At 35.9% G+C, this 57,671-nt stretch carries 52 protein-coding genes, 2 tRNA genes, 1 riboswitch and 1 other annotated feature (1 of these 56 running past the window's edge); of the genes, 6 read left to right on the top strand and 48 right to left on the bottom strand.

Features of this window, described 5'->3' with window-relative positions:
* From phoU to ACWZFG_RS00555, 6 genes are all read right to left on the bottom strand, one after another.
* Positions 1–114 carry the 5' end (the start) of a phosphate signaling complex protein PhoU gene (phoU, locus tag ACWZFG_RS00580; protein ID WP_177505230.1) on the bottom strand. Its footprint begins 549 nt before the window's first position, so the window shows 114 of its 663 coding nt (coding positions 1–114); it begins with the start codon at positions 112–114; its stop codon lies off the left edge, out of view.
* 24 nt (positions 115–138) lie between these two features.
* Positions 139–894, bottom strand: a complete 756-nt coding sequence (gene pstB / locus ACWZFG_RS00575; protein WP_177505231.1) for a phosphate ABC transporter ATP-binding protein PstB — start codon at positions 892–894, stop codon at positions 139–141.
* A 459-nt stretch (positions 895–1,353) separates the two neighbouring features.
* The gene (locus tag ACWZFG_RS00570) at positions 1,354–1,785 is read right to left on the bottom strand and encodes a universal stress protein (protein WP_177505232.1); all 432 of its coding nucleotides are present in this window, start codon (positions 1,783–1,785) and stop codon (positions 1,354–1,356) included.
* A gap of 68 nt (positions 1,786–1,853) precedes the next feature.
* Positions 1,854–2,993, bottom strand: coding sequence for an ABC transporter permease (locus ACWZFG_RS00565; RefSeq protein ID WP_177505233.1), 1,140 nt, complete (start codon positions 2,991–2,993; stop codon positions 1,854–1,856).
* On the bottom strand, positions 2,974–4,104 hold the full coding sequence (locus ACWZFG_RS00560; protein ID WP_455576896.1) for an HlyD family secretion protein: 1,131 nt from the start codon (positions 4,102–4,104) through the stop codon (positions 2,974–2,976). The genes ACWZFG_RS00565 and ACWZFG_RS00560 overlap by 20 nt, the downstream gene beginning before the upstream one ends.
* Positions 4,105–4,269: 165 nt before the next feature.
* Positions 4,270–4,755 (bottom strand): MarR family winged helix-turn-helix transcriptional regulator, encoded by a 486-nt coding sequence (locus ACWZFG_RS00555; RefSeq protein WP_418627187.1) that lies wholly within the window; start codon positions 4,753–4,755, stop codon positions 4,270–4,272.
* Positions 4,756–4,967: 212 nt separating this feature from the next.
* Here ACWZFG_RS00555 and ACWZFG_RS00550 point away from each other — a divergent pair, with 212 nt between their 5' ends.
* Positions 4,968–5,552 carry a hypothetical protein gene (locus tag ACWZFG_RS00550; protein WP_177505235.1) on the top strand — a complete coding sequence of 195 codons (585 nt, stop codon included), beginning with the start codon at positions 4,968–4,970 and terminating at the stop codon, positions 5,550–5,552.
* 33 nt (positions 5,553–5,585) lie between these two features.
* Here the strand turns inward: ACWZFG_RS00550 and pflA are convergent, their stop codons facing one another.
* From pflA to ACWZFG_RS00410, 28 genes are all read right to left on the bottom strand, one after another.
* Positions 5,586–6,332: a pyruvate formate-lyase-activating protein gene (gene pflA / locus ACWZFG_RS00545; RefSeq protein ID WP_177505236.1), complete on the bottom strand. Its 747-nt coding sequence runs from the start codon at positions 6,330–6,332 to the stop codon at positions 5,586–5,588.
* On the bottom strand, positions 6,319–8,553 hold the full coding sequence (pflB, locus tag ACWZFG_RS00540; protein WP_177505237.1) for a formate C-acetyltransferase: 2,235 nt from the start codon (positions 8,551–8,553) through the stop codon (positions 6,319–6,321). Before pflB ends, pflA begins: the two co-directional genes overlap by 14 nt.
* A gap of 226 nt (positions 8,554–8,779) precedes the next feature.
* Positions 8,780–8,861: riboswitch (ZMP/ZTP riboswitch) on the bottom strand.
* Between the two features lie 66 nt (positions 8,862–8,927).
* The gene (locus tag ACWZFG_RS00535; RefSeq protein WP_177505238.1) at positions 8,928–9,563 is read right to left on the bottom strand and encodes a L,D-transpeptidase family protein; all 636 of its coding nucleotides are present in this window, start codon (positions 9,561–9,563) and stop codon (positions 8,928–8,930) included.
* 20 nt (positions 9,564–9,583) lie between these two features.
* The gene (locus tag ACWZFG_RS00530; protein WP_147667650.1) at positions 9,584–10,327 is read right to left on the bottom strand and encodes an SDR family NAD(P)-dependent oxidoreductase; all 744 of its coding nucleotides are present in this window, start codon (positions 10,325–10,327) and stop codon (positions 9,584–9,586) included.
* Positions 10,327–11,028, bottom strand: a complete 702-nt coding sequence (locus ACWZFG_RS00525) for a response regulator (protein ID WP_177505239.1) — start codon at positions 11,026–11,028, stop codon at positions 10,327–10,329. The genes ACWZFG_RS00530 and ACWZFG_RS00525 overlap by 1 nt, the downstream gene beginning before the upstream one ends.
* Positions 11,029–11,105: 77 nt before the next feature.
* Positions 11,106–11,381, bottom strand: a complete 276-nt coding sequence (locus ACWZFG_RS00520; protein ID WP_177505240.1) for an HU family DNA-binding protein — start codon at positions 11,379–11,381, stop codon at positions 11,106–11,108.
* Between the two features lie 100 nt (positions 11,382–11,481).
* Positions 11,482–12,942, bottom strand: coding sequence for a bifunctional methyltransferase/pyrophosphohydrolase YabN (gene yabN / locus ACWZFG_RS00515; protein WP_455576895.1), 1,461 nt, complete (start codon positions 12,940–12,942; stop codon positions 11,482–11,484).
* Between the two features lie 119 nt (positions 12,943–13,061).
* Positions 13,062–13,703, bottom strand: coding sequence for a Gfo/Idh/MocA family protein (locus tag ACWZFG_RS00510; protein WP_177505242.1), 642 nt, complete (start codon positions 13,701–13,703; stop codon positions 13,062–13,064).
* A 138-nt stretch (positions 13,704–13,841) separates the two neighbouring features.
* Entirely contained in the window at positions 13,842–15,437 is a 1,596-nt protein-coding gene (locus ACWZFG_RS00505; RefSeq protein ID WP_177505243.1) for a putative polysaccharide biosynthesis protein, read from the bottom strand.
* Between the two features lie 90 nt (positions 15,438–15,527).
* Positions 15,528–16,097, bottom strand: a complete 570-nt coding sequence (gene spoVT / locus ACWZFG_RS00500; protein WP_147667644.1) for a stage V sporulation protein T — start codon at positions 16,095–16,097, stop codon at positions 15,528–15,530.
* Between the two features lie 98 nt (positions 16,098–16,195).
* Positions 16,196–19,489, bottom strand: coding sequence for a transcription-repair coupling factor (gene mfd, locus ACWZFG_RS00495; RefSeq protein ID WP_177505244.1), 3,294 nt, complete (start codon positions 19,487–19,489; stop codon positions 16,196–16,198).
* Positions 19,490–19,577: 88 nt separating this feature from the next.
* Positions 19,578–19,832 carry an anti-sigma-F factor Fin gene (locus ACWZFG_RS00490; protein WP_177505245.1) on the bottom strand — a complete coding sequence of 85 codons (255 nt, stop codon included), beginning with the start codon at positions 19,830–19,832 and terminating at the stop codon, positions 19,578–19,580.
* Between the two features lie 10 nt (positions 19,833–19,842).
* Positions 19,843–20,460 carry a M23 family metallopeptidase gene (locus ACWZFG_RS00485; RefSeq protein ID WP_177505246.1) on the bottom strand — a complete coding sequence of 206 codons (618 nt, stop codon included), beginning with the start codon at positions 20,458–20,460 and terminating at the stop codon, positions 19,843–19,845.
* 189 nt (positions 20,461–20,649) lie between these two features.
* The gene (locus ACWZFG_RS00480; RefSeq protein WP_418627189.1) at positions 20,650–21,993 is read right to left on the bottom strand and encodes a threonine/serine exporter family protein; all 1,344 of its coding nucleotides are present in this window, start codon (positions 21,991–21,993) and stop codon (positions 20,650–20,652) included.
* 63 nt (positions 21,994–22,056) lie between these two features.
* Positions 22,057–22,206, bottom strand: coding sequence for a hypothetical protein (locus ACWZFG_RS00475; protein WP_177505247.1), 150 nt, complete (start codon positions 22,204–22,206; stop codon positions 22,057–22,059).
* A 511-nt stretch (positions 22,207–22,717) separates the two neighbouring features.
* Positions 22,718–23,353, bottom strand: coding sequence for a hypothetical protein (locus ACWZFG_RS00470; RefSeq protein ID WP_455576894.1), 636 nt, complete (start codon positions 23,351–23,353; stop codon positions 22,718–22,720).
* Between the two features lie 129 nt (positions 23,354–23,482).
* Positions 23,483–23,878 (bottom strand): response regulator, encoded by a 396-nt coding sequence (locus tag ACWZFG_RS00465; protein ID WP_147667639.1) that lies wholly within the window; start codon positions 23,876–23,878, stop codon positions 23,483–23,485.
* 133 nt (positions 23,879–24,011) lie between these two features.
* Complete coding sequence (locus tag ACWZFG_RS00460; RefSeq protein ID WP_455576893.1) at positions 24,012–26,309, bottom strand: hypothetical protein; 2,298 nt, start codon at positions 26,307–26,309, stop codon at positions 24,012–24,014.
* 14 nt (positions 26,310–26,323) lie between these two features.
* Positions 26,324–26,926 carry a Yip1 family protein gene (locus ACWZFG_RS00455; protein WP_455576892.1) on the bottom strand — a complete coding sequence of 201 codons (603 nt, stop codon included), beginning with the start codon at positions 26,924–26,926 and terminating at the stop codon, positions 26,324–26,326.
* Entirely contained in the window at positions 26,927–27,874 is a 948-nt protein-coding gene (gene sppA, locus ACWZFG_RS00450; RefSeq protein ID WP_177505251.1) for a signal peptide peptidase SppA, read from the bottom strand.
* A gap of 115 nt (positions 27,875–27,989) precedes the next feature.
* Complete coding sequence (locus ACWZFG_RS00445; protein WP_177505252.1) at positions 27,990–29,594, bottom strand: CTP synthase; 1,605 nt, start codon at positions 29,592–29,594, stop codon at positions 27,990–27,992.
* A 128-nt stretch (positions 29,595–29,722) separates the two neighbouring features.
* Complete coding sequence (gene rpoE / locus ACWZFG_RS00440) at positions 29,723–30,064, bottom strand: DNA-directed RNA polymerase subunit delta (protein ID WP_147668184.1); 342 nt, start codon at positions 30,062–30,064, stop codon at positions 29,723–29,725.
* Positions 30,065–30,119: 55 nt separating this feature from the next.
* The gene (gene argS, locus ACWZFG_RS00435; protein ID WP_418626735.1) at positions 30,120–31,778 is read right to left on the bottom strand and encodes an arginine--tRNA ligase; all 1,659 of its coding nucleotides are present in this window, start codon (positions 31,776–31,778) and stop codon (positions 30,120–30,122) included.
* Between the two features lie 23 nt (positions 31,779–31,801).
* Complete coding sequence (locus ACWZFG_RS00430; protein ID WP_418626734.1) at positions 31,802–32,245, bottom strand: DUF1934 domain-containing protein; 444 nt, start codon at positions 32,243–32,245, stop codon at positions 31,802–31,804.
* Positions 32,246–32,586: 341 nt separating this feature from the next.
* On the bottom strand, positions 32,587–33,522 hold the full coding sequence (locus ACWZFG_RS00425) for a DUF2156 domain-containing protein (protein WP_177505255.1): 936 nt from the start codon (positions 33,520–33,522) through the stop codon (positions 32,587–32,589).
* Positions 33,523–33,662: 140 nt separating this feature from the next.
* Positions 33,663–37,436, bottom strand: a complete 3,774-nt coding sequence (locus tag ACWZFG_RS00420; RefSeq protein WP_418626733.1) for a phosphoribosylformylglycinamidine synthase — start codon at positions 37,434–37,436, stop codon at positions 33,663–33,665.
* A 161-nt stretch (positions 37,437–37,597) separates the two neighbouring features.
* The gene (gene speD, locus ACWZFG_RS00415; RefSeq protein ID WP_177505257.1) at positions 37,598–38,398 is read right to left on the bottom strand and encodes an adenosylmethionine decarboxylase; all 801 of its coding nucleotides are present in this window, start codon (positions 38,396–38,398) and stop codon (positions 37,598–37,600) included.
* Positions 38,399–38,560: 162 nt separating this feature from the next.
* Complete coding sequence (locus ACWZFG_RS00410; protein WP_418626732.1) at positions 38,561–39,037, bottom strand: YhcH/YjgK/YiaL family protein; 477 nt, start codon at positions 39,035–39,037, stop codon at positions 38,561–38,563.
* Between the two features lie 83 nt (positions 39,038–39,120).
* Positions 39,121–39,337: a binding site (T-box leader), on the top strand.
* 42 nt (positions 39,338–39,379) lie between these two features.
* On the opposite strand from ACWZFG_RS00410, the gene ACWZFG_RS00405 reads away from it, so the two are divergent.
* Together ACWZFG_RS00405 and ACWZFG_RS00400 are read left to right on the top strand one after the other, a co-directional pair.
* Positions 39,380–39,859 carry an Lrp/AsnC family transcriptional regulator gene (locus ACWZFG_RS00405; protein ID WP_147668182.1) on the top strand — a complete coding sequence of 160 codons (480 nt, stop codon included), beginning with the start codon at positions 39,380–39,382 and terminating at the stop codon, positions 39,857–39,859.
* The gene (locus ACWZFG_RS00400; protein WP_177505259.1) at positions 39,856–41,028 is read left to right on the top strand and encodes an aminotransferase class I/II-fold pyridoxal phosphate-dependent enzyme; all 1,173 of its coding nucleotides are present in this window, start codon (positions 39,856–39,858) and stop codon (positions 41,026–41,028) included. Before ACWZFG_RS00405 ends, ACWZFG_RS00400 begins: the two co-directional genes overlap by 4 nt.
* A gap of 46 nt (positions 41,029–41,074) precedes the next feature.
* Here ACWZFG_RS00400 and ACWZFG_RS00395 read toward each other — a convergent pair whose 3' ends face one another.
* The 5 genes from ACWZFG_RS00395 to ACWZFG_RS00375 form a co-directional block, all read right to left on the bottom strand.
* Positions 41,075–41,533 carry a chemotaxis protein CheX gene (locus ACWZFG_RS00395; RefSeq protein WP_177504817.1) on the bottom strand — a complete coding sequence of 153 codons (459 nt, stop codon included), beginning with the start codon at positions 41,531–41,533 and terminating at the stop codon, positions 41,075–41,077.
* A gap of 2 nt (positions 41,534–41,535) precedes the next feature.
* A complete protein-coding gene (locus tag ACWZFG_RS00390; RefSeq protein ID WP_455576891.1) occupies positions 41,536–42,402 on the bottom strand; it encodes a response regulator in 867 nt (288 codons plus the stop codon).
* Between the two features lie 394 nt (positions 42,403–42,796).
* Complete coding sequence (locus ACWZFG_RS00385) at positions 42,797–43,156, bottom strand: P-II family nitrogen regulator (RefSeq protein ID WP_147667626.1); 360 nt, start codon at positions 43,154–43,156, stop codon at positions 42,797–42,799.
* A 44-nt stretch (positions 43,157–43,200) separates the two neighbouring features.
* Positions 43,201–44,541 carry an ammonium transporter gene (locus ACWZFG_RS00380; protein ID WP_177504815.1) on the bottom strand — a complete coding sequence of 447 codons (1,341 nt, stop codon included), beginning with the start codon at positions 44,539–44,541 and terminating at the stop codon, positions 43,201–43,203.
* Between the two features lie 305 nt (positions 44,542–44,846).
* Positions 44,847–45,989: an iron-containing alcohol dehydrogenase gene (locus tag ACWZFG_RS00375; protein ID WP_455576890.1), complete on the bottom strand. Its 1,143-nt coding sequence runs from the start codon at positions 45,987–45,989 to the stop codon at positions 44,847–44,849.
* A gap of 390 nt (positions 45,990–46,379) precedes the next feature.
* On the opposite strand from ACWZFG_RS00375, the gene putP reads away from it, so the two are divergent.
* Positions 46,380–47,849 (top strand): sodium/proline symporter PutP, encoded by a 1,470-nt coding sequence (gene putP, locus ACWZFG_RS00370; RefSeq protein ID WP_455576889.1) that lies wholly within the window; start codon positions 46,380–46,382, stop codon positions 47,847–47,849.
* A 98-nt stretch (positions 47,850–47,947) separates the two neighbouring features.
* Here the strand turns inward: putP and ACWZFG_RS00365 are convergent, their stop codons facing one another.
* The 4 genes from ACWZFG_RS00365 to ACWZFG_RS00350 form a co-directional block, all read right to left on the bottom strand.
* Positions 47,948–49,234, bottom strand: a complete 1,287-nt coding sequence (locus ACWZFG_RS00365) for an ArsB/NhaD family transporter (RefSeq protein ID WP_147667622.1) — start codon at positions 49,232–49,234, stop codon at positions 47,948–47,950.
* A gap of 282 nt (positions 49,235–49,516) precedes the next feature.
* Positions 49,517–49,831 (bottom strand): hypothetical protein, encoded by a 315-nt coding sequence (locus tag ACWZFG_RS00360; protein WP_177504812.1) that lies wholly within the window; start codon positions 49,829–49,831, stop codon positions 49,517–49,519.
* Between the two features lie 34 nt (positions 49,832–49,865).
* Positions 49,866–51,548, bottom strand: a complete 1,683-nt coding sequence (locus ACWZFG_RS00355; RefSeq protein WP_455576888.1) for a glutamine--tRNA ligase/YqeY domain fusion protein — start codon at positions 51,546–51,548, stop codon at positions 49,866–49,868.
* A 334-nt stretch (positions 51,549–51,882) separates the two neighbouring features.
* Positions 51,883–52,629, bottom strand: a complete 747-nt coding sequence (locus ACWZFG_RS00350; protein WP_177504810.1) for an HD domain-containing protein — start codon at positions 52,627–52,629, stop codon at positions 51,883–51,885.
* A 415-nt stretch (positions 52,630–53,044) separates the two neighbouring features.
* Between ACWZFG_RS00350 and ACWZFG_RS00345 the strand changes: the two genes are divergently transcribed.
* Both ACWZFG_RS00345 and ACWZFG_RS00340 read left to right on the top strand, forming a co-directional pair.
* On the top strand, positions 53,045–53,803 hold the full coding sequence (locus ACWZFG_RS00345; protein ID WP_147667618.1) for a sulfite exporter TauE/SafE family protein: 759 nt from the start codon (positions 53,045–53,047) through the stop codon (positions 53,801–53,803).
* 293 nt (positions 53,804–54,096) lie between these two features.
* Entirely contained in the window at positions 54,097–54,321 is a 225-nt protein-coding gene (locus ACWZFG_RS00340; protein WP_147667617.1) for a hypothetical protein, read from the top strand.
* An 85-nt stretch (positions 54,322–54,406) separates the two neighbouring features.
* Here ACWZFG_RS00340 and ACWZFG_RS00335 read toward each other — a convergent pair whose 3' ends face one another.
* The 5 genes from ACWZFG_RS00335 to ACWZFG_RS00315 form a co-directional block, all read right to left on the bottom strand.
* Positions 54,407–55,591, bottom strand: coding sequence for a metallophosphoesterase (locus ACWZFG_RS00335; RefSeq protein ID WP_177504809.1), 1,185 nt, complete (start codon positions 55,589–55,591; stop codon positions 54,407–54,409).
* Between the two features lie 285 nt (positions 55,592–55,876).
* On the bottom strand, positions 55,877–56,116 hold the full coding sequence (locus ACWZFG_RS00330) for a hypothetical protein (RefSeq protein WP_147667614.1): 240 nt from the start codon (positions 56,114–56,116) through the stop codon (positions 55,877–55,879).
* Between the two features lie 222 nt (positions 56,117–56,338).
* Entirely contained in the window at positions 56,339–57,190 is an 852-nt protein-coding gene (locus ACWZFG_RS00325) for a methyl-accepting chemotaxis protein (RefSeq protein ID WP_147667612.1), read from the bottom strand.
* 210 nt (positions 57,191–57,400) lie between these two features.
* Positions 57,401–57,486 (bottom strand) — tRNA-Leu (locus ACWZFG_RS00320).
* 48 nt (positions 57,487–57,534) lie between these two features.
* Positions 57,535–57,623: transfer RNA gene (locus ACWZFG_RS00315), tRNA-Leu, on the bottom strand.
* Positions 57,624–57,671 lie beyond the last annotated feature (48 nt).

Here is a 57,671-nt window from a genome sequence, read left to right as displayed (position 1 = left end):
GGCTTTCATTGAATTATTCACAGCTTCTGCAACCATCGCACCCATTTTGGATATTTCCTGCCTTAAACTTTCCAGCTCTTCAATATAAGCTAATCTTGTCACACTCTCTGGCATTAAATTCATCTCCTCTGTAGTCAATTAACCAAATCTACCCGTTATATAATCTTCAGTTTTCTGATTGGATGGTCTAGTAAAAATAACATCAGTTTTATCATGCTCAATTAATTCGCCCGATAAAAAGAACGCCGTATAATCAGATACTCGAGCTGCCTGTTGCATGTTATGCGTAACCATGACAATCGTATATTTTTCTTTTAATTCTGTAACTAGTTCCTCAATTTTCATCGTTGAAATCGGATCGAGCGCAGAACACGGTTCATCCATTAACAAAACCTCTGGTTCTACAGCAAGCAATCTAGCAATACAAAGCCTTTGTTGCTGCCCCCCTGACATGCCCATTGCAGAAGCATTTAACCGATCTTTCACCTCATCCCAAAGTGCCGCACCACGCAAACTTTTTTCTACTAATTCATCTAATACCTTTTTGTTATTCATTCCATGAATTCGCGGCCCATAAGCGATATTATCGTAAATAGACATTGGAAACGGGTTTGGGCGCTGAAATACCATGCCAACTCGTTTTCTTAATTCTACAACATCTGTATTTGGCTGATAAATATTCACCCCATCAAGTTTAACTTCGCCTTCAATTCGAACGCTTTCAACTAAATCATTCATTCTATTTAAAGTTTTAAGAAAAGTAGATTTTCCACAACCAGATGGCCCAATGAGCGCAACAACTGTATTCTTCTCAACGTTTAAAGAAACGCTCTTTAACGCAAGACTCTCGCCATAATATAATTTTAAATTTTTTGTTGCTATCGTATATTCCATTTAGGAAACCTCCTAAGTAAATTCTACTTGCACTATATCACAAAATAACAATTGTATTTGTTATTAGGATGTTAATTTTTTGTTAAAATTCATCTTATCCTTAAGTCTTTACTATATCCAAAGCAGAAAAATTCTATGACTCATTTTAGAAGAATGGATTCACCTTGATTCGATGCCAAGCTACTCACATGTCGACAGAAAAAATTGTAAAAATTATAGGGGTTCGACAGATTGAATATCCCTTTAGTACTTCTGCCAAATTTAAATTTTATCGTTTTCGTCTTAAAATATTTTTTTAATAGATAAAGCATCGACAATTTTTATTTCAAACCCCTTTTATATACGATATAATAATAAATAAGGATTTTGAATTGACTCATATTGAATTGCTTTAACCTGCAAAAAAGAGGCAATGGCAGCGAAAACTTTCGCTGCCATTGCCTCTTTTTTTGTTTAACTTTATCGAGCAATCATCACTGGACAAGGTGCATGAGAAAGAACATACTGACTTACACTTCCCATAAAAATTTGCTGAATTGCTCCTAATCCACGACTTCCCATAATAATAAGATTATATTTTTCTCGTTCACACACGTCTACAATCGTCTCTGCTGGCGAACCAATTTCAACAATTGGCAAAGTTTCTATTTCTTTAGGAATTTCATGCATGGCTTTCATAACTAATTTATATCCATCTTCTTTGACCTCCTGAGGAATGTAGCCCCCCGTACTCACCTGTTCAAATGAAGATATCTTTAAATTCAGGTCTACAACATACAAAATTCCTAATTGGGATCGACAAGTTTCCGCTAGATAAATTCCATACGCTAACGCTTGTTTAGCATGCTTTGAGCCATCCAAAGGAATCAAAATTTTTTTAAACTCTCCCATAATCTCTCCCTCTCTTATCTAATTATTTGTTCAAATCTGATATTGCTATTTAATAGATATATTAATATCTATTCTTCAGCAGGCAAAACATTTAGATTTTGTTCCCGATAAAATCGAATGCAAAAAAACACGGCAATAATTGCTGTATAAATCATAAATCCACCAAAATCTTGTGCACAATCCATAAACGATGCGCCCCGCAACAAAACATCTCGTGCAAAACGATATACCCAAACTAAGGGAAAAAAGTTAGATAAAAGCTGCGCCCACTCTGGAAGAATCGGAATCGGACCTGTCATCCCACCGAGAATAAAACCTCCAGGAATAAAAAGAATCATCCGACTTGCTGCAACTCCAGGATTTGCAGCATTCCAACCAAAAAGCAGACTCATCATCCCTGTAGAAATAACTAATAAAACAAGTGATAAAAGAAAAAGAAAAAAGTTTCCCGCAATCGTTAAATCCCCCACAACTCTCAAAATTGCCAGACCGACGATAATTGCTGTAATAAAGCAGCATCCATAAGGAACAATTCTCAATATTAAAGAAAAGGGAGTTTCTTCATAAAGTTGATGCTCCCATTTTCTCTCTAAGCGAAGCCTTGGCACAAGCCCAATCGTTGCAAAAACAAAAAACATTAGTGAAAAGAACATTAAAAAGCCAAGATTTTCACCATTCGCCGCTGAATCAGCCGGATTAAAAAGTTCTCTATCATGCAAAAGAATACTGCTATCTTGCATCATAGTCCCATTTACAGTCGCAAATTCTTCTATATTTTTTTGATTTTCCATTGCAACAAATTCATTTAATGCAGCTTTTAAATTTCCAGTCTGTGCAGCATTACTCTGGTCATAAAATACTCCAATACTTCCTGACGAATAGGTATAACGATTTTTTTCTAAATCATTTGGTAAATAAATAACCGCTACACTTTTATCGCGATAAAATAAACTTTTAGGTTCCACAGGCACATTGACAACATGTTGAATACCAATATAGGGAGATGCATCTAACTGCTTGATCAACTCTCGACTATATTTTGAATTATCTAAGTCAATTACTGAAACGCTTGCATCTTTGATGTAATTATTTGAAAAAACCATAGAAAAAACAATTGCTACGACAATAGCAACCATCAACGATACTTTTTCATAAGGCATTCCTCGTCCGGAAAAGAAAAATTCCAACTCATCTTTTAGTGAATTCATCTTTTGTCACCTCAACTGTCATGCCCGGCAAAATTCCATTTTCTCGCTCTGTATAAATTCTAACTTGGAATGCAGATAAATCCGATTGTCCTTTTTCGCGCGTCATTTTAAGATCAGCAAAACCAGGAGCTGCCGTAATAAATCGTACAGTACCTTCAATATCTTTTTTATCGGCTACAGTTTTTCCAATAACAGTATCCCCTTCGGCAAGCTTTACTGCCTGTTCTTCACTTAAATAAATATCATAATAGCAACGTTTGCTTTCTAATAAAATTACGGGAACATTCGCTGCAACCATTTCACCTTCTTTCGCCAATACTTTTAATATCTTTCCATCTTCTGATGCCCTAAGAATTAACCGTTCTTTATTTACTTCTAATTCTCTTAATTCAGCCTCTAAAAATTGTTTTTGTCCAATAAGACTTTGAACATCATACTGTTTATTATCCAATTCACTTCTCGCTTGGGTAATAAGTGGTAAATTTAATTCGTCGGTATTTCCTGTATCATTCACACCAGCAAGTAAAGTTGCCAGTGATTGCTCTTCGCGTGCAACATTAGCCTGTGCAACATTTAAATTCATCTGTGCATTATCTAATTCTGATTGGGCAATCGCACCAACTGAAGCCAGCTCAACTTTTCGATTATAGTCCAATAGTTTATTTTCATAAGTTGCTCTAGCAGAATTTAAGGCTTCCCTTTGTTGATCAATTTGACGAAAACTTTGCTTCTCATTCGTATCCGTTTTTGCATAGCCAATTTTAATTGAACCATTTAAAGCATTTATTTGCGCATCAATTTGTGCAATTTGTGCTTTTATTTTTGCAATAGAAAGATCGATATCCGTACTATCCAGCACCATTAGAATATCTCCTTTCTTTACATTTTGCGCTTCCTTTACTGCTTCACAAGTTAAACGCCCGCCTACCGAATCAAAAGCGACTTTTACTTGTTCTGCTGTTAAAATTCCAGCTTTTTTTTCTACAGCTAAAGCAATCGCATCATTTCCTTTATAAAGTAAAATGATTCCTCCAATAAAAAATAAAGACAAAAGTACAATACCCATACGAAATGATTTTTTCTTTAAATCCATATCTATCCCCTTTTTCATATAATTAGTCGACTAACCAATTAAATAAAATTGCTCTAATATAAAAATCTCTATATATAATTAGCTAACTAACTATATATAGATAATAAAGTAAACTTGATTCAAATGGTGTTTCTACTCCATTTGAATGCTAGTCATCAAATAATAATTATAAGACCTATCATATCAATTTTTCACAATTTTTTTTAATAGCTCAATTAAATTTTCTCGTTCAGCTTCCGAGAGTTTTCCCATTAATTTTGTTATTCTTAAATAATGTCCAGGTAAAATCTCATTCATGAAATTCCACCCCTTCTCAGTTAAACAAACTTTCTTTCCTCTTCCGTCCTCTATATCAGAAAAAGAATAGGTTAGTCCATCTCGTTTCATTCGACGCAGCATTGCACTAATCGTAGCACGAGTTACACCAACTTTTTCTGCTAAACTCGATGGTGTTATTCCTTCTTCTTGCGACTGATGTAGAATGATCATCACATGTAATTTTCCTTTAGACAATTGATAGTTTTTCTCTAAAACATCAATAACTGCATGCTGAATTTCATCCGCAGCCTGCAGCACTTCTAGCATTGCAATTACCGCTGAAGGATTAATTTCAGGCATAATCTGAGCATGTTTTTCTAAAACTTCTTTGGATGGAATTGATCTTGTCATGATGAAAACCTCCAGTAAAATAGTTAGTCAACTAACTATAAGTATAGTAAAGTTTTTCTTTTTTGTCAAAGCAAGCAACCTGAATATTTTTTCCCTTTACTAAAGTAAATTTCGCAATTTTTACGATAGTTGTATTTTCCCATACAATATATTACAATGAATTTAATAAACTACATAGACTATGAATTAAATATAAAAGGAGTGAAAATCCCATGGATGGAATTGTTCAATCTGCTTCTTTATATTCCTCTTATTTCAATCAAAAGGATGGATTGAATAAGAATCAAATCAATGCGCAAAACGCATCAAAAAACCCTCCTAGCTTTAATGCTAGGCAAGAACTTTTAGCAATAGCTTCCGCCCATAATCAGGCGCAAGTCAAACGCATTATTGGACGTCTGGGAATCAAACTTAACCAAGCGAAAAAAATTTCCAGCAATTCTAATACCGCACGTCAAATTAAAGTTGTTATGGAAAAAGGCTCAGAAAAAATTAAAAATCTTAAAATTGAAGAAAAGAAAGCAAAACAAATAGCTCTTGCAAAAAGGCAACAAGAAATTGAAAAAGCAAAACAGCAAGAAGAGGAATTAAGACTGCGCAAAACCAATCGCAAAGCCAAAGAACTATCCGATGTAAAAAACGCTGATACCAGCGGTGATAGTAATGGTATAGCCCCAGTATCTCTTCCAACTCTATCAGCTCTTGATACTCAGTCAGCGAGCGGAGGCAATGTCAATATATTAACAACATCAGAATCAATTTCAACCGATAGTACAACGAGTGGTATCTCCGTTTAAATAAAAAATCCGCGTGAAAACACGCGGTTTTTTTTATTCATAGGCAATTAACATTGAAATATTTTCATTTTCAAGAATTTCACGAACTTTTGCTAAATCCTTTTTGCCCGCTGGATTTACCTCTGACAATTTATACTCCAACTGCAAGTTATCCCATTTATATTTTCCCATAATATGATAGCCTAGCAATTCCACTTTAGCATTGGGAGCAAACCTTTTCAATATCTGTGCCAACGTTTTTATTTCTGACAATGAATCATTCACCGTTGGTACAACGACATATCTTACGATAACTGGAGCATGTAAAGCTGCGTATTGCAAGTTTTCTAATATAGTCACATTATCTGTTACCGTTAAATATTTATGCGTATCTACGTTCGCAGCCTTTAAAGAAAAGAGAATCTGATCACAATAAGGCAAAACCTTTTCAAGTGCTTCCCGCGGATAAAATCCAGCCGTATCAAGCGTTGTATGAATTCCTGCTTGTTTACATTTTCTTAAAAGTTCAGCTACAAACTCTACCTGTAAAAGCGGCTCACCACCACTAATGGTAATGCCGCCATTAGAGGACTGATAAAAAGCTTCATACTGCTTGTAATCACTAATGACTTCATCCACGGTTATCGTCTTTTCACCCGCTTGCCAAGTATCTGGATTATGACAAAACGCACAGCATAGTCCGCATTTTGCTAAAAATAATACATAACGAATACCTCTGCCATCTACTGTACCAAAGGTTTCTTTTGAGTGATAATACCCAACAAGATTAGACTGCGTCATAGAAAGTCCTGCGAATCACTTCTAATTGATGCGCTTTACTCAATTTCACGAAATTAACCGCATAACCAGAAACGCGAATCGTAAGTTGTGGATATTTTTCCGGCTCTTGCATTGCCGCTTCTAACAATGAACGATCAAATACGTTGATATTGATATGGTGTCCTTTTAATAAGGAATAACCGTCTAGCAAAGCAACGAGATTTTTACTGCGTTCTTCAGTAGTCTTTCCCAAGGCTCCTGGTACGATGGAGAAAGTATAGGAAATACCATCACGGCAATCGCTATAAGAAATATTTGTTACCGATTTCATCGCCGCCAATGCTCCATGTTGATCACGTCCATGCATAGGATTTGCCCCAGGTGCAAAAGCCTCACCAGCTTTACGCCCGTCTGGAGTAGCTCCCGTTTTCTTGCCATACATAACATTCGAAGTAATCGTAAGCACAGATAAAGTATGCTCTGCATTACGATATGCAGGATGCTTTCTAAGTTTTGTAATAAATTCATGCGTTAATTCTTTTACCATACTATCAACGCGTTTATCATTGTTCCCATACTTAGGGAAATCACCCTCAATTGCAAAATCTTTTGCAATTCCGTTTTCATCGCGAATTGCTTTTACTTTCGCGTAGCGAATCGCACTTAAAGAATCTACTGCAACGGATAATCCTGCTACACCAAAAGCCATCAAACGTTTTACTTCGCTATGATGAAGCGCCATTTGTCCCGCTTCATATGCATGACGATCATGCATGAAATGAATTAAATTCATCGTGTTTACATATAACTCTGCCAACCATTCTAATACCTCAGAATAATTTTTACGCACTTTATCGTAATCCAAATATTCATCTGTCAAGATTGGCATAGATGGCGATAATTGTTCAGCTGTATTTTCATCTTTACCACCATTGATTGCTAATAATAAAGATTTTGCTAAATTTGCCCGTGCACCAAAAAATTGCATTTGTCTGCCAATTTGCATTGCAGATACACAGCAGGCAATTCCATAATCATCGCCGTAAATTGGACGCATAATTTCATCATTCTCATATTGAATTGCACTTGTATCAATCGAAACCTGTGCACAAAACCTCTTAAAATTTTCCGGTAATTTATCCGACCATAATACAGTTAAATTCGGTTCTGGTGCTGGTCCAAGGTTATATAACGTATGCAAAATACGGTAAGAACTTTTTGTTACCATACTACGTCCATCTTGACCAATTCCGCCGATAGATTCGGTTACCCATAACGGATCACCAGCAAATAATTCGTTGTATTCTGGGGTTCTAAGCATTCTTGCCAAACGAAGTTTAATGACAAATTGATCCATCAATTCTTGTGCTGTTTCTTCTGTTAAAATACCCTTTTGCAAGTCGCGTTCAATATAGATATCTAAAAACGTAGAAACACGACCAATCGACATTGCCGCTCCATTTTGTTCTTTAATTGCGGCTAAATAACCAAAGTATACAGCTTGGACTGCTTCTTTTGCATTTCTTGCTGGCCTTGCAATATCACAGCCATATTCTTTTGCCATAGCAATCATATCTTTAAGCGCTTTTATTTGCTGAGCAATTTCACTACGGCTACGCAACGTTTCTTCATCCATAGGTTTATCAAATAAAACATCCAAATCACGTTGTTTTTTTTCAATAAGAACATCAATTCCATAGAGAGCAATACGACGATAATCGCCAATAATTCTCCCTCTACCATACGCATCAGGAAGACCTGTAATAATTCCTAATTTACGAGCCTTGCGCATCTCTGGAGTATAAACACTAAATACTGCACTATTATGCGTAGTTGCATGATTCGTGTAAATCTCTTTAATTTCAGGGCTTAGTGTATAGCCATATTCACTACAAGCCTGCTCAGCCATACGTTCTCCACCGTTTACAACAACACCACGGCATAATGGTTTTTCCGTCTGAAGTCCCAAAATCACTTCATTATCTTTGTCAATGTATCCAGCTTTATGCGATACAATCTTAGAAACTTTCGTTGTATCTACATCAAGAACACCACCTTTTTCGTGTTCAAGTGCTAATAAATCTAGACATTTATCCCATACTCTTTTTGTTTTATCAGTAATCCCTGCTAAGAAATCTGCGTTGCCATCATAAGGCTTATAATTTGCTTGAATAAAATTTCTTACATCAATAATTTGTTGCCATCTACCCTCATTAAAACCTTGCCAATATTCAAAATCCATGAAAACCACCCTTTCCAATCTTAGCTATATTTAGAATACCTTGTTTATCATATAGAAAGACCCCCTGAGCAAAATATAAAACTCCATGCCCAGGCGGTCGAATTCTCTCACCATATAGTTCACGTGATCATCTACCACGCTATATCCGCCAATCCATATTCCATTTCACTTAAAAACTCTTTATTAAAATTGACTCATGGTACAAAAAAACCATCTAAGCATAAACGAAAAATGCCCAGACGGTCGGCTTCTATTTTACAATATAGTCCATGTGGTGCTCCACTTATCCGTCAATCCTATATTGCCTGTCATATTAATTATTTATTATAACAATTTTGATTATACATATAGCTAATAATATTGTCAAGCAAAATTTAGTACCTGGTAATAATAATTTTAGCACCTGGTTTTAATAGTTGCAAAAACTTTTTCATATATTTTTTTGGAATACTCACACATCCCGCTGTAGGTTCCTTAGTTTCAACATGTAAAAAAACTGCTGAACCAGCTCCTCTCACAATCGGCTGAGTATTATATTCAATTACAATTGCATAAGTATAACTTTCTTTATAATTGCATAAATGTTCCTCTGAAATCCAATCTTTATCAGCAATATCACTTCTCACATATCGATTATAATACTTAGAATTTATATCATCGACCCACACATCTTTTTCATCAAGTTCTTTATAGGGAATTTTTGTTCCAGGATTTTTTTCTACGCCAAAAGCTAAACCAAGATCATATACACCAATTGGCGTTTTCCCATCGCCTTCATGTTTATCCGTCGTTAGACCATTTCTTCCAATGTAACCGCTCGTCTGCCATTTTTCAATCCAATGACTTTTATTATTTTTTTCATAAAAACCTACTTTAGCCCGCGTCTCTTTTGCCCGCACTAATACAATTTGATCACTTTTATCTAACAATGTACCTGCCTCAACTTCTGTTGCAAAAAATGAAGCGCATATCGCAAATAGTGCTATCTCTTCTGATAAAACTTTCTTCATCAGTCCTCACACCTTTTCTTTTATGCTGTTATTCCACCATCAATACTCCAGGCTGCACCTGTTACAAAAGCAGCTTTTTCCGATACTAAAAAAGCGATAGTTTCTGCCACCTCTTCTGGAGTTCCAATCCGCCCCAGTGGATACACATCACACATCGCTTTTAACTGCATAGATTCATCTACATTTTGAATAAATTGTGCTCGCGTCATTGGCGTATCAATATCAGCCGGACATACACAGTTTACCCGAATACCTTCTGCCGCAACTTCTAACGCTAAAGCCTTTGTAAATAGTGTTACAGCTCCCTTTGAAGCACAATAAGCACTACAAAGATAATTCCCTTTTAAGCCTGCATCTGAAGACACATTAACAATAGAGGCAGTGCCATCTTTCGCAAGTAATGGCAAACATTCCTTACACATAAAATATGTTCCTTTTACATTCGTATCCATGACAGCTAAAAAATCTTCTTCCGTCATATCGCCAATAGATTTTTCAAGATAAATGCCCGCACTGTTCACCAATGTATGTATCTGTCCATAACTTGCATCTATTTTTTTAGCTAACCGCTTGCATTCGCTGACTTTACTAACATCACCAGAAAAGAATGCAGCGTTTTCCCCAAGCAATTTTACTGCCAGCTTTCCCCTCGTCTCTGACCGACCAATGAGAACGATTTGATATCCGTCGCGCAATAAGCATTTTGCAGCAGCAAGCCCAATTCCTGAAGTTCCCCCTGTGATTACCGCAACTTTTTTTTCCATCATTGACTGCCTTTCAAATCTGTAAATCTATAGCCAACACCACGTACTGTTTCAATTGCTTCTGCTAACTGAGGTTCAATACTAAGCTTTGCACGTAAATGACGCACATGTACATCTACAGTTCTCGTATCTCCATAATATTCATATCCCCATATTTTATCCAGCAGTTCTTCACGAGAATATGCCCGATCAATATTTGTAATAAACAACTTCAGTAATTCATATTCTTTTGGGGTCAATTCTATCTGTGTTCTTCCAATAAATGTTTTATATGTGCTAAAATTCATTTTTAAATTACCAACTTTAAATTCACCAACAACTGTCGTATCTTTATTACTCCTTCTGAGTACTGCTTTAATTCGCGCAATTAACTCTCTTGGGCTAAAAGGTTTCGTTAAGTAATCATCAGCTCCTAATTCTAAACCAAGAATTTTATCAATTTCTTCATTTTTTGCTGTCAGCATAATAATCGGAATACTGGATGTCTTTACATCTCCCTTTAATCTACGGCATACTTCCAGTCCATCCAATTCAGGCAACATTAAATCTAAAAGGATTAAATCCGTCTTTAAGCCAACTTCTTCTAATGCACTTTTTCCATTATCCGCAAGTCTTATAATATAACCGGCTTTCTCTAAATTAAATTTTAATAATTCACGAATCGATTGTTCATCATCGACAATAAGGATTTCTTGCTTCATCTTACACGACCCCTCATGATATTATTATCCCAATACACAATAAAAGCCAGATCTCGCGACCTGACTTTTATCATAAATTATGCATTTACAGCGTCTTTAAGACCTTTACCTGCTTTGAAAACAGGGTTTTTCGATGCAGGAATTGTAATTTCAGCACCAGTTTGTGGATTGCGGCCTTTTCTTTCTTCACGTTCTTTAACTTCGAAAGTACCGAAACCAATTACTTGAACTTTGTCATTTGCTACTAAAGCTTCTTCTACGCTAGCAAATAGCGCATTCACCGCTTTTTCAGCATCTTTTTTCGTTAAGCCAGCTTTTTCAGCAACGCTAGCCACTAATTCAGTTTTATTCACAAACATATCCTCCTCATGAAATGATTACGATTAGCTTTATTCGCTGTTTATTTGCCTATTCCTCTTTCTTTTAAAAAATTTTACAAAAAAAACCGTGATATTACATCAAAAATGTGACTTTCGCCTCATTCCAGTACTTACCAAGCTCTTCTAATGCTGTTCCCTTCCATGATTTACCTTTATCTTTCAACTTATTTTCAATATAAGAAAATCTTTTAACAAATTTATTATTTGTCGAATTTAATGCAATTTCAGCATCTACTTTTAGAAATCTTGATAAATTTACAATTGAGAATATCACATCACCCAATTCTTCTTCTACTTTTTTTGGATCAGACAACGCGATAGCTTCTTTTAATTCTTTAATTTCTTCCTCTATTTTATCCCAAACTGGGGTGATATTATCCCAATCAAAGCCAACTTTTGCAGCTTTATGTTGTAATTTATATGCACGCATTAATGATGGTAAATCTTTTGGCACACCATCAAGAATATGCGTACGTTCTTTTGCTTTTTCTTTGCGTTTAATTTCTTCCCAGTTCAATACAACTTCACCAGCATCACGTACTGTAACATCACCAAAAACATGGGGATGACGACGAATTAATTTTTCTGTAATTCCATCAATCACATCTTGCATCGAAAAAACCCCTGTTTCTTCTGCCATACGTGCATGAAACACAATTTGTAAAAGCAAATCCCCCAACTCTTCACATAAGAGCTCCGCATTTTCAAAATCAATTGCCTCTACTACTTCATATACCTCTTCAATTAGATTTCGCCTTAACGAACGATGTGTTTGCTCAATATCCCATACACATCCGCCGGGTGAGCGAAGTCTTGCCATTACATCCGTAAGCGGAGCTAAATCAAAACATTCTTGCGATTGTTTATACGGAGGAATATAAAGGCTTGTCAAGTGATCAATTCCTGTTTGCCGATCTAATTCATACAATGCTATCTCTATTATTTTTTCATTTGGCAACCCTAAATTTTGAATTAATGTGACTTTAAAATCATCTGGATAAATTTCCATTAAGCTTAATTTTGTATCCGATGCAACTTGACTGTTATACACCTGCGTAATCACAATCCCATTTTCTGTACTACAAACCAATCGTTCAATGTCCTTACTATCAATTACGGTAAGACCTTCAATCGGATCAATTCCTAATCTAACATACAAAACTTCAATAAAACTCATTCCAGCTAAAATATTAACTTTTACCTTTAGTTTTTTACCTAATTCGCGAATCAAAACTACTGTTTTTTCAGCAACCAGCGGACTGCCTGGAACAGCGTATACAATATTTTCTCCGCATTGCGCACGACTTATGCAATCATTTGCAATCGTTTGATAGACCTCTTCAAAGGTATCTTTTGTATTATACACATAATCATATGAGTTAAACTGAACGCCTCTAGCTTGCATTTCCTCCACGGTTGGATGTTTCGCAGTTCTAAGCAAAAGCGTTTCAGCCGATGTTATTTTATCCCACGTTTCCATCGTAATATACCCAAATGATCCCGGTCCAAGTCCAACAATCGTTATTTCTCCCATTTCTAAATCTTGAATTACAAAAGTAATTCATCCTCCTAACCAAAATAAATGCATATTTCATTATATTCTATATAGTTAAAAAATCAAATTATACAATGATCAAGATTAAAAATATTAAACTAAAAGATTTTTTCCGAGTCATAATACATTCCCCATCTGTGCCTAATCTCCGTCATAATATCCATTACATCAATCGTATTGGTAAGCAGCATATCTTTTTTTCTTGAAATGATTGCTTCTTCTATGTCTTCCATTTCATACTGCAATGCATCTGAGCGCTTTCCAGCAACTATTGTTTCTATGGTTCCCGACGATGTATATACAATTTTCTCTTCATCAGCTCTTGGATATTCCATGATTTCAATATATCCCTTTTCAAAAGCAATCACCGCTCTTTTAGGCAATGTTAATGCAATCGTTGCCATCTCGGCTCGTTCATTCATCAATAAAATGCCTGCTTGTTCATCCACTCCACTTTCAGCAAATCTTACTTGAGAAAGAATTTGCTTAGGTTTAATAGACATAAAATATCTCGCTAATGAAATTGCATACACGCCAATATCAAGTAATGCCCCACCTGCTAAATTTTTATTAAAAAAACGACTTGTCATATCATACTCTCGATAACTGCCAAAATTTAATTGTATCATTCTTACTGCTCCAAGCATCCCTGAAGCTATAAATTCCTTTAGCTTTTTATAAAGCGGCATATGATAAATTGTCATAGCTTCAGCTAAAATTACCCCTTTCCCCTTTGCCAAATTTACTGTTTTTTTTAATTCTGCATTGTTTAACGTAATAGATTTTTCGCATTATGGTATAACCAATTTTGTCAATTACAATTAAATAAGGCTGTTAAACGGGATAATCCCTTATAACAGCCTTATTTATATCTTCTATCAAATTAAGCGCATTTTTTCTAATACTCTACTAACACTTTTCCCAACTTTAGGGATGCTTTCAATCTCATTTTTTGTAACTCCACCAATTAACAAAATAAAAATTGTATAAATAACTCCGCCACTTATTATTGCTCCCATAGTCGATATTGTATTTCCCCAAAACTCTCTCATCAATGCATCATAGGAAACAAATACTGCTATACTCATCATCACCGTTGCCACCATCACTTTAAAAATAGATTTTAATTCAAGAGCTTTACCAACATAACGATAAATAAAAAATAAATTTAACAGTGCCGCCGTACCAAAATCTGCATTTGTCGCCCAAGCAGCACCTTCAATTCCCCATGATGAATTTGCCGTTAGCGTCCAGCTTAAAATCACTTTTACAAATGCTGCAATAATCATATTAATTAAAGGAATCGTCGTATGACCTAAACCTTGTAATATTCCTGTTGTTACTTGCCCAATTCCTAATAAAACAACGCCGAATGAAAGTACAGCTATACAACTGCTAGCATTTGGCGTAGCATATAACATTTCAGAAATTGGCATCGCTAATAAATATAAACCAGCAAAGCTTGGAATCATCAATAAAATTGCCATCCGAAGCGCTGTTACCGCTCGCAGCGTAATCCCATACCGATCTTTAAGCGCCACAGCTTCTGAAATTGCCGGCACAAGACTGGCGGCAAGAGATGCAGTTAAAATTGTCGGCAGATTGACTAATGAAACTGCCATACCTGTTAAATACCCAAAGAGCTCTGTTGCAACTTCAACACTATAACCAGCATTCTCCAATCTTGCTGGAACGATAAATAAATCAATACTCGCCGTAAGCGGCAACATAATATTTGCTAATGATACAGGGAGTGCAAGAATGGCCAGCCTCTTAATAATAGAATAACTAGACTCTTGCACAATCTCGCGATTTTGCATTTTCAACTGTTCTTTATGTATAATTCTGTGTCGCCAATAATAGTAAAGAAGTATGATTACGCCTGCTGCTGCGCCTGGTGCTGCTCCAAAACTTGCCCCAGCTGAAGCATACGCTAATCCATAGGGCAAAAGTACAATTGCCAAAGCTATCATCACAACGACGCGAATCGCTTGTTCAACAATTTGCGATATGGCCGTTGGTGTCATCATCTGCATTCCCTGAAAATAGCCACGATAACTTGATAAAATCGTAACGAAAAAAATTGCTGGTGCAAGTGCAGCAATTGCATAATAGGCGCGTTCATCACGTACAATCTGTGCATCAACCAGCCATCCCGCTCCATAATACAATAACCAGCTAAAGAACAATCCTGTTACCATCATCAATTTTAATGATAAGCGAAATATTCTATTTGCTCCTATGTAATCTTTTAATGCTAATTTTTCCGCCGTTAAGATCGAAATAGCTACAGGAATTCCTGCAGAAGATACACTTAGTGCCAATTGGTAAATTGGATAAGCCATCTGATATAAACCTATACCTTCACCACCGAGCATTCTCGATAAAATGATTCGATTTACCGAACCAATAATCTTAACAACGATCCCTGCAATCGTTAATATTAATGCCCCTTGAATAAATCTATGTTTCACACAATATCACCCTCTTTTCGCCAACAACTAAAAAGGGATACTGTAAAATAGATTTTCATTTCTAATTTCACAATATCCCTGCTACAACTTTTACATTGCCATTTGTTTTCCCAAAAATCCCGCGGCTGTTTCCGCTAACTTTAATTCAACATCTCCCATTTTGACATTTGGCTGCTTTGTACAAATGATTACCGCGCCAATTGCATCTCCTTCTACAATGATCGGTGCAATTACTTCGGATGACAATTTAAAATTTTCTATTTCATCATCATCAATGTCAATTGGGCAAATTCTGCCTTTATATTCAATTGGATTATTGATAAGTACGGCTTTACGGTCTTCCATGATTTTTTCGACCAACGTACTTAATCCTTTATTTAAAAATTCCTTTTTTGCCGTCCCCGCCACTGCTACAATTTCATCGCGGTCAGCAATTAAAACGATGTGTCCAATTGATTCGTATAAAGAATCACAATATTCTTTTGCAAAGTCACCTAGTTCATTTACTGGAGAGTATTTCTTTAAAATTACTTCACCATCTCGATCCACATAAATCTCTAATGGATCACCTTCACGAATCCTTAGGGTACGGCGAATTTCCTTCGGAATAACCACCCTTCCCAAATCATCAATTCTTCTTACAATGCCTGTTGCTTTCAAATATTATCCCCCCTTTTCAACACCTTCTGACATTCGATTCCAATAATAGTATATATCTGCATATTGAAATTTATTCATCGTATTGAAAAGAGATCCTGTTACTTTTTCTTCTCTGTTACTGCTAAAGTAATCAATATTTTCGTCACATATTTTAAAATATTTTTTGCATAATTTTGCGTTAGCCGCATACGAATAATTTCTGGCGGCCCAGGAACAACTTTTATAAATGCTGCAAATAAAGCTTTTAATTTTATTATATTTTCCATCTCTACGTTCGGCACATCGCTAAAAATAAACTCAATCTGCATCGGTTGCTGAATAATAGATTTTAAACCTAAATGCCGCGCAATATTTTTTATGCGTGCAACAGTCAATAAATTCATTACCTCTTCTGGCGGTTCTCCAAATCGGTCAATCAATTCATCTAACAACTGTTCTAAATGCTGTTTATTTCGAATTGCTGCAATACGCTGATATATTTCTATCTTATGCATCGCATCAGCAATATAATCCCCCGGTAAATATGCTTCTATCTTTAAATCAATCATAGGCTCTTCATAGCCTTTCACCGGTTCACCTGTTTTCTCCTCTTGAATTGCCTCTTCTAATAATCGACAATACATTTCAAAACCAACACTGGCAATATGCCCATGTTGTTGTGCCCCAAGCAGATTCCCAGCACCACGAATTTCCAAATCACGCATCGCAATTTTAAACCCTGCCCCAAGTTCAGCAAACTCTTTAATCGCCTGTAATCTTTTTTCTGCAACTTCGGTTAATACTTTATCCGCTTGATAAACAAAGTATGCAAATGCCATATGATTCGATCTGCCAACACGCCCGCGCATCTGATAAAGCTGTGAAAGACCAAAACGATCCGCATCGTAAATAATAATCGTATTCGCATTCGGTACATCAAGTCCATTTTCGATAATACTCGTTGCAACTAAGATATCATCTTGCCCTTCATAAAAATCTAACATAACTTGCTCCAATAGTTCTTCTGCCATTTGTCCGTGTCCAACTTGAATTTTTGCATCAGGAAGCATATTCGCAAGATAATTACTCATCTTATCAATGGTTTCCACACGGTTATAAACAAAATATACCTGTCCACCACGCTTTAGTTCTCGCTTGATTGCATCGCGAATAATCGTATCATTATTCTCAACCACATACGTTTGAACTGGGTAACGTTCTTCCGGCGGCGTTTCAATGATACTCATATCCCTTGCCCCGACAAGTGACATATGGAGTGTCCTAGGAATTGGAGTCGCACTCAACGTTAACACATCTATTCCATGACTCCACTTTTTCAGTTTTTCTTTTTGAGCAACACCAAATCTCTGTTCTTCATCGACAATGAGTAACCCCAAATCTTTAAACCTTACTTCTTGATTTAAAATTCGATGGGTACCGATTAAAACATCGACTTGACCAGTCTCCAGTTTCGCCAGCGTTTCTTTTTGCTCTTTCGCCGTTCTAAATCTACATACAACATCAACTACAGGACCAAAACCAGCAAAGCGATTTTGAAAAGTCTTAAAATGTTGCTGCGCTAGAACTGTAGTTGGCACTAAAACTGCAACTTGCTTTCCACTCATGACCGCTTTAAACGCCGCCCGAATTGCCACTTCCGTTTTTCCAAAGCCAACGTCACCACAAAGCAATCGATCCATTGGTCGAGGTTTTTCCATATCAGCTTTAATCTCTTCAATCGCCGCCAATTGATCCGGCGTTTCTTGATATGGAAAAGCCTCTTCAAACTCTCTTTGCCATGGCGTATCAGCTTCAAAGGCAAAACCAGTCTCCGTTTTTCGTTTTGCATAGAGCTGAATTAATTCCTTTGCCATATCTACAACGCAAGCTTTTGCTTTAGCTTTGGCTTTTGTCCACTCCGTACCACCCATTTTATGCAGACGTGGCACTTCTCCTTCTGAACCAATATATTTTTGCAACAAATGTACTTGATCCGTTGGCACAAATAATTTATCATCGCCGCCATAACGTATATGCAAATAATCGCGATTCATTCCGCCAACTTCAATTGTTTCTACACCGATATATTTGCCGATTCCATGATTTACATGAACAACATAATCACCAATATTAATGTCACGGAAATAGGTGATTTTCTCTCCTTTTGCTGCGCGTGGCAACGCACGTTTTTTCTGCCTGCCGAAAATATCTTTTTCCGTAAGAACAACTAAATTTGCTTGTGGCAATTCAAAACCATTATTTAACGTTCCTAAGCAGATATACACAGCCGAATCAACAAAATCAGATTTCCCATCAAATACGATAGATGGTATCTTCTGCTCATTTAAAGAAGCACGCATAGATTCTACTTTCTGTGCACTTGTCATAAATAAAATCGGTTTCATCTTGCGTTCAAGCCAGCCATTAAGCTCACTTACCAATAAATCCATCTGCTTATGATACGGTGTTGCTGCTTTTGCAAGGACACTGATAATTTCGCTTGGCTCTGCATTTGGCGTTTTCTGTAATAATAAAGATAAATACATGACATTATGTTGCTTCGCTAAAGCAATAATTTCATGCCAGTTAAACATATGCTTCTTTAATTCAGGATTTTCTTTCACTAAAGAAGTAATTTGTTCCCGAATACGTGATGGTTCATCAAATATAACCGTCGCTTGCTCCTCTAGATATGCCAGAAACATTTCTGGCTTGCCTGTACTATCTGTCTGCATCAATGGCAAAACATCAGCATTCGTAATGTTTTGCAAGGAACGTTGCGTTGTTAAATCAAATTCTCGCAAAGAATCTATCTCATCACCAAAAAACTCCATACGAATCGGCAGTTGACGATTAATCGGAAAAATATCAACAATGCCGCCTCGCGCACTAAATTGACCAATACTATCTACTTGCTCCACACGTTCGTATCCTAGTTCAACAAGCTTTTTTAATACCCTCTCTCGCTCTATTAATAAACCAATAAAAAGCGATAAACTTGATTTTTCAAATTCTTGTTTTGACAAACCTTTTTGTACAGCAGCGGCTGCACTTGCCAAGACAATAATCTTTTCCTTACGAATTAATCGCCCTAAAACATCCATTCGTTTTGCTGCCAGTGCCATGCTCTTTGCTGCAGCAGAAAAAGTAACCATATCAAGTGCTGGCAATTCTAAAACTGCAGTATCAGGAAGCAACATAGATAAATCAGCCTGCAAAGCTTCTATAGATTCTTTCGTATTTGTTAAAATAATCGTCGTGCGTTGGTTTTCTTTAAAGCAACTTGCTAAAACCATACTTTTCTGCGAGCCTGACAATCCATAAATTAAACTTTCTGCATGATCCTTTGCAAAGCAATTTACCACTTTAGCAATTGATTTGTCTCGCTTAACTAGCTCAAACAGCTTTTCCATTTTTACACCTCACCCATGCCAAAAGGGGCTTTAGCTATCGCTAAAGCCCTATCATATATATGCAAATTTCTCTTTTTTTAGAACTATCTCAATGTAATAAGTTTAGTCCGTTTATCGGGAATGAAGTAGCCTGATCCTGCGCATCATCCAACCCCAATTCTTTAATACATGCATCACATAACGACTGTACATCCATCGTATCGGATAATGTATCAACACTAATTATAGCTTTCCGTTCATCACCAGTCAAGCAATCAAAGCCAAGCTTTTTTTCATCCACTACCGCTAGTTCAATTTCATCAATATCCGCGCCACAAATTTCACAATGATAACATATTTTCATTGTACTCTCCTCAATTATTTAAGATTATTGCAGGATTCATCAATACACCATCACGCTCTACTTCAAAATGTAGATGCGGACCTGTAGAATTTCCCGTACTTCCCATCGTAGCAATCGGTTCCCCCGCTTTTACAATACTATCTGTTTCGACCAAAATAGATTGTAAATGCCCATATAACGTAGTATACCCTTGTTTATGTTCAATTATAATTGTGTTACCATAACCAGATATCCACCCAGTAAAACTTACTTTTCCATCTTTTGCCGCTAAAATTGGTGTCCCTAAGTCATTTGCTATATCAACGCCATCATGATTTCTTCCTCCACGTGCTCCAAACTCTGACGTTACTACCCCATGTGTAGGTGCAATAAACTGTGATATATTTGCCCGTGATACTGGAACTTTCTCTTCATCATGCTTATTCTTATACTGCTCCATTTCTGCATTCGCAGGCAATGCAGGCTCCTCAGGAGCAAGTTCTTCTACTGCTTCAACTTCCATAAGCGGTTCATGCAACTGTTTTGATTCTGGCGCTTGTTGCAATAAACACCAAGTAATACCTGCAAGAAAACTAAACGCAAGTAAAACACATAAAAATTTTTTATAGTTAACTTTTTTTAATGTCATAGAATCGCCCACCTATTTTTTTACAAATTTTAGATACTATAATTATCCTTAACGGGAAAAAGAAATTTTATGCAAAAAAAATCTACTGCACTAAACACTCACCATGTTTAGCTACAGTAGATTTTCATCTTATAATAAGATACAACCACTGACTCAGGGAGAGTTTTTACTCCCACCTTAAATTACTATCTAAAATAAATCCCTTTCGATATTTTGACGACGCTCTTCAATCAATTCTTCTATATATTCATCCTTAGTTTTGTCAAGATAACGCTGAGCAATAAGATTTGGAATTGTAATGCCAACAGCAACACTAATAATAATAAGTACAGCAGTAACACCATTTTGAATCGCAACCAGTAGTGCCACCGTATCCAATTCTTTTATATTAAAAAAAGCAAAAAGTAAGCGATAAAGTAACACGCCTGGGATAAGCGGAATAACGGATGGTATCGAAAGTACATAGGCTGACGTATTTAGCCAATGCGTAGATTTCATCGTAATAAGTCCTACTACAACTGCACCAATAAATGATCCTGCTACTTGACTCATTCCAAGTTCAAAAGCAAAAAAATTACGTAGACATACGGAAATAATCCCACCAATCACTGTCATGATTAATAAGCGAGGTGGCACATTGAAAATAATGGAGAAACCAGCTGCTGCAATCGCAGCAAAAATTGCATGAGAAAGATAAATGCTGTCCGGTACAACGTTGAGTGTTGTAAAATCAGCAACATTTGCAATGCGAATTGCAAGAATAATTCCAAAAGTCATACTTGCGACAATAAGCAATGTATTGATACTACGCGTTGTTCCTGCCGCTATATAATTATTGAGCATATCATCGACAGCATTGATAAGTGGAATCCCTGGGATAATAAATAACGTACAAGCAATCATTGGATACCAAGGCGTAACTGATCCTGAAATAAATTGCGTAAGATAAGCAAGAAAAGTGGCTACAAATGCAGCAATAGAAATTCCTGCATAGGGATTCACACCCCATTTATTACAAAGGCTTCTCACCCAAAATCCGCTAGAAGCACAAATCATTGTCCAAAAAAATGCCGCCCAATCACAACCAAATAACTTACCGAAACTTCCACAAGCAAGACCTGCCCCTAAGACAGATAAAAGTGGCGAATAATTTCGTTTAAGTTTTCTAATTCTCATAAGTTCAGCTTCGTATTCATCTAACGTATAGTTTCTCTCCAACGCATGCCAAGAGAGTTTTATAAGTGCAGAGATAACTGTCATATTCACACTATGGTGCTGACATTTACGAAACTGTGTGTAAGAATGATCTCCGTCACTTATATTAAGCATAATCGTCGTACACGTAATATGTAAGTGAATTTTCCGCTTTGGAATTCCCATATAGGCAGCTACGCGTTTCATATCCCGCACAATGCGATTTGTGTCCGCCCCACTTTCCATAAGCATCTGCCCCGTTTGTAACAAAAGATGCATTTTTCGCTCAACTTCAGCGTAGGGTTCTTGTAATACCTGTTCGTCAATTATCATAATCATTAATGACTCCTTTTAATCGTATCTAATTCATATAGATTGTAACAACCTCATATTTACAATAAATTATTTTGTTTTAAATATATTTATATTTTCCTCTAATGCATCTGATATCGTTTTCAGCTTCGTTGCATCTTCTGAAATCTCACCAATGGTATCATTGATTTCTGTTGTCGAAGCAGAAGTTTCTTCTGTAATCCATAAGCAACGTTGCAATAATCTCTTCGATTAAACGCGCTGAATTATTCGATTTCTCCACTAATTTTTGAATTTGTAATGCTACTACGGCAAATGATCTGCCTTGTTCCCCTGCAGGTACTGCCTAAATTGAAGCATACAAAGATAATAAATTCGTTTCCTCCACAATGGATGTAATCAAGGCAGTTGCATTTTTTGTTTTTGTCGCCGCTTTGTTTGTTTGATGCGTTTGTTCATAAATATCCTCAATAGTGATTTAGCTTTTTCATTAATTATATAAAACTTTTCATTTTTTCTTAAACCTTCTTACTTTATCTTATCAATTTCTTTGTATTTCCAAATAAAAATAAGCAGCAGAACAAATTCATTATTTCTAAAAAATTTGCTTTGCTGCTTATTGCGAATCAAAAAACATGATATCGCGCCTCCTCTATAAAGCAACTAAAAAATTATATCTTAATGAAAATCTTTTAGTAACTTTATTGTACAAAAAACAGTACTACTTTCAAATAAATATATCGACTCATTTTTAATCTAAATCAATATTTCTTACATAATTTGAGGCATGTTTTAAAGTTATAGTTTCCGTTTTATTTAAAAAAGTTAAATCTGATTCACTACGCATAGAGATAATATGATAACTGTCACAATGCATACATTCTAAAATCAGATTATCCCCCATAATATCGGCTCTGAATTCTTCTTTTCCACATGGGCATATCACATTTCCCTGTTCGACCATATCATGTACTTTATTTAGCACGTCTAAAACCAACTGTTGTTTTTCAATTTTTTCTGGAACTTCATTACAAGAAGTTTTTTCAAAGGCCAATTTATTAAAAGTTAATATCTCTTCAATATATTTTCGCTTACCAATATACCCAAGTTCAAAATAATCCTTTTCACAATAAATTTTTCGAATTGTAAATTTCTTTATATCTTTCAACTTTATTAAATGTTCATGTACATTTTCACAAACACCACAAGGAATTCTTAATCTAAATCTATTAGAATCATCACGCACTAATGTCGCTTGAATATGGCTACAGCTACATTTCAACATACTGACCTTATTCCGTGATAAAAAATAAGAAATATCATGAATCTCAATTTTTCCACAACGTTGACAATATAATGCAATCGACAAAGCAGCATGAATCAGCACGCAACTCACTCCTTTCTTGATTGATAGATTCGCCATATAGCAAAGAATTCCTTCTTGAAAATAATTCATAAAAATAGGAGAATGCTTCTCATCATTCTCCTATTTTTAGTGTGAAATTAGTAAACAACATTACCCTATCATCAATTCTTCTTTATGACCATCAAGATAGCTGGCAACCATTTCACATAATGTAATAATATCAAATGGTTTTGTAATATACGCATATGCACCAAGTTCTTTGGCTTTTGTAACTAAATCAAGCTCACCATAAGCAGTCATCATGATAACTCTACTTGCCATACCTATCTCTTTCAACTCTTGTAGAGTTGCAATCCCATCCATACCAGGCATTTTCATATCCATTAAAATCAAACTAGGTTTTAACTTTTTTACAGTCTCTAAGCCTTCATAACCATTTGCAGCAACATTTACTTCATAACCTTCATCCGTCAACACTTCTACTAATAGTCTCCGAATTCCCGGTTGGTCGTCTACCACTAATACTGTACTCTTAGATAATGTCATTTTTTCACCTTGCTCTCTTTCAGTATAGTATTAAATTTTCTATCTTTTTACATTTCGCTTTTTTCCCTTAATCTCCTGCTAAAATTAAGTAAATAGTGGTAAAACTTTCTGTTTAAAATAAGTTACGATTCTATTAAAAAAGATGAAATAATCTGTATATCCATTCATTATGATAGATTCGCATGCTGTATGTTGCATTTTTATCATCGACCAAAAATTCAATTTCATTACTTTCAGTCGGCAAAAAGTCTTGAATCTTAATTGGCTTACCCTCTTTAAGTACAATAATTTTATACGCTTTTTCACGCAGCCATAAAGGATACTTCACTTTTACCATCAATGGATTACCTTGGTTGACCGGAATATCTTTACCTAACAATTTAATTTCATAATGTGTAGTTAATAGATTTTCATCAAGTATCCGTCCATAAACAGCCAAAAGTTGCGGTGTATAATAATCAAGATACGCTTCTACCAATTCATCAGCAGTAGCAAAACGCAGTAAACCCGGCTTTACATAACGCTTTTCCACATAAGACAAATGGTTATTAAGCAAATCAAAATGTCCACCTTCTAAACTTCGCCAATCACCATTTCCCATCATAAAGAAGGCATGCGTGAAGCCAACAATTGCATGAACGCCTGGCATAACTTTACCACTCCCAACAAAATAGTTCATGCCCTGATCAACTTTCTGATTCCAATCCAATTCATTTCCTTTTTCATAGGCAATAAACTCTTTTGGTGTTAATCGAAATTCCACTAAACCGACATCCTGTAAATCTTTCGTAGGTGCATTGATATCTGACTTCGAAGCAAAATAAATCTCATTTCCATAGTCAGCCGAAGTATACCCCTGAATATTGCCATCCGCATCACTTGAAGCTAAATACCCGGCTTTTTGATATGCACGTGTACTTATCATTTCTTCTTGTGCACCATCCCCGAAATCAAATGAACCTGCTCTAGCCGTTAAACTTTGCCCCATAGTGGCATTACCAATCATTTCTTCCAGCATAGATTGATATGCATATAAAGAACCTACTCTACTTTGATAAATGTCATACTCCCCTTCTTCTGGTAATAAATTTGCCCATCCATGCAACAAATGATTTCCCCAGAAGCCATTACGCTCTTTATTAAAAGATAATAGATTCACACTTATATATGGATCATAATCCATATGCATATGCAAAGCGTATGCATGTCCTAATTTAGTTTGCTCGTGTACCGAATTTTTAACTTTCTCTATAGTCTCTTTCCAGCCTTGCTTCGGTGCCTTTTCTTCTGCCCATGCAGCTGCTTTCAAAATCGGTAGGGCAATATAATGCGTCCATTTTGCACCATATCGATCTGCAATTTGATTCATTTTTTCTGCTTTGCTTATCATTTGAACTGTTAATTCTTCTGGATTTAACCATCCATCTTGATTTCCCCATGCAATAGAATATCCAGCGCTGTCAGCAGGTTCTAAATCTTCCGTTAATACATAATATACTCGTCCATCTTCCCTATCGTTAATAGATACCTCTACAGGACTTTCCTCTTCAACGACTCCATTGATTTTGAAAAAAATCTGCCACGGTTTATTTAAGTTTACAATATCGGCGCGATTCGCTTTTACCTTCCAAGTTAATACCCGCTTTTCTCCCGGTTGAAGGTACTCATTTATCCTTTGTGTATCCTCTATGGTTACAAGTCCATAACCGTATGGCATAACAAGCTCTACACCAGCACTATCTATGACTTGTTGACTTCGATTTTGTAAAATTGCTTGAATAGTAATCCATTCATCTTTGTCTACCTGATAAAAATTTTGTAATGGTATCATATGCAAAGATTTAGAATGATCATCAAATAAATCTCTTCTTGCAATTAATGCGTGTTGTCCGTCACTAGCCTCTACATAAAATCGAAAATTTGCAATTTTCGAATAATCTACATGCCCAAGCTCTTTATCAAACATAACTTTTACATTGTAATAGGTATCAATCCAAGAGCCAATAAAATTAATACTATATCTAGAATCTACCCATTTCATCGTTTTCGTGTTTTTAGGCAAATCTCCTGTAACTACCCATCCTATACCAGCTATAACATTACCGTCAGCGTCCACCCCATCAACTACAAAGCGACCTGTTCCCTGTGTAGATAAAAATTGCAGCTTAAAATTAACCGTACTCGATATATCTGCAAACATTTGATCTCTATAGATAATCCTACCATCCTGACCAGCAGCAATCTCTAATAAAGGCACTTCCTCATTGCCTTTCTGAAGGAGACGGTATGAATTTCCTTCTCCTTCAGTAATTATATGTTCTTTAAGTGTATCTTCTTCCATTACAGACTCAATTAACGCACCTTGCTTTTGACTCTGATTTTCCTGATTTACCATACATCCCGTAATGCATAATGCAATACTAACTAACAAAAGAAGATATCTCATCATAACGTCGGTGGTACAGGGATAGTGCCATTAAAAATTGACATAAACATCGTCCCAAGTAAAATGAATGATAAAAATAGAATCACAGCCACAGCAAGTATTGGCAAAATCATCACCAGAAAAGCTTTAGCACCAGTCACTTGATATACGATTTTTATCCCTGTAAAGTTCAAATAGAAAGTCCATACAACAACAACAACAGTAGCCACTAAAATTAATGTAGCTGCAATATCAGCAGATAAAAAACTTGCAATTAAATAAATTGGCGTGATTAATAATTGAGGAAAGTAGGAAAAACCTACAACACTTAGTAATGACTTTACCTGACCTGTACCTGCCATTAATTCAGCAATTAAATGCCAAATTGCAACCATAATAAATAGAGTAGTAAAATTCCCGATAAGCTGTAAAACAATCAGTCCACCTCGATACGATACCCCTCCACTGCCAGCAGAGATTGCAATAAGCGATAAAGTCGTCGTAATAAATACGACTAAACAAGCTTGTAAAATTTGCGGTGTTTGTGCAAATTTTTGAAAAGCCTCTTTAGGTTTAAATATCACATCATAAATTGTTTCTAAAAATTCTCCCACGTTATTCACCTATCCTCTTGCCGGTATAGCCATCGGCACAATTGATTTTACTTCATTTTCTGCTTTTGTCTGAGAAAGAAAAAGTTCCAATAAATTTGCCTTGCTATTGCTTTCTAGAAGTGCAGAGAAAGGATTATTGTTTCCATATTCTTTGATTTTAACTTTTCCTTGAATGCCGACTTCTTTTGCCGTTTTATCTATTACATCATAAAGATTACCTAACTCATCCACTAACCCAAGTTCTTTTGCCTGTTTTCCACTATAAATTCTGCCATCGGCCAAGGATTTCACTTTATCTATATCCAGCTTACGCCCTTCAGCAACAACCCTCACAAATTCATTATAATTTTCGTCTACAATATTTTGAATTAACTGTCGTTCCTCAGGTGTCATTGGACGATCATTTGCTAAGATATCCTTATGCTCACCACTTTTAATTTTATCTGATTTAATACCAATTTTTTGATAAAGCTCTTCCCAATTAGAATAGGAAATATAAACGCCTATACTGCCCGTAAGCGTTGTCGAATTTGCATAAATTTTATCTGTACAAGCGGCTAACCAATAACCACCTGAGGCGGCAATATCGCCCATAGAAGTTACAACCAATTTCCCTTTTTCCCTAATTTTCTTAATTTCATCTCCTACTTCTTGGGTAGCCGTAACCGCACCACCAGGGCTATTAATTCTAAGAATAATTGCTTTAATCGAAGGATCATCACTAGCTTTATGGAGCTGTTTAATTAACCCTTCACTACCGCCGTCCTCTGAAAATACGTTGGCTGTATTTCGTTCACTCTTAATGACACCATCAACATAAATGACAGCAATTTGTTCTTTACTTCCTCTTAAATCACCATTTGTATTATCTTCAGATTTTTTACCACTTAAGTTTAACAAAACAACGGAAAAAAGAATAACTAAAGCAATAATTAACATAGTTTTTTTCTTATTCATCATCTATTCTCCTTAAAAAGAAAACTGTTGGATAACCAACAGTTTCTGTTATTGTGCCCATAGATACCATGCGATGTTATCATGACCTTTAATCTTAAAATTTTAATTAAGACCATTATTTAAATTTTAATGCCGCCCCAACAAACTCTCTAAACAATGGATGAGGATTATTCGGACGAGATTTTAGTTCGGGATGAAATTGCGAAGCAACAAACCATGGATGATCTTTCACTTCAATAATTTCTACCAAACTATCATCTGGTAAAGTACCAGCTATCGTCAAGCCTGCGTTTTCTAACTCTTCACGATATTTATTATTGAACTCTAAACGATGGCGATGACGTTCATGAATTAATTCACTACCATAAGCTTCATATGTTTTTGTATCTTTTCTAACTTTACATGGATAAGAACCTAAGCGCATCGTTCCACCTTTATCTTCAATATCCACTTGATCTGACATTAAATCAATCACTGGATATTTCGTATCAGCATCCATTTCCGTACTATTTGCACCTTGCATATTGCAAACATTGCGCGCATATTCAATTACCGCACATTGCATGCCTAAACACAGACCCAAAAAAGGAATTTTATTTTCACGTGCATATTGAATTGCGAGAATCTTGCCTTCAACACCACGATCGCCAAAACCACCAGGAACAAGGATACCTTGACAGCCAGCAAATACTTCATCATAGTTTATCCCATTAGTTTCAATTTCTTCTGCATTCACCCATTTTATTTTTACATCTGCATCATTTGCAATCCCTGCATGGTGCAGTGATTCGGAAACACTGATATATGCATCTTGCAATTCAACATATTTCCCAACCATAGCAATTGTTACATCACGAGACGGATGATTTATTTTATCTACCATTTTTGCCCACTCAGTCATATCAGCGGGGCCATAATCCATTTTTAATTTTTCTAAAACAATTTTATCTAATCCTTCTTCCTGCATCATCAAAGGCACTTGATAAATTGTAGAAGCTGTTCTATTTTGAATGACCGCATCTGCATCAACATCACAGAATAAAGCCAATTTTTCTTTCATTTCCGGTGAAATTTCTTTTTCCGTGCGACACACTAAAATGTCAGGTTGGATTCCAATACTTCTCAATTCTTTTACACTATGCTGTGTAGGTTTAGTTTTTAACTCACCTGCCGCAGAAATGTAAGGAACTAAAGTTACGTGAATATAAAGTACATCATTTCTTCCAACTTCTTTTTTGACTTGGCGAATTGCTTCCATAAACGGTAAACTTTCGATATCACCAACTGTACCGCCAATTTCCGTAATAACAACTTCTGCATCACTTTCATCAGCAACACTATAAATTCGTTGTTTAATTTCATTTGTTATATGCGGAATCACTTGAACTGTACTACCTAAGTATTCTCCTTTACGCTCTTTATTTAATACAGACCAATAAATTTTACCGGCAGTAACGTTAGACCCTTTACTTAGATTAATATCAATAAAACGCTCATAGTGCCCTAGATCTAAATCTGTTTCTGCTCCATCTTCAGTAACAAAAACTTCCCCATGTTGGTACGGGCTCATCGTCCCCGGGTCAATATTGATATATGGATCAAACTTCTGAATCGTCACTTTTATCCCGCGAGTCTTTAATAACCGTCCTAATGAAGCCGCTGTGATGCCTTTACCTAATGAGGAAACAACCCCTCCGGTAACAAAAACATACTTTGCCATGCGAAAAATCCTCCTATTTTTGCCCTTGCATTATTCTATAAAAATCTTAAATGAATCTATATTCATCTTTATATTGACCTAAAAATACGCCAACAATTGTATCCTGTATTTATATCTGCTGTCAAGCGTTACTCTTCATCACGCTTTTTGGAAACCGGATCTAAATCTTGAATCTCTTCAAGAAGTTTTTCTCTGCGTTTTGTATTCGATTTTGTACTTGAACTGGAGCTACTAGAACGTTTCACCTCTTGTGGTGTAAGCTCAGCTAAACCCCACATTCCTTTTCCTACATGATGAAATCTGCTATCCATATTAATTAGTGTGTATACCTCAGAAATAGCTAGAGATAATGATTGCACTGGTTTTTGTTTTTTATCAATGATTTCCATAATTAAATCTTTAAAATAAATTGGCTGCCCTGCTGCACTTAAAATTTGATAAGCAATATCTACTTCTGCCATTTTTGTCATATCCAAAACAAAAAACTCCCCTCATATTTAAACGAACATTTCACAAATTAATTTTCTACATTTTTTCCGGTGCACTAACGCCTAAAATATTTAATGCATGACGAATCGTATTTTGTACAGCTTTCACTAAACTAAGTCTAGCCTCAGCCAAATCTTTTTCAACACCCATAATACGGCATTGATTATAAAAACTATGAAAATCCCCTGCTAATTCATGCACATATCTTGCAATGCGATGGGGCGCACGATCTTTTGCGGCAAAAGCAATTTCTTCTTCATAATCTGCCATCTTTTTAATTAAATCAATTTCAGATTCAGTGGTAAGCAGATTTAATTTTGCTTGACTAGTAAATCCTAATCCATTTTCTTCGGCTTGTCTAAATATACTACAAATGCGGGCATATGCGTATTGAATATAATAAACTGGATTTTCATTAGATTTAGACTTAGCTAAATCTAAATCAAAATCTAATTGGCTATCAATAGAACGCATAATAAAGAAGAATCTTGCTGCATCTGTTCCAACTTCCTCAATTAATTCTGCTAAAGTTACACTTTGTCCAGTGCGTTTTGACATTTTTACTAACGCACCATCACGATACAAGCTAACCATCTGCAAAATTAAAACCTCAAGCGCATCCCCTTTATACCCCATAGCTTCAATGGCAGCTCTAACCCGACAAATATAGCCATGATGATCTGCGCCCCAAATATTAATTAATGTATCAAAACCACGTTCTAACTTATCACGATGATAAGCAATATCCGCTGCTAAATACGTAGGTACGCCATTATCACGAATAACTACACGATCTTTATCATCACCATAAGCTGTTGATTTCAGCCATAATGCACCATCTTTTTCATAAATATTCCCGTTTCCTTTAAGAAACTCACAAGTTTCATGAATTGCATCTGCTTGATGTAAACTGCGTTCACTAAACCACTGATCAAAATGTACATTGAATGCTGCTAAATCTTCCTTCAGCGCCGCTAATTTTTCTTTTAATGCTAACTCTTTAAAAATTGTTAACCGTTCTTCAGCACTCATAGCTAAGTATTCGTCTTGATGTCCATCGATAATGCGTTTTGCAGTATCAATAATGTCATGACCATGATATCCATTTTCCGGGAAATCAACCGTTTGACCTAGCAATTCTAAATATCTTGCATTCACTGATGCTGCTAAATTATCAATTTGATTGCCAGCATCATTAATATAGTACTCACTTGCTACATGATAACCAGCAGCTCTAAGTAAGTTTACTAAAGCGCTCCCCATGGCTGCCCCGCGTCCATGTCCAACATGTAATGGCCCCGTCGGATTTGCACTTACATATTCAACCTGAATTTTTCCATCATTTCTCGCTGCTAAATCACCATAGGTTTCACCTTTTTCAATAATGGCCGCTAAACGGTCATAGATTATATCCGATTTTAGATAAAAATTAATAAAGCCTGGTCCAGCAATTTCCGCTTTTTCTAACCAGCTTTCACTTAAACGCTGAACAATCGCTTCGGCAATTGTTCTCGGATTCGTTTTCGCTGCACGCGCTGCTTGTAATGCAAAGTTTGTGGCATAATCACCAAATTCTTTTTGCGGTGGTACTTCTAAGATAATCTGAGGTAATTTCTCAGCATGAAACGCCCCATCAACAATAGATTGCTGTGCGGCGCGACAAATTGCGTCAATTAGAATTTCTTTAATATCCAAAATATAACGTCCTCCTGTAAAACTCAATTCATATGACTATAAGTTTCAGCATCTGCACAGACACTGATTTGAAGTTGGTTTTCACTCTGCCAATGTCCATCAATCGATAACTCATAAACAATATCGATATTTCCAGAAATTGAACCATAACAAATATCTAATTTATTTGTCAATACCGTTAAGGTAAGTCTACCATAGGGAGTACGATAAACACTTGAACTCTTTTTTGCCAATTCAAAATGCTGTTCTTGTGATACAGCACCTTTTCTTACTAAAGTAACATGATGATCGGCAATTTTTAACAGATTCGAAGTCCCTTCCATTCCACTTACTTCACTATCTTCATAAAGTACATAATGAATTCCGTTCTTAAAGTAATGTGTACCTGTAGTAACGAATTCTATACGATTTTCTTCCCCCATAGCATCTTTTTGTATTCCAATAACTGTAACTACTACCTTATTCATCAAAATCTCCTCTATAATACTATAGAATATTATAGCGTAATGCATCACCATTGCCAACAACAAAAGTATGTAAATTGAAAATAATTATCCATACAAAGTCTACATTATAATCTTTAAATAAAAATTTTTCAAGCCACAATTTAAGTTCTTTCATTGGTTATATTTACAAACTAAAAAAGTTTATTAAACAATAAACTTCCTTTTTTCCTCTATAAAAAAACCGTAGCACCGCCAGTTTATTGCTAAACTGACGGTGCCTCCACATGAGAAAGTAATCGCTTGCTTTCTCACTCCTAGTATATGCTTTTAAAAAAAAATAATACACTTTCCAAGATTTATTTTTAAATAGACAGATTTGGATCAATTGGATTTAAATCATCTTTTAAAACTGCAACAAATTTTTCAACCATTTTTACCGGCTTATAACTTAGTTTTGCTTTTCTAAGTCCTTCGATTCCCATATCCTCTTCTCTATTTACATATTGTAAATGAGCCCATTCCCGCTGACAAAAAGCTTGGTTAATCGCTGTATATGCGCCACGAATTTCTGGATCAGCTTTTTCTACATGGATAACTGCAGTATTTTCATTTAATTGCTCGCCGAAAGTAAATGCCACAACTCTTTCACCAATAAAAATTGCACCACCTTTTAGATTCAAGTACTCAAAATTATTCAAAACCTCAATAATGGCTTTTCTTTCTTCTGTTAATATCGGATCATCAAAAGTTCCATGTTGTTTATACCACGTATTGATACTCAGCTTACATCGCAAACTAATTTCACTTGTAATCGGTTGATAAATGGCCTCAGGATAGGTTTTCTTAAAACTATTTAGGTGATTTTTTTTACTATGATATTTTCGTCCAGACAAAGAAATTAAAGCTGCTGTCTCATAAACGTAATCAAAGTTATCTCTATCTTCACTAATATGAAATCTGTTCGGATAATACCTGTTCATTTCCTCTACCATACTTTTTTCCAGCCCCGACATAATAAATTCCGTATTTTTCTCTTTAAAATAATTCAGCCAAAACTCAATTGCTTTAGGCATTTTCCCCATAGGACCAAAAGGTTGCATTGCAAATTCTTTACCTTGCCAGCTTCCTTTTAAATAAAGAACTCCATCTTCTACTGCCCATGCAATTTGATAAGGATTGCGCCACATAAATAAATTCGTAAAATTACAATGTGAGTTTTCATAATATCTATCGTGAAAAAACGAATCAAAAATCGCTTTATCTGGTTGTTCTAATAATTTAAATTTAATAATAATCACTCCTCGTTTCTTATTATAACAATCTAAGACTTTTTATACAACTAATTCTTATTAAATCAATCGGATTAGTAATTGATTAAGAAAAAAAGAATAGTTTTAAGATGTGAAATACATCTTAAAACTATTCAAAAATACATTTTTTATTTGTAGTAACGAACGCCGGCTGCAAATAACTGCTGATCTTTCGTTCCTGGAACGTTCATACAAACTGATGTACCGATACGCTCCGAATGCCCCATTTTACCTAATACACGTCCATCAGGGCTTGTAATCCCTTCAATTGCCTCTATTGAACCATTCGGATTAAATGGAATATTCATACTTGGAGCACCTGCATAATCAACATATTGCGTTGCAATTTGCCCTTTCACACGAAGTTTAGCAACAACTTCCGCATCCGCAACAAAACGACCTTCGCCATGTGATACTGCAATTGTATGAATATCGCCTACTTGGACATTATTGAACCAAGGAGATAAATTAGATACGACTTTCGTTTGTACCATGCAAGATACATGGCGTCCAATATTATTATGTGTTAACGTTGGACTTTCTATTGTTAAATCTGTAATCTCACCATATGGCACAAGTCCTAATTTAATAAGTGCTTGGAAACCATTACAAATACCAAGCATCAATCCATCACGTTGCTTTAATAATGAAGTTATCGCCTCTTTTATCCGAGGATTTCTAAACATTGCAGCAATAAATTTACCAGAACCGTCAGGCTCATCTCCTGCGCTAAATCCACCTGGAAGCATTACAATCTGCGCTTCATTAATTCCTTTTACAATCGCTTCTACAGATTCTTCAACTGCACTTGCAGTTAGATTACGAATCACTAACGTGTTGGCAATACCACCAACTCTTTCAAAAGCCTTCGCTGAATCATATTCACAATTCGTTCCCGGAAATACAGGAATAAAAATACGCGGTTTAGCAACAGTTGTACGAGATGCAATTTTCCCCCCCGCAGTATGTGGAGTAAAGTGAACTTTTTTCGCACTTGTTTTCGTTTGTGTTGGAAATATTTTCTCTAATGTACCCATATAAGCTTTTTCTACTTTTGCTAAAGATACCATTGTACCACTTAAACGAATATCCGCTTTTTCTGTTGTCGTCCCTAATAGATAAGCATTAGTTCCAGCTAAATCTACTTCAATATCTACATAATCTGCAATTTCTAAAATAATAGAGCCATAATCACTCATAAACAAATCTTTTGTTTCTAGCTGACGACTGAAAGCAAAACCAATTTCATTACCTAATGACATCTTACTAATTGCAGCAGCTATACCACCCACACGCACACTATGCGCCGCAAATACTTTGCCGTCTGCGATTAATTGACTGATTTTTGTAAAGTTTTTCTTCAGCTGCGTAAAGTCTGGTAAATCATACTCATCACGTTTTGCTGGAACAACAACGACTCTGCTATTTCCCTTTTTAAATTCCGGAGAAATAACTTTATCTGCTTCTACTACATCGACAGCAAAAGAAATCAAGGATGGAGGGACATTAATATCTTTAAATGTTCCGGACATGCTGTCTTTACCACCAATTGCCGGAATAGCAAATTCATGTTGCGCTTTTAACGCACCTAACAGCGCACTAAATGGTTTTCCCCAACGAATACTTTCTTTGCCAAGACGTTCAAAATATTCCTGGAAAGTTAAACGAATGCTATCATAATGTCCACCTAAAGCAACAATTTTTGCAACTGACTCAACAACAGCATACATTGCGCCATGGAATGGACTCCATTCTAATAAATATGGATCAAAACCAAACGTCATTGCTGTAGCCGTATTCGTTTCGCCACCCAAAACTGGAAGTTTCGCAACCATACCTTCCGCAGGAGTTTTTTGATATTTACCCCCAAATGGCATCAGTACAGTATTTGCACCTATTGTTGCATCAAATCGTTCCACTAATCCTTTTTGACTGCATACGTTTAGCTGTGATAAGTTGGCAAGCCATGCTTTTTCTAAATCATCCATCTGATCTTCTACTGCAGCTGGTATCTTACGTAAGTAGTTTTCATTTTCTACTGGTGCAGCTACTTTTACATCAACCACTTGTTTTACACCATTTGTATTTAAGAAATCACGACTTAAACTTACAATAGGTTTTCCACGCCAATTCATCGTTAAACGTTCATTATCGGTCACCTCAGCAACAAGCGTTGCCTCTAAATTTTCTTCATCTGCGTAACGAACAAATCTTTCTACATCTGCTTTTTTAATTACGACAGCCATACGCTCTTGGGACTCGGAAATCGCAAGTTCAGTACCATCGAGCCCCTCATATTTTTTCGGCACAGCATCAAGGTTAATGACAAGTCCGTCTGTTAACTCACCAATTGCAACGGCAACTCCGCCTGCACCAAAATCATTACAACGCTTAATCATCCGGCTAACTTCTGGATTTCTAAATAAGCGCTGAATTTTTCTTTCCGTTGGCGCATTTCCTTTTTGCACTTCAGCACCACAACTTGTTAATGATTCCTCTGTATGCTCTTTTGATGAACCAGTTGCACCGCCACAACCATCACGTCCAGTTTTCCCACCAACTAAAACAACAACATCACCAACGGCCGGCACTTCACGTACAACGTTACATTTTGGCGCTGCAGCAATAACTGCACCAACTTCAAGACGCTTTGCAACAAAGTTTTCATGGTATATTTCAGCAACCTGTCCAGTCGCCAAGCCAATTTGGTTACCATAAGAACTATACCCAGTCGCTGCACCTAATGTAATTTTCTTTTGTGGCAATTTTCCTGCCATCGTGTCAGCAACAGTCGTACGCGGATCAGCACAACCTGTAACACGCATTGCCTGATAAACATAAGAGCGGCCAGAAAGTGGATCACGAATTGCACCACCTAAGCAAGTTGCCGCACCGCCAAATGGTTCAATTTCCGTTGGATGATTATGTGTTTCATTTTTAAACATAACCAGCCAATCTTCATTTTTCCCATCTATATCTGCATTGACTACAATACTACATGCATTAATTTCTTCTGAAATATCTAAATCTTGAATTTTTCCTAATTTACGTAGTTGTTTCATCCCAATTACGGCAATGTCCATCAGCGTAATATCGCGCTCTGTATCACCATAAACAAATTCGCGATCTTTTAAGTATAAGCGATAAGCTTCTTTAATCGGTTCAGAAAAATACCCATCTTCAAACTCAACCGCTTCCACTTTTGTCATAAAAGTTGTATGACGACAATGGTCGGACCAATAAGTATCAATCACTTTAATTTCAGTAATGCTAGGATCACGCTTCTCTGTATCGCGAAAATAGCTTTGACAGAATTTCAAATCTTCAAAACTCATCGCAAAACCTTGCTCTTCCATAAAAGCTTTTAACTGTGCATCATTTTTCTTAACAAAACCATTTAATATTTTAACATCAGCAGGAATTTCCACTTGCAAATTCAAAGTTTGTGGTTTTTCAAGCGATGCTTCACGACTTTCAATTGCATTAATGCAATAGCTCTTAATTTTCACAAACTCTTCATCCGTAATATCACCTACAAGCGCAATTACTCTAGCCGTAGAAATTACAGGGCGTTCTTTTTGTGTTAGTAATTGTACACATTGCGCTGCGGAGTCTGCCGTCTGGTCATATTGACCTGGTAAATATTCTACAGCAAATATTCGAGTATTATTCATTTGTGGCAATTCTTCATCATATACTAAATCAACTGGAGGTTCAGAAAAAACAATATTGCGAGCCTTTGCGTATTCTTCATCACTGATGCCTTCGATATCATAACGATTAATAATACGAACTCGCTTTAATTTATCTAAACTAAAACTTTCTACTAAGTCAGCAAATAAAGCTTGTGCTGGTATATCAAAACCTTGACGTTTTTCTACATAAATTCTTTTTACTCCCAATGTCAGACCTCCCTCTAAAATTACAAACTTAAATACCTATTATTTTAAGTTTTCTTCAATAAAGCAATTCCAGTAAGTAAGAGGGACCTTATGAAACTTATCTGTTTATAGGCGCATAACTTGCCATAAAAACAGATAAGAAATTAAGGACTACAACAATGTTATGAGCCCTCAGATAAAGTTCCTCTTACTTTTGGAATATTACGCCCATAGAAAATTTCTGCCATTTCCTTTTTCAAGCGTTGTTTAATTTTTTTCTTCTCACCAATGGTCAATTCATTCTTTGGTGTCCCAAATAAATAATTATCAAGATCAAATTCACGTAAAAGCATTTTCGTATGGAAAATATGCTCTTGATATACATTAACATCAATCATCTGATACTTGTTTCTAATTTCTTGATCAATATAATTTTGGATTGAGTTAATTTTATGGTCAATGAAGAATTTTTTACCATTTACATCACGTGTAAAACCTCTCACCCGATAATCAACAATTGCAATGTCGGAGCAAAAAGACTTTAAAAGATAGTTTAATGCTTTAAGCGGTGAAATTTTCCCACAGGTCGATACGTCAATATCGGCACGAAACGTCGAAATTCCTTGATCAGGGTGACTTTCTGGATACGTGTGAACAGTAATATGACTTTTATCTAAATGACAAACTACTGCTTCTGATACTGGTTCTAATGGCTCTTCAGAAATCAACATCGTTACGCTGGCACCTTGCGGTTCATAATCTTGTTTCGCAATATTTAAAATGTTGGCACCAATGATATGCGCAACCTCAGTGAGGATATTAGTGAGCCTTTCAGCATTATATTCTTCATCAATATACTCAATATATTCTTTTTTATGTTCAGCTGTTTTTGCATAACAAATGTCATACATATTAAAGCTCAGACTTTTTGTTAAATTATTAAACCCATATAATTTCAATTTATTTATTTCCCTAATATCCATTTAATCACCTTACTTTTCAATTAGTATTTCCAACCTGCCAATAGCCCATTTACAATTCTACATAAACCACCAAAAACCTTTTTTTATCCAGCAACTAGGATTCGTATGGAGTAAATACTCCACTGCATCAAGTCTGCTTTATAAAGGCAATTGTATTATATATTATTTTTCCAAAGTGTCAATACTAACTTTAATAACAATCTTTTTTACTCTCTGCGGTTGCTCAAGAAAACAACAAGGACGATGCACATCATGAGGATAAATTACTGCGTACATTCCCTGACTTAAAATAATATCACTTTCTGGAATGAGAGCCTTATAGAAGATAGCATCGCGTTCCTCAGCGCAGTCTTCTTCAATTTCCAGCACAGGATTCAATGCACAATACCCCATCAACTCCTCCCCCTCTGCAATAAACTGCACATCAATATATTTTCGATGTGTTTCAGCCCTACACTCACTGCGTTCTTTACTCATATAACTAGAAACCATAGCAAAAATTTTTTCACCGTCAATTTCATATTTCCCATCATTTAATTTTGAAAGATTCTGTTCTTTTAAAAAATGTAAAGCTTTTTTAATGCTTTCTGGAAAACGATACTTCTCATTTTCCAAATTACGAATATGACCTACGATCATAAAAACAACTCCTTAAAATTTATTATAAAAATTCTATTGCATTCTTCTTTTGGCTTATGTTATTATTTTATACAAATATAAAATGATAAGCAATGATTGGAAGAGTACATTTCATAAATCTTTTCAGAGAGCCGATGGTGCTGTAAATCGGTAAGAGTATGAATTTGGAAAGCTACCCATGAGCTGTTATCCGAACAAATAAAAATTTTAGTAGGATGTACCGTAGCTCGGCGTTAACGAGGTGAAGGTGAGCTTTTAGCTAATCAAGGTGGTACCGCGGGAGTAGTTCTCGTCCTTTTTAGGATGAGGGCTTTTTTTATATAAAAAAATAGGAGTGATACTATGAAACAATTACTTGAACTTTTAGAGCATGATGCGAAACGACCGGTTGAAGAACTAGCTGCCATGTTAAATAGATCTGTATATGAAGTAAGCGAACAAATCAAACAGTTAGAAAAAGATAAAGTTATCTTAAAGTACAATACTTTAATCAACTGGGAGAAATTTGGCATAGACAGTGTAACAGCAACGATTGAAGTAAAAGTGACGCCACAGCGCGAAGTTGGATTTGACGCAATCGCTGAACGCATTTATCGATTTGCCGAAGTTCGTTCAGTATATCTTATGTCTGGTGGTTTTGACTTACTTGTTATGATTGAAGGTAAAACTTTAAAAGATGTCTCCAATTTCGTATCTACTCGTCTTGCAACAATTGATGGTGTTATCAGTACACATAGCAACTTTATGTTAAAAGCGTACAAAAAAGATGGTGTTATTATCAACGACCAAGAAAAAGATCGTAGATTGGTGGTGTCACCATGAGTTGGTCAAAACGTATTTCCCCTTCGGTAAATGCAATTGCTCCCTCTGGAATTCGTCGTTTTTTTGATATTGCCGCTGAAATGGAAGACGTTATCTCTTTAGGTGTAGGAGAACCTGATTTTATTACACCTTGGCACATTCGTGAGAGCTGTGTTTACGGTTTAGAACAAGGATATACCGCATATACCGCAAACCGTGGATTATTAGAGCTTCGTGAAGAAATTGTCCGCTTATTATTAAGAGATCATCATGTCTCTTATGATCCCAAGAAAGAAGTTCTGATTACCGTTGGCGTAAGTGAAGCTCTTGATCTAGCACTCCGTACTGTAGTTTCACCTGGAGATGAAGTTCTGATTCCTGAGCCTTGCTACGTTTCTTATAAAGCTTGTGTGACACTTGCTGGAGGAAATCCAATCGGCGTGCCAACAAGTATTGAAAATGAATTTCGTATAACAGTTGAAGATTTAGAAAAACATCTTACTCCCAAAACAAAGGTTTTACTCATCGGATATCCCAATAATCCAACTGGCGCAGTTATGACGAAAGAAGGATTGCTCGAAATAGCTAAATTTGCTGAAACACACGATCTTATCGTTATTTCCGATGAAATCTATTCAAACTTAGTCTATGGCGATGCAGTTCATACATGCTTTTCATCACTTCCTAATATGCAAGACCGTACCATCTTATTGAACGGTTTTTCAAAATCCTATGCCATGACTGGCTGGCGCATTGGATATGCATTAGCAAATCCAGAATTTATCTCTGCAATGACCAAAATCCACCAATATACAATGCTCTGCGCACCAATTACCGCACAAATTGCCGCAGTAGAAGCACTTCGCCATGGCGAATCCAATATGAAAAAGATGGTAGCTGAATATGATCGCCGCCGCCACCTAATTCTTGATGGAATGCGTAATATGGGCTTAGAGTGTTTTGAACCGAAAGGCGCATTCTATATTTTCCCTTGCATCAAAAACACTGGTCTTTCTTCCGAAGAATTCGCAGAACAACTGCTTCGCAGTGAACGCGTTGCTTTAGTACCTGGAAACGCATTTGGAGGAAGTGGTGAAGGATTTGTTCGTTGCTCTTATGCTACATCAGTAAGTAAAATTTCGGAAGCATTAAACCGCATCGAAAATTTTGTAAAAAAACATATCCGCTAATATACACATTTATAAAAAAACACCTTGGATTCCAAGGTGTTTTTCTTTATTCTAACGCAATATTAATTTCAAATGGTTTAGAACTAATTAATAATTCAATGACAAGATATTGGGAATTGCTGATTTTTACATTAAACCCATCACCAAGTGTCAATGTTGGCGTAGATATATCTACAGCATATCCCATTGTCGTCAAATTTGTTGCCGCTGTTGCAGTGAGCATATTTGCCATTTCTGAAATAGCACTTTGTGCCATATCATCAAAATTTTCTACCGGCATACCACACATCATTGTTGAAGCGATGAATTTCGCTGTATCGTCTGTCATATTATATGCTACATTCCCTCGAACTGCCTGTGTCACACCAACTAAAACAGTAACGCCCAAACTCATCGCAGATTTTTCTCTGACAGAAACCTTTCCCTTTGCGATGTCTTGGAATCCCATTTGTGGCATGACTGTAGTAACAGCATCGACGAATGGATTTATTAATTTAACATCCACAATTACTCTCCTCCAGCAAAGCCAATATTCATTTTAAATACACCTAATCTCGTTACAGCCTCAACATTAAATGATGTTAGTTTTGGATTAACTATACTTAAATTGTTTCCACAAATCGTTCCTGGCGGTGTGATACGGATTTCTTTGTCTTTGCAAATATCATTGATAATTGAAACACTTCTACCAGCAATAATATTTGCAAGTTCTTCCATGCTATCGTTTGCCTCCTCTTCCGTTACATTTTCAACTTCCCCCAACACCATCTGCGCAAAATTATACATCGTATCAAAATCAGAATGTAAAATCATTCTACCTATCGGATTTCCGGTAATTCCAATAATAATAGCAATTCCATCTGCTGAAATTCTCGAAGACGTGTCTTGTTCTACAGAAATTTTGCTATGTACCCCAGCAAGACTGAACAGATTTTGTTGCAATACTTTTACAAAAGGCTTCACGTAAGTTTCTTGTAAAATACTCATATCACCATCAGTAAATCCACACGCAATTTTTAACGTATCAATAAGTTCAGTTGCATTTAACGGTTTTTGTAAAAAAGATGAAATTCCTACTGTTCTTCCTCGCATCATAAGTTTCGCATCCCGCATTGCGCTAATCATTATAATTTTTGCTTTGGGATTAATCTCCAATATCCGCCTGCTACACTCTAACCCATCTGCATCAGGTAGATTCATATCCATAGTTACCGCATCAGGTTTTAGTTCCTTATACATCTCTACCGCTGCTGCGCAGTTTTTAGCAGAGCCGCATATTTCAAAATTAGTTCTCGCCAATACACCTTCTATCATCGCATGACTAATCCGAGAGTCATCTACCACTAATAAGCGAATCTTACGCAACTTTATCACCTGCTTTTCTAATGTTAACTTTTAGTAAACTAAACATCCTTTTCTAAAAAATACTCTGCATTCATTAAAATTACAACCAGTCCATTTCAAATCTTAGACTTTCCAGTTAGATTTCTTTTATTAAAATCATAGATAGAATGGTCAACATTTTCGATGGCCTAAGTCAGCCATAAATGACTTTACCCATTATTTCTTATTAATTTTTTAACAAACGCTCTATTTTTTATATCGTTTGAATTCAATAAACTTCCTATGACTAATTTCCTATTTATAAAAGTTAAACTTTTTTCTTAAAAATCCTGCCGAAAAAGCTCGATGTAGATGAAAAATCTACACAAAAGAAGAAGCATTAAAGCTTTACAACCAGCTTTAATGCTCTTATCTTATTTAAATATTATTTTTGATCTATAATTGCTAAATCGCCTTCCTCACCAGTACGAATTCTTACAGCATTTTCGACATCGTATACAAATATTTTCCCATCGCCAATATGACCTGTATTTAAAACGCGTTTAGCAACTTCTAATACTTTTTCTACTGGAATCTCACAAACTACCGTTTCTATTTTTACCTTTGGTACAAGATTAATTGTATATTCCGTACCACGATAAATTTCCTTATGACCTTTTTGCAATCCACAGCCATATACCTGACTTACCGTCATACCAGCAACACCGATTGCATTTAGAGCTTCTTTTAACTCTTCTAATTTTCCAGGTCTCGTTATTATATCGATTTTCGTAATTTTCCTCATAAAAACTCCTCCTTTTAATTTAATCTATTGACTCTTGAAAGTAACTATTCTTTATTTCCAAACAACGGATTACCTGCAACGAAACTTTGACCATAAGCACGTTCGCCATGTTCGCTAATATCCACGCCAGCGATTTCATCACTTTCATCCACTCTAATTTTCATAAATGCACCAATAATTTTAATTAAAAGTACTGTGCCAACAATTGCTAATACCCATGCAGCAATAACAGAAAGAGTTTGAATAAACAATAAATCTGGATTACCGTAGAATAAGCCATCTGCACCAGATTCATTTACACTAGTTGTTGCCCAAAGACCAGTTGCAATTGCACCCCAAGTACCACCAATACCATGAACTCCGAATGCATCCAAAGAATCATCATAGCCAAATTTTGCTTTTACTACTGCTACGGAGAAGTAACAAATCGCACCACCGATAAGACCAATTAAAACCGCTGGCATCGGAGTTACAAAACCTGCTGCCGGAGTAATCGCTACAAGACCTGCAACACATCCGCTGGCTGCACCAAATACAGTAGGCTTTCCATTATGCATCCACTCTGCAAAAACCCAAGATACTGTCGCTGCTGCTGCTGCTGCTTGCGTAACAATAAATGCATTTGCAGCAAGACCATTCGCGCCTAAAGCACTACCTGCATTAAAGCCAAACCAACCAAACCAAAGTAAAGTCGCGCCTAAAACAACCATTGGAATATTGTGCGGAAGAATTGGACTCTTACCATAGCCACGTCTTTTCCCAATCATTAAACAAATAACTAATCCAGATACACCGGAAAGAATGTGAATTACTAACCCACCTGCGAAGTCTAGCGCACCTAATTCGGCAAGCCAACCGCCGCCCCATACCCAATGTGCCATTGGGTTATAAATAAGTATAGCCCATAGCAAGATAAATGTCACGAAAGCAGAGAATTTCATTCTTTCTGCAAATGCACCAGTAATTAATGCTGGTGTAATTACTGCAAACATACACTGAAATGCAACAAAAGCAAACTCAGGAATTGTTCCCATCACTGTATGAACATCAATCCCATTTAAACCAATTTTAGATAAATCACCGATAAATCCAGAAATATCACTGCCAAAAGTTAATGTATAGCCAATTAGAACCCATTCAACTGATATAAGTCCAACAATAAAAAAACTTTGCATAATTGTACTCAATACATTCTTATTTCTTACCATACCACCATAGAAAAAACCAAGCCCCGGAGTCATGATGAATACCAATGCTGCACTAATCAATACCCACGCTGTGTCTCCTGTATCAATCACAGACTCACCGTCAGCAGCAAATGCAACTGAAACTGTCATCAAGAACAACACCAAAGTGTTAAATATCGTTGACCATAACTTTTTCATCTTCATTCCCTCTTTTCTTAAAATAAATAAACGTCTGGTAAATTAAACTTTTCGTTTAATTTACCAGACGCCATTGTCTACACATATTCCTTTGTAAAAAATACTGATAACTATCCGCCTCTTTTAATATCAACAAAATCTCACAAACAAGAAAAAGCCTTCTCACCAGTCACAAATCATACTCTGTAACTTGCAAGAAGGCTTCATTGCCATCAAATATCTTGTTGATGTGATTATTATATCCACTAATTCATCTATTGTCAATAAGAACTTTACACTTTTTTCGAAATCCTATTAAATACTTTTCAATAGTGTATACCTGCATAAATTTCTTTTAAAAGTTCCTTCATATCTGCTTCACTTATTTTTACAGGATTAGATTTCGTTGAACCTTGCAGTGCATTGCCCAATAATAGTGTAAAATTATCATAATAGTCCTCTTGCTTAATTCCTATTTCCTTAAATGAATTTGGAATATTTAGGACTTTATTCAATTGACGAATTGCCATAACAAAATCCTCTACGCCAATCGTCTTTGCCAATATATTTAATTTGTCAGCAACCTTTTTACTATGCTGACGATTATATTCAAGAACATAAGGCAGCGCAACAGCATTAATTAATCCATGCCCTTCATTAAATTGTCCACCAATCGCATGCGCAATTCCATGCACCATCCCTAATCCCACATTCGTAAATGCAAAACCGGCTAGAGATTGATAATTATGTACCTTTTCCCGGCTTTCTACGGTTCCTTCCTGATAGGAAATCGGCAAATAACGATAGAGCCCTTCCACTGCGCCGCGTGCCATTACTTCGGTAAAATCATCAAGGTTTTCATTACAATATGCTTCAACCGCATGGGTCATCGCATCCATCCCAGTTTCAGCAACAATGTGCTTAGGCATGGATAATGTAAGTACTGGATCTAAAATTGCAAGATCAGGAATAAATGCATCTGTCTTTAAACCGATTTTGATATTTTTTTCTTTAAAGGTTACTACCGCAGCTCTTGTTACTTCACTTGCTGTTCCAGAAGTCGTCGGAATCGCAATCAATTTTACTTTTTTGCGTTTATCCGGTAACCCTTTTTCTAGTACATTATCAAAGTTTAATTCATCATTCTCATAAAAAACCGTCATCACTTTTGCCGCGTCCATCGGTGATCCACCGCCAATCGCAATGACCAAATCAGGTGAAAATTGCCGCATTTTTTCAACGCCTTCTAAAACACAAAAGGTATCGGGATTTTTGCTAATTCCCGAATGCACCAATGTTTCTGCTCCATTTTTTTGTAAAAGAGCTTCAATCCTTCCGATAACGCCATTTTTCATCATCGAATTACTTCCCGCTACAATAAAAGCCTTTTTCACTGTTATATTTTTCAAATATTCTAATGAGTCTTTTCCTGTAACAAAAGATTCGCCACCAAAAAGTAATCGTTTCATAAATTCACCTCAAACTCTTTCATCATTTAACTATCTACTATTTTTCATTATAGCATAAGAAAAATTCTTTATGACATACCAGTAAAAAAAATCCCTTTTCCCTGACTAAGTATCTCTGCATTTCATTTTATACTGGAATTAAAATTTAACTTGAATTAAAACTTACTTTATTCTTGTAAGCGCGACAAGTGTTTTCTCCCATTGCATTATGTAATCAAATTACATATAATATTTACTATGTTTCATAAATTTTATTGACAAGATAATAAAGCAGACTTGATTCAGGTGGCATTTTGACTGTATCTAAAACCTAGTCATCGGGTCAACACTCTACTTCATGTTCTTTGCAATAATCTTTATGTCAATGTTTTTAAGGGGGACGTTCTTTTTATGGAAAATCAAAATATTCATGTAATCCTATCATTCATCCTCTATTTGGCTGTAATGATGTCAATTGGCGTATACTTTTATCGCCGTACACAGAAAATGTCCGATTACATATTAGGAAGCCGACAACTCGGCGCATGGGTTACTTCTTTAAGTGCAGAAGCATCCGATATGAGCGGTTGGATGCTCATGGGACTTCCTGGCTATGCCTACGTTGCCGGTTTAGGCGCAGGGTGGATTGCTTTGGGTTTAGCACTGGGGACATATGCAAACTGGAGATTCATTGCAAAAAGGTTACGTAAATACACCGAAGCTGCGAATGATTCCTTAACAATGCCAGACTATTTACAAAATCGTTTTCATGACACATCGAGTATTCTCAGAGTGATTTCCGCAGTTTTTATTCTTATCTTCTTTATTATTTACACATCTTCCGGATTTGTTGCGGGAGGTAAACTCTTTAACACCGTATTTGGTATACCTTATGAATACGCTTTGCTATTAGGCGCATTCGTAGTCGTCTTTTATACGTTTGTCGGTGGTTTTATGGCTGTATGTTGGACGGACTTCGTTCAAGGCGTAATGATGTTTTTTGCTATTATTATGGTTCCGTTAGCTGGCGCATATATGTTAGGTGGCATTAGTCCAACTTATGAAGCAATTTACACACTTAACCCCGAATATTTCAACCCGTTTTCTAAGCCAGACGGTTCAATGTTTAGTGTAATTGAAATTATCTCATTATTAGCTTGGGGTCTTGGCTATTTCGGTCAACCACATATTCTCGTACGCTTTATGGCAATTCGTTCATCAGACGAAATCAAACAGGCAACAAAAATTGCCATGACTTGGGTCGTTCTATCGCTTATAGCTTCCGTGCTTGTTGGCTTAGTTGGTAGAGTATTTCTACCAACTGTTTTAGAGGGTACTGATGTAGAAACAGTATTTATGGTAATGACACATCAATTATTCTCACCATTTGTTGCTGGTCTTGTTCTTTCAGCCGTACTTGCTGCAATTATGAGTACTGCATCTTCACAATTGCTCGTTGCAGCATCCGCTTTTGCACAAGATTTTTATAAATCATTAATTCACAAAGAAGCATCAGATAAAGAATTAGTATGGACAAGTCGTACCTCTGTAATCGCAATTTCAATTATTGCAATCAGTCTTGGCTTAAACCCTGATAATCTTGTTTTAGATATGGTTGCTTACGCTTGGGCAGGCTTTGGCGCCGCGTTCGGTCCAGTAATTTTATTATCATTATTTTGGCGTAAGATTACACGTAATGGTGCCCTCGCCGGTATCATCGTCGGTGGATTAACTGTTCTAATCTGGAAACAATTTAGTTGGTTTGGACTATATGAAATCGTTCCTGGCTTTTTCTTCTCCATGCTTGCAATCTATGCGGTTTCACTTATAGACAAAGCTCCAAATGAAAAAACACTTCGAATTTTCGACTCCATAAAATAAATACTACTACTTATAAAATTAAAAGCTACGCTAATTTATTAGCGTAGCTTTTTTATTTATCCGATAAAAGTAAACTTCCATTTGAATCAAGCCTTATTTTATAAGTGCCAAAAATAGATATAAATACTCGAAATAATAATGGAAATAATCATCATCGGAAAGCCAATCAACAAATACTTTACAAATGATAGCTGGTGTCCTTTTTGCGCTGCCATACTAGCAACTACAACATTCGCACTTGCACCAACTAGAGTACCATTTCCACCTAAGCAAGCGCCTAAAGATAAACTCCACCATAAAGGTTCAAGATTCGTAAGTCCCATTGTACTCATTTCTTTAATCATCGGTATCATCGTTGCTACGAATGGAATATTATCAATAAAAGCGGATGCAATTGCACTCATCCATAAAATTAGCATCGCTGTGGCGCTAACATCACCATTTGTCACTTGCATTGCTTCACGCGCCAACATCGCAATTACACCGGTTTCAACCAAAGCCCCAACAAGAATAAACAAACCTGCAAAAAAGAAAATCGCTAACCATTCTATTTTGCTAAAAACTTTTGCAAGCAAGCCTTCATCACGCGAAATCGTAATCGCCATTAATACACTTGCACCAGTTAAAGCTGCTGTTGCCGTTTCTAAATGCAACTGGCTGTGCAAAGCAAACAGCATAATCGTAATAGCTAAGACAAACAAACATTTCTTTAATAATTTAGGATTATTAATTTGACTTTTCTCATTCAAACGTAAAACCTTTGCTTTTAACTCATCTGTCGTATGTAAATCTTTCCGATAAAGAATCATTAAAAGAAACAATGTAACAATTAAAATAACCGTACATACAGTACCTAAATTGACGATAAACGATAAAAAGTCCAATTCCTTTACCGCACTACCAATCATAATATTCGGCGGATCTCCAATTAAGGTTGCCGCCCCACCAATATTTGCAGAAAGAATCTGAGCAATTAAAAATGGTTTAGGTGAAACTTTCAATTGTGAAGTTATACTAAACGTAACCGGGACAGTTAAAAGCACCGTCGTTACATTATCTAAAAACGCAGAACAGAGCGCAGTCAACAGACTTAGAACGACTAAAATTCGAATAGGTTCCCCCTTTACTTTTTTCGCCGCCCATATAGCTAAATAATTAAATAAACCAGTCTCACTCGTAATATTTACAATGATCATCATGCCAATCAATAAGCCAATGGTGTTAAAATCAATATGATGAATTGCCATATCTTGATTTAAAATTCCTAAGAGTATCATAGCTACTGCACCAGTTAAAGCTACAACAGTACGATGTACCTTTTCCGATACAATCAATGTATATGCAGTAACAAATATTACCACTGCTAATAATGCATTGTTTTCCAAACTACCCACTTCCTAATAAATTATTTCATTGTCACCTTATCTATAAAGTAGACTTGATTACAGGTGGAGTTGTTACCCCATCTAAACCTTAGCCACACTTATTGGGAGACTTAGACGATTTTAGGTTCCCTCTATAAAATAAAGTATCTTATAACCAAAGAAGTAAAATTTTTATTTTTGTATGAATCTTCCCATTTATTCCGCTAAATAAATAAGCAAAAATCAACAAATAAAAAGCTGACTATTTTAAGCAATTTAGAGCTAAAATAGTCAGCATCATAATTATTTCTTCTTTTTCTTAAGCGGTACTGCATTTAAAAGAATCTTTTTCTCTTCACGCACTACTTTTATATCGTATTCTACGATACCTTCTTTGTACAACTCTAATTTTAATTCTAATAAAGCTTTGCCAATCTTCTCTTGCAACTCTTTCGTTAAAAAAGCCGTTGACAAATCCTCTTTGTCTTTACCTTTACCTTTAACTTTAGGCTTAGCTTGAGGCTCTTCTTCGGTAGAAAACATCGTTTCAAAAGTTTCTACTTCTTTATAATCTTCAAACATTGCCTTATCAGTTAAATTTTTTGGTATCTTTGCCATTTATATTATCACACTCTTTCCTGTGGCATCTGGTTTAGCTTTTCTTTGCCTTTGCCCAAGAATCACGTAACCCAACAATGCGGTTAAATACAAGTTTATCTTTTGTAGAGTCTTTATCTACACAAAAATAGCCTTGGCGTAAAAATTGATAACGATTACCTGGAGCAGTATAAGCTAAACTTGGTTCAACCATACAGTTTTCTATTACTTCAACTGATTTTTCGTTTAATTGCGCCAAGAAATCTGATGTATTTTCTTCATCATCACTCACTAATAAGTAATCATATAAACGTGCCTCCGCTTGCAAGGCATGACGAGCAGATACCCAATGGAGTGTCCCTTTTACTTTGCGTCCACTATTATGTTGACTTCCACTTTTAGTATCAGGGTCATAGCTACAACGAAGTTCAACAATATTACCAACTTCATCTTTGATTACTTCTTCACATTTTATAATATACGCATGTTTTAAACGAACTTCTCCACCCGGTTTTAAACGGAAAAATTTCTTTGGCGGTTCTTCCATAAAATCTTCTTGTTCAATATAAATCTCACGACTAAATGGCATCATACGTTTCCCCATCGCAGGGCATTCCGGATTATTCTCAGCCATCATGTATTCCACTTTATCCTCAGGGTAATTTTCAATAACTAATTTTAATGGATGTACTACTGCCATTACACGCTCTGCTGTTTTGTTTAAATCTTCCCGAATACAATGCTCAAGCATTGCAACATCAACAAGGCTATTACTTTTTGCAACACCAATACGGTCACAGAAATCGCGAATTGATTCTGGTGTATATCCACGGCGGCGCAGTCCTGAAATAGTCGGCATGCGAGGATCATCCCAACCCGTTACATACCCACCATCGACAAGCATTCTTAATTTACGTTTGCTCATTACGGTATTTGTTAAATTCAAGCGAGCAAACTCAATTTGTTTTGGGCGAGTGTTTGCATCAAAGCCTAAAGCTTCTAGCGTCCATTCGTAGAGTGGTCTATGATCTTCAAATTCTAAAGTACAAATCGAATGCGTAATGCCTTCTAATGCATCAGAAATAGGATGTGCATAGTCATACATTGGATAAATGCACCAAGCATCTCCTGTACGATGATGTTTCGTATGAGAAATTCGATAAATAATTGGATCACGCAAATTAATATTTGGTGAACTCATATCAATTTTTGCTCTAAGTACCCTTTCTCCATCGGCAAATTCTCCATTTTTCATCCGCATAAATAAATCCAAATTTTCTTCTACACTGCGATTGCGATATGGGCTCTCTTTCCCAGGCTCTGTTAAAGTCCCACGATATTCACGCATTTGTTCTGGTGACAAATCACATACATATGCTTTTCCATCTTTAATCAAACCAATCGTCAATTCAAAAATTCTTTCAAAATAACTGGAAGCATAAAACATTCGATCTTCCCAATCAAAGCCAAGCCATTTTACATCTTCTTGAATAGAATCAACATATTCTACATCTTCTTTCGTTGGATTCGTATCATCAAAGCGAAGATTGCATAGTCCTTGATTATATTTTGCTAAACCAAAATTTAGGCAAATAGATTTTGCATGACCGATATGCAAATAACCATTTGGTTCCGGTGGGAACCGCGTATGAATCCCCTCACTGTATTTACCACTTTTTAAGTCTTCCTCAACAATATTTTGCACAAAATTTGTTGCAATCGTATAGTTTTCTGCCATAAAAACTGCTCCTTTATTTATAAATCCAAAATATAAAATGCAGCAAACCCAATAAAGTAAAACTTAACTCAATCGGATTTTTTACTCCATCTAATTTTTAGTTGACCTTACCTATGAAATTAACCGCTCATCTGTTTCCTGCAAGTATAACTCCCATTTATTAAAAAGCGGGAATCTATGAAGCGCTTATTTGGTTAGATGAGCGCATTAGTTATCAGATAAAAACCAATGCTGTTTTTTCTTCATAAGCCAAAAATATAATATTTTACTAGCTACCGTTAGCTGTCGGATAAAAGGTTAATATTCGAGATAAAATGTAAATTTCCTTCTATTCCTAAAACCCTTTTGCTTTTTTCGTCATATAGTCCCTTAAAACAGCCTCACCTTTTTTAGTAATTTCATTATTGGGGAGATTTTTGATAATCCCATCTGCATACTTCCGTTCTATTAACTTTTGCATCGTCCACGAAAAATTTATATTATACATCCATAGCAAACGTACTAATTTACGATCAGCCGTAGTCTTCATCTGCGCAAAGTCACATTGCTCTCCTTTCAAAAAACCTCGCACAAAGATGGGGCTGTATTCACTACCATCATCAGGCATAATCAAAGGTTCCAGTACGCGATAAATATCAAGCTTATCTGCATCACGAATGATTTTGGCAAAAAAAACTTCTCTCTCATTGCCACCTTCATCAATATTGATTGCATTGTGGTTTGCAATAGCAAATTTAAACACCTGCAAATCTTCTTGATCCAATCGTTTAAGTAATGGTAAATCCTCAATGATACTTAACCCATACAACGCATGATTTACTGAAATTCTATCATTAAATGTTCGATAAACGGTATATTGATGAAACCGTCCAATATCATGAAAAAGACCAATCATTTTCGCTAATAATATATCATGTTCATTTAAATTTAAATATTTCGCCAATTCTCCGCTAATTTTCACAACATAATCCGTATGTTCCTCTTTACGTATAATATTTTCCTGAATGTCCACATCCTCTGTATAAAAGCTTTTAATATACTGCCTAACCCACTGCTGCATCTCTACCAATAAATTTTCCATAAAACAACCCGCCTTTTGCCATAAAATAAACCTTGATTAAGTTGTCTTTTTGACTTTATCTAAATCCTAGTCACTCACATTCAAAATCTTCGTCACGACTAACTCTCACTGGCTGAAAATGTAAATTTTATCACATTTTAACCATCTGATAAACCTAAAAATTTTTAGCCGATTCTATCTTAATATCAAAATGATAAATAATTCTTATTGAAGTATACCTCTAGATTATCTGTAAAACAATATATAAATAGAAAGAATCTCTTGAAATTAAATTTCTACATTTAAAATATTTATCTCTTTTCCACATTCTTTCTTTCCTTTTCAAATGATTAGTAGTATGCTAATGTAGTTAATTTATTTTAAAGAGTTCTAACTTAGAAAATTAAATTTTATTCTCTTCGAAAGGAGTCTTGTTATGGAATTATTATTGTTCTTTCTACTTGGATTAGGGGTAGGAACCTTTGGTACACTTGTCGGTATTGGCGGAGGGCTCATTCTCATTCCAATCTTTTTATTAGTTTTGCACTTTCCTGCCCAACAAGCAATTGGTACATCCCTTACAGTAGTATTTTTCAATGCGCTATCGGGAACTATCGCCTACATTAAACAAAAAAAAGTATATTATGATGCAGCCTTTCGTTTTGCATTAGCAACTCTTCCCGGCGCCTTTCTTGGCAGTTATTTAGCCGACTATTTTACAGGTACTACCTTTAATATGGTCTTTGGGGTATTCTTATTATTCATGGCTATACTCATGTATACAAAATCGTCCTCAAAAAAAGCGGCGGCGGATTTCGATAAAGAAACTTTTACTTATAACCGTATGCTAGGTATCATTATCAGTGCAGGTGTTGGTTTTCTATCTAGTATTTTAGGTATTGGCGGAGGAGTTATTCACGTGCCTCTTATGATTTACGCTTTAGGCTTTCCAACCCATGTCGCAACAGCTACCTCACACTGCGTTTTAGCCGTTTCTTCATTTACTGGCGTAATCTCACATTATATATTAAATCATATTTTAGTCGGTCCCGCGCTCAGCATCGGCATTGGTGCAGTGATTGGTGCTCAAATCGGTGCAAAATTATCAAACAAAACAAAATCAAAAGTAATTATTATTTTACTATCTTGTGCGGTATTTGCTCTAGGGGTAAGATTGATTATATCCGCATTATAAAAAAGTGCCCTTAATCACAAAAATCAGAAGAACTCGTTATCTTCATATGAATTTTAACAAGTTCTTTTTTTTTTTGAATTCCATATTCATCATCTACTGCATAAAATAAAGTAACTAAGTAGAATTTATCCAAGGACTAATTCGCTTTAGGACTCTCAGATTCTCTAAACTGGAGTTACACCACAGGGCGCGAATGAGTGACTAAGTCTCTGGATAAGGACGACTAAATTCAGATGAAGTAAAAACTCACCCTGAATCAAGTCTACTTTATAGCTTTACAAGGAGTGATGACTATGCCATCTAAAGATAATCCAGAACTCATTGACTATAATGAAAACGATTTAAGAGAGAATGACCGTCAATTTTTCGGTTTTTTTCCTCTCACCTTAGGTACACTTGCTGCCGCTTCGCTATTCAATAATTTTGGTTGTCGGCCAGTTTCGTTTCATCATCATTGGCGCGACTATTACACCTGCTCACCAAAATATGTTTGCAAACCAGTCCCATACTATCCATAACATCTCCATCTTATAAAAATAAAAACTGCCTTTAGGCAGTTTTTATTTTTATAAGATAACGTACCAATGTAATTAACAATCTCCGTTAGCTATCAGATAAAACTTTTAGCGTAAACAAACTAATTTCAGCTGGACAACCTAAGCGAAATGGAAACCAACTTCCGGCGCCAGTACTTACATACCCATACATTTGCTCCTTTTGATACATTCCGCGCATATACTTATACCGAACTGGTAAAAGAGGTTGTCTTCCAATAGCCACCTGACCACCATGGGTATGCCCAGTTAACGTTAAATCTATATTTTTCTCATACGCATAGTCTATAACAACGGGATGATGGCTCAATAATATTTTTGTCGAGTTTTCCGTAACCCCCAATAAGGCTAAATCTAGCATTTCTTTACTTTTTACAATCTGTTCATTTGCCGTTTCACTCCAAGGATAATCAATGCCTAATAAATAAACAGGTTTTTCACTATTAATAAGTAGTGCGTTTTTATTCCTCAATACTTTAACTTCACTATGCTGAAATGCTGTTTCTAATTTAGGAAAATCGCGAAAATATTCATGATTTCCCCACGAAAAATAAATTCCGTAACGAAATTTAGAAATATATCCATTTAAAACTTCAATCAAGGCGTCAATCATTTTTACATCATCAATCAAGTCACCGGTAATAACAACTACATCTGCACCTTTTTTATATAGCAGTTCAAGAATCTGTGATAATTTTTCAACAGAAAAAAATAATCCAATATGTGCGTCACTAATCTGTCCTATCTTTAATCCATCATTTTGAACGTCTAAATTTTTAATTAAAATGTCATATTCTAAAAACTCTACTTTTTCTCCGCCCAAGAAAGTACCATATCCACTTAACCCAAATGATATAATAGGCAAAGAAACCGCCGCCCCTTGTATAAATTTTCGTCTACTTAAATCTATAGCATCATTCTCTTTAAGCAAATTCCGCAAATAAACTCGCTTTATCCCATGATAAAAAGGTAGCATAAACAGCCCTATTAATTGCCCCATAAACCAAAGAATCGTTATTTTGCTGAGCAACCCTTGAAAAGGAAATACATCCAGCTTTCCTCTTGTCAATATTATTCCACCTACAGCAATAATATTGATTAACCAAAAAAACGACTTTAATGTTTTATTCCGATAACAGGGGAAAACTTTACATAATAAAGTAATAAATAAATACGCAATTCCAAGCGCTATCCCAATTAGAATTCCAATGAAATAAATTGACGGTCCGTTCACAATAGCCTCCATTTTTACAACATATTATTATCAGTTTATCCGATAACTATCCCGCTCTACGACTCCTAACTTCTATAAATAGGAGCTATACCCTACAAATAACTAACTTTCTGGATAAGGTCTGCTAAGATTCAAATGGAATGAAAACTCCACTTGAATCAAGTCTTACTTTATATTATGTACAAATCATTTATTTTTAATATTAAGTGTAAAAAAAGAGAATCGACGACTGCCGATTCTATAAATAACATATGTTTATTTTTATAATTTTTTATTTATTATACCTTATACCTCGCCGCGTAAATGAGCCAGTTCAGCCTGCTTCTCACAATAATACCATCTTATCGATTTCCCGATAGCACAACGGACTGCATCCAGTTTACCTTGCAAAGCAAGCTTTTTTAACCTACTTGCATCAAACCCACTGACTGATAAATAACTTGCGGAAATGAATCCATGACTCTTCAAAAGATTACGATAGCTGGCGCTATCCTTGCGGTCCATTTCAATGCTTTTTATTGCCATACTGCTCCCCCCATCATATAAATCATGAGATACCAATATAGCCCATTTACTTTAGGTACGCCTATATTATACAACAAAAATATTTATTTGTACACTACTTTTCTCTTTATTTGTAAATTCTTTTAAAAAATACTATATACTATTAAAATTATCCTTTAATTTTTCTTTGCTATCCCTAAAGAAAAAGCAATGTGATTACAAAATATCACATTGCTTATATTTCTATCTAAATCTTTCTACATATTCTTTTAAATCATTTGCGCCCTTTGTGACCGTTTCTAAACTAGAAGTGATTTCTTCTGTAGATGCAGCTTGTTCCTCACTAATTGCACCTGTTCCTTCAATTGCACGTGCAATCGAAGATACAGCCTGGCTCATTTCGTGCAAAGTTTTTTGAATTCTTTTCGTTGCTTCCTGCGATTGTTCAGCTAATTTACGCACTTCTTCTGCAACTACAGCAAAGCCTCTACCTTGTTCTCCTGCTCTAGCAGCCTCAATTGCCGCGTTTAAACCCAATAAATTAGTTTGTTGCGCAATCGTATTAATATAATCAATTACTTGCGTCGTTTCATTATTTTTTACCATTAACTCATTTGCTAATTTGATTGCCTCTTGCCCAGCTTGTGCCAATTCAGTTGCACTCATTGCAACTTGCTCTACAGCAATATAAGCCTGCTCCGTTGAAGTTGCAAGGTTTTCAACAGTACTAATCAAATCGTTATTGTCTCCCGTATCAATCCCTGAACTTAAAGTTCCTATAACCTTTTTATCTTTTCCATAAATCGGAGTAAAAACTGTCTTTATAGGATAACCATAAACTTCTTTAGGTATATCTTCAAAAGTTTCTTTTCCTGAATCAATACATTTCGCAATTGTTGGAATCCCCGCAATCGGTTTACCAGCCGGCAAATCAAGTTCGAAATTTTTCGCGCGATGATAACCAAGGTATTCCTTTAAGTCTGTTAACCCAACAGCCATATCTTCACGAACAATTTTATTCATATAAGGAAGAACAATCTTAAACGCCTCCAAAATCTCCTCATTTGAATACTGCTTTTTCTCTCCTACCTCCATTTGAATTCCTCCTCCATATTCTCCTCATCTCTATATACTGGAAACTCTTTATCAAACGAATATAACTAAGTATGTATATTTGGGGCATCAAAGTACTATTCTTTATTTCGTTGTTAATTGTAAAATTCCCTCTTTTTTCATATCGATATCGTCTACATTTTATTACTAAAAAACAAAAAACCTACATCATTGTAGGTTTTATTCTCTATCTGGTGCGGCCGAGAGGATTTGAACCTCCACGAGATTGCTCTCACTAGCGCCTGAAGCTAGCGTGTCTGCCGTTCCACCACGACCGCATTACGTATTTATTTATAAATAAAAAACACCATCTTACTAACGTAAAATGGTGCCGAGGACCGGAATCGAACCGGTACGGATATTTCTATCCGCGGGATTTTAAGTCCCGTGCGTCTGCCAGTTCCGCCACCCCGGCATAACATTTTGGAGCGGGTGATGAGAATCGAACTCACGTGACTAGCTT

The sequence above is a fragment of the Anaerosinus sp. genome (genome assembly GCF_965318445.1).
Note: the sequence above shows the minus strand (reverse complement) of the source record. Positions and strands in the feature narration are given on the sequence as shown.

What these genes read in the sequence shown, in the direction of transcription:
- ACWZFG_RS00405 (WP_147668182.1), top strand. Translation starts at nt 39,380, where the DNA reads ATGAAACAATTACTTGAACTTTTAGAGCATGATGCGAAACGACCGGTT.
- ACWZFG_RS00530 (WP_147667650.1), bottom strand. Translation starts at nt 10,327, where the DNA reads ATGGAAAAAAAAGTTGCGGTAATCACAGGGGGAACTTCAGGAATTGGG.
- ACWZFG_RS00380 (WP_177504815.1), bottom strand. Translation starts at nt 44,541, where the DNA reads ATGAAAAAGTTATGGTCAACGATATTTAACACTTTGGTGTTGTTCTTG.
- ACWZFG_RS00340 (WP_147667617.1), top strand. Translation starts at nt 54,097, where the DNA reads ATGCCATCTAAAGATAATCCAGAACTCATTGACTATAATGAAAACGAT.
- ACWZFG_RS00465 (WP_147667639.1), bottom strand. Translation starts at nt 23,878, where the DNA reads ATGACATTATCTAAGAGTACAGTATTAGTGGTAGACGACCAACCGGGA.
- ACWZFG_RS00565 (WP_177505233.1), bottom strand. Translation starts at nt 2,993, where the DNA reads ATGAATTCACTAAAAGATGAGTTGGAATTTTTCTTTTCCGGACGAGGA.
- speD (WP_177505257.1), bottom strand. Translation starts at nt 38,398, where the DNA reads ATGGATATTAGGGAAATAAATAAATTGAAATTATATGGGTTTAATAAT.
- ACWZFG_RS00535 (WP_177505238.1), bottom strand. Translation starts at nt 9,563, where the DNA reads ATGAAGAAAGTTTTATCAGAAGAGATAGCACTATTTGCGATATGCGCT.
- ACWZFG_RS00375 (WP_455576890.1), bottom strand. Translation starts at nt 45,989, where the DNA reads ATGAAACGATTACTTTTTGGTGGCGAATCTTTTGTTACAGGAAAAGAC.
- ACWZFG_RS00570 (WP_177505232.1), bottom strand. Translation starts at nt 1,785, where the DNA reads ATGGGAGAGTTTAAAAAAATTTTGATTCCTTTGGATGGCTCAAAGCAT.
- ACWZFG_RS00485 (WP_177505246.1), bottom strand. Translation starts at nt 20,460, where the DNA reads ATGACATTAAAAAAAGTTAACTATAAAAAATTTTTATGTGTTTTACTT.
- ACWZFG_RS00345 (WP_147667618.1), top strand. Translation starts at nt 53,045, where the DNA reads ATGGAATTATTATTGTTCTTTCTACTTGGATTAGGGGTAGGAACCTTT.
- ACWZFG_RS00350 (WP_177504810.1), bottom strand. Translation starts at nt 52,629, where the DNA reads ATGGAAAATTTATTGGTAGAGATGCAGCAGTGGGTTAGGCAGTATATT.
- ACWZFG_RS00490 (WP_177505245.1), bottom strand. Translation starts at nt 19,832, where the DNA reads ATGAAAATATGTTATCATTGTGAAATTTGTGGCGCGGATATTGATGAA.
- mfd (WP_177505244.1), bottom strand. Translation starts at nt 19,489, where the DNA reads ATGGAAAAGCTGTTTGAGCTAGTTAAGCGAGACAAATCAATTGCTAAA.
- ACWZFG_RS00360 (WP_177504812.1), bottom strand. Translation starts at nt 49,831, where the DNA reads ATGGCAAAGATACCAAAAAATTTAACTGATAAGGCAATGTTTGAAGAT.
- rpoE (WP_147668184.1), bottom strand. Translation starts at nt 30,064, where the DNA reads ATGACAAAAATGGCAGAAGTAGATATTGCTTATCAAATTTTAAGTGCA.
- ACWZFG_RS00330 (WP_147667614.1), bottom strand. Translation starts at nt 56,116, where the DNA reads ATGGCAATAAAAAGCATTGAAATGGACCGCAAGGATAGCGCCAGCTAT.
- pflB (WP_177505237.1), bottom strand. Translation starts at nt 8,553, where the DNA reads ATGGATTTTGAATATTGGCAAGGTTTTAATGAGGGTAGATGGCAACAA.
- ACWZFG_RS00325 (WP_147667612.1), bottom strand. Translation starts at nt 57,190, where the DNA reads ATGGAGGTAGGAGAGAAAAAGCAGTATTCAAATGAGGAGATTTTGGAG.
- ACWZFG_RS00400 (WP_177505259.1), top strand. Translation starts at nt 39,856, where the DNA reads ATGAGTTGGTCAAAACGTATTTCCCCTTCGGTAAATGCAATTGCTCCC.
- ACWZFG_RS00385 (WP_147667626.1), bottom strand. Translation starts at nt 43,156, where the DNA reads ATGAGGAAAATTACGAAAATCGATATAATAACGAGACCTGGAAAATTA.
- ACWZFG_RS00430 (WP_418626734.1), bottom strand. Translation starts at nt 32,245, where the DNA reads ATGAATAAGGTAGTAGTTACAGTTATTGGAATACAAAAAGATGCTATG.
- putP (WP_455576889.1), top strand. Translation starts at nt 46,380, where the DNA reads ATGGAAAATCAAAATATTCATGTAATCCTATCATTCATCCTCTATTTG.
- pstB (WP_177505231.1), bottom strand. Translation starts at nt 894, where the DNA reads ATGGAATATACGATAGCAACAAAAAATTTAAAATTATATTATGGCGAG.
- ACWZFG_RS00445 (WP_177505252.1), bottom strand. Translation starts at nt 29,594, where the DNA reads ATGGCAAAGTATGTTTTTGTTACCGGAGGGGTTGTTTCCTCATTAGGT.
- ACWZFG_RS00410 (WP_418626732.1), bottom strand. Translation starts at nt 39,037, where the DNA reads ATGATCGTAGGTCATATTCGTAATTTGGAAAATGAGAAGTATCGTTTT.
- ACWZFG_RS00355 (WP_455576888.1), bottom strand. Translation starts at nt 51,548, where the DNA reads ATGGCAGAAAACTATACGATTGCAACAAATTTTGTGCAAAATATTGTT.
- ACWZFG_RS00480 (WP_418627189.1), bottom strand. Translation starts at nt 21,993, where the DNA reads ATGATTATGATAATTGACGAACAGGTATTACAAGAACCCTACGCTGAA.
- ACWZFG_RS00550 (WP_177505235.1), top strand. Translation starts at nt 4,968, where the DNA reads ATGGATGGAATTGTTCAATCTGCTTCTTTATATTCCTCTTATTTCAAT.
- yabN (WP_455576895.1), bottom strand. Translation starts at nt 12,942, where the DNA reads ATGGGAGAAATAACGATTGTTGGACTTGGACCGGGATCATTTGGGTAT.
- ACWZFG_RS00525 (WP_177505239.1), bottom strand. Translation starts at nt 11,028, where the DNA reads ATGAAGCAAGAAATCCTTATTGTCGATGATGAACAATCGATTCGTGAA.
- ACWZFG_RS00555 (WP_418627187.1), bottom strand. Translation starts at nt 4,755, where the DNA reads ATGACAAGATCAATTCCATCCAAAGAAGTTTTAGAAAAACATGCTCAG.
- pflA (WP_177505236.1), bottom strand. Translation starts at nt 6,332, where the DNA reads ATGACGCAGTCTAATCTTGTTGGGTATTATCACTCAAAAGAAACCTTT.
- ACWZFG_RS00560 (WP_455576896.1), bottom strand. Translation starts at nt 4,104, where the DNA reads ATGAAAAAGGGGATAGATATGGATTTAAAGAAAAAATCATTTCGTATG.
- sppA (WP_177505251.1), bottom strand. Translation starts at nt 27,874, where the DNA reads ATGAATAAGAAAAAAACTATGTTAATTATTGCTTTAGTTATTCTTTTT.